The following is a 57,671-nucleotide window of genomic DNA, read 5'->3' as shown; positions in this document are numbered from 1 at the left end:
TGCCGTTGCCGCCGCCGCCGCCCACCGATTGCGCGAAGATGCCGTGGCTTTCCGCGCCAGAGGTCTGGATGCGCGCGCCCGAGATGTTGGCCACGCTGACCGCGCCGCCTGCCGCGCCCGTCCCGCCCGAGCCGCCGATCAGCAGCGCATTGCGGGAACTGTTGTCGGCATTCGGCCCGGCGATGATGTTGCGCACATATTGCGCGTCGCCACCGCCGCCGCCCACGGCCATCGCAAGGATGCCTGCGGATTTCTTGCCCGAGGTGATGATCGTGCTGCGGTTGGTGACGTCGACATCGCCCGACACCGCGCCGGTGCCGCCGCTGCCGCCGATCGACAGCGTGGCGGTCGTCGCGATGGTCGAGCGCAGATTGACGATGGTGTTGTCCACCAGACCGCCCATGCCGCCACCGCCGCCGACCGACTGCGCAAAGATCCCATGCGCGGATTCGCCCAGGGTCGTCACGATCCCGCCGCTGTCCACCGTCACGTCGTCCGAGGTCATGCCCTCACCGCCGCTGCCGCCGATATTGATCGAGGCGGTGGTGCCGATCTCGGCCCCCTTGATCAGGTTCTTGGCGATGCTGAGCGCCGTGGTACCGCTTTTCACATAGCCGCCGGTGCCGCCCGCCCCACCCACGGATTGTGCCATGATGGCGGTGGCGCGCGCACCTTCGGTCGCAATCCGGGCCGTGCTGGTCACATCGACCGTGCCGGATACGCCGCCGGTGCCGCCGCTGCCGCCGATATTCAACGAATAGGAGGTGCCCGCACCCGCCGCACCGCCCGCGCCACCGCCGGTGCCGCCGCCGCCGCCCACCGATTGCGCAAAGACGCCGTGGGAATCATCGCCCATCGTATAGATCAGACCGTCCGCTCCGGCCGTGACATTACCGGACGCGCCGCCTTCTCCGCCTTCAAGGCCAACGCTCAGCTTGAAGGTCGTGCCCTTCTTGTCGTTCGTCTTGGGCGTGGTCAGCGAAACCGAGGTCGCGCTGGAATTGCCGCCGCCATTGCCGATCGACTGCGCGAACAGCCCGTGCGAACGGGCGCCGCGCGTCACCACGTCCCCATCGCTGCTGGCGATGACATCGCCCGCGGTGCCGCCCGTTCCGCCGGTGCGGCCGATCTGGATCGCGACATTGCCGCCCTCGCCGCCATTGGTCAGCGAGGTATAGCCGGCATTGCCGCCGCCGCCGCCGACCGACTGCGCAAAGATGCCGTGCGCGTCATCGCCATGGGTGTCCACGTCGCCGGTATTGGCGACGGCGACATCGCCGCCCGAGCCGCCATCGCCGGTGCCACCGCCGATGGCAAGGCCGAAGCCCTTGTTCTTGTCAGTGTTGCCGGTTTCGAAGATCAGGCCCAGATTGAAGGCCGCGTTGCCGCCGCCCCCGCCAAGCGATTGCGCGAACACGCCGTGACTGCCGTTCTGCCGGGTTTCGACATCGCCGAAATGGGTCACATCGACCTGCCCGCCATTCCCCGCGTTCCCGGCCGAGCCGCCGATGGCGACGACAGCCGAATTCACCTGCTTGCCGCCGCTGGGGGTGGTGGTGCTGGTCTTGCCTTCAAGTTCGTCAAGGACCGAGTTGAAATTGGCGATCACGCTGTCATCGACACCGGTATTGGTGGGCGTCTTGCGGTCCCCCGCGGTGCCGCCATTGCTGCCCGATCCGGTCGTCTTGCTGAAGCCCAGCACCGCGTTGATCCCGGCGTCGCCGCCGCCGCCGCCGATGCTGCTGGCCTCGATCCCGTGCGCGCCGACGCCATCGGTGTCGATCCGTCCCGCCGCTGCCGTCTCGGTGCCGCGCGTCACGCTGACATCGCCCGCATCACCGCCGCTGGCCCCGAAGCCGCCGACCCCGATCGCCACCGGAGAGCTGTCCTTGGTGCCGACCGCCGTGACATTCATGCCGCCCGTGCCGCCGCCACCGCCGATGGATTGCGCGAAGATGCCGCGTGCGTGATAGCCGCGCGTGGCGATATCGCCGTCCGAGATCACATCCACATCGCCCGCATCCGCGCCGACGCCGCCATGGCCGCCCAGCCCCGCCACGACGCTGAGATCGGTGGCGCCGCCCGTGCCTTCGGAACTGCCCCAGTTCAGCTGGCCGCTCACATTCATCCCGCCATTGCCGCCGCCACCGGCGACCGATTGCGCGAAGATGCCGTGCTTCCAGTTGCCTTCGACACCGATCGTGCCGACATGATCGGCCAGGACATCGCCCGAGACATTCGCCGCGCCACCAAAGCCGCCGATTCCGAAGGTCACCGACGGGATCTTGCCGTCCTTGCTCAGCGCGATGCCGCCCGACACGTTCAGGCCGCCATTGCCGCCGCCGCCGCCGATCGACTGCGCCAGCAGGCCGGCCGAGCCCTCGGATTCCGGCAGTTCGTCACCCTTGAACAGGCCCAGATCCACGAACAGCGTCTTGAGACCCTTTGAATCGACCATGTCTTCGGCTTCATCGACGATGGTATCACCCAAGATGTCGCGCAGCTTGGCCTCGAAACTATCATCGTCGGGTTCGCCGAAATCGTCCGGATCGGTGGTCACGCCGATATCGGCGCGCGCCGTCACGGTCACATCGTCGGCGCGTCCGGCATTGCCGCCCATGCCACCGACACCCACGATCAACGACGTGTCGGACACGATTCCGCCCGACACGTTCAGACCGCCATTGCCGCCGCCGCCGCCGACCGACTGCGCCAGAATGCCCGAGCGTCCGGTGCCGTGCGCGGTGATTGTGCTGCCTTCGGCCACGTCCACACCGACCGTGCCCGCGTTGCCGCCCGTTCCGCCAAAGCCGCCCACACCGACCAGCACGCCATAAGACTTGCTGCGGTCGGTCTGGCCCGCGCCGGGCTTGCTGCTGATCGCGACGCCCGCCGTCACGTTCACACCGCCGTCGCCGCCGCCGCCGCCGATGGATTGCGCGACGATGCCGTTCGCGCCCTGCGTCTGGTTCAGCGTGATCGTGCCGTCGCCGTTCACCGTGCGCGGCAGCGCGGTCAGCGCGCCCGAATATCCAAGTTCGACCGCACCGGCATCTCCGCCCCCGCCGCCGAAGCCGCCGACACCGGCCGCGATGGAAAAGATTGTGTTCGACCCCGACGGTTTGGTCAGCGCCAGCGTGCCAGAGATATTCGTGCCGCCCGTGCCGCCGCCGCCGCCAAGCGACTGCGCCATCAGGCCATGCGCGCGGTTGCCCATCGTGCCGACCGTGCCGGTCACGTCCAGGCCGACCGTTCCCGCGTCGCCGCCCGCGCCGCCGAAGCCGCCGACGCCAAGCGCCACAGCAGCGCCTGACTGGCCGGTCAGGCTGACCGCGCCGCTGACATTCAGACCACCCGCGCCACCGCCGCCGCCCACCGACTGCGCCAGAACCCCGATGCTGTCATCGCCGCGCGTCTGGAAGCTTTCGGTCGCGGCACTGGTCGCGACAGTGCTGGTCACCGCGCCGCCATTTCCGCCGCCTCCGCCAAAGCCACCAACGCCAAGCGATCCCGCGCCGCCGTTCTGCTGCGTCAGGTTGATGCTGCCGGTGACATTGGTGCCGCCGTTGCCGCCACCGCCACCAAGGCTTTGGGTGACGATGCCCGAACTGCGGTCGCCAAAGGTTAGCACACCGCCGGTATAGGTCGAGGCCGTCAGGGCGCCGGCATCGGCACCGCTGCCGCCGAACCCGCCGACACCCAGCCCAACCGCCGCGCTGGTCTGGCGCGACAGCGACACGGCACCGCTGACATTCAGCCCGCCATTGCCGCCACCGCCGCCAAGGCTCTGGCTGAGAACGCCAATCGAATCGTCGCCCGACGTCTGGGCATAGCCCGCGACCGTGTGATCGACCGAACCGGCCTGTCCGCCGCCGCCGCCGAACCCGCCGACGCCAAGGCCGACCGCCCCCGAGAAGCTGGACCCGACCGAAATGCCGGCCGAGACGTTGATGCCGCCATTGCCGCCGCCGCCGCCAAGCGATTGTGCCACAACCCCGGCCGAGCGGTCCCCGAAGGTCAGCGCGGTGCCGGTATAGGCACCAGTCACGTCGCCCGAGATCCCGCCGCCACCGCCGAAGCCGCCGACGCCGATGGCCGCCGCGCCACTGCCGTTGCCCGCGATGCTGACCGCGCCGCTGACATTCAGCCCGCCATTGCCGCCGCCGCCGCCGACAGACTGCACCATCACGCCCGTTGAATTTTCCCCCAGCGTGGTCACGTCGCCGGTCACGCGGCCGGTCGCGGTGCTGCCCGCTCCGCCCAGACCGCCGGCCCCGCCGATCCCAAGGCCGACCGCGCCGCTGGACTGGCTGGACAGGCTGACCGCGCCACTGACGTTCAGCCCGCCATTGCCGCCGCCGCCGCCAAGCGACTGCACAAGCACACCGCCCGAGCGGTCGCCCTCGGTCCGTACGTCACCAGCCATGGTTCCTGTGGCTGCGGCCGCATCGCCGCCGCTGCCGCCGAAGCCGCCGACGCCGATGGCCGCCGCACCGCTGCCGCTGCTGGCGGCGCTGATCGCGGCAGACACGTTGATGCCGCCATTGCCGCCGCCACCGCCAAGCGATTGCACGGTCATGCCCGTCGAATCGTTTCCAAGCGTCAGGACATTGCCGCTCATGCTGCCGGTCGCACTGTCCGCCGCGCCGCCGCCGCCACCCATGCCGCCGACGCCGATGGCCGCCGCGCCGCCGCCGCTTCCGGCAACACTGACCGCACCGCTGACATTCAGCCCACCATTGCCGCCGCCACCGCCAAGCGACTGCACAAGCACCCCGCCCGAACGGTCGCCCGCCGTAGCGACATCTCCGGTCAGCGCGCCAAAGGCCGAAGCCGCGTCGCCGCCACCGCCGCCAAAGCCACCCACGCCAATGGCAGCGCCGCCGCCGCCGCTGCCCGTCGCGCTCAGCGTGCCGGACACGTTGATGCCGCCATTGCCGCCACCGCCGCCAAGCGACTGGATGGAATAGCCGGCGGAATCCGCCCCGGCCGTGGTCACATTGCCGGTCATCGTGCCGCTGGCCGTCCCGGCATTGCCGCCGCCGCCGCCCATGCCGCCGATGCCGATCGAAGCCCCGCCGCCGCCACTGCCGGACAGGTTGACGAAACCTGCGACGCTCAGGCCGCCATTGCCGCCACCGCCGCCGGCCGACTGCACCAGCACCCCGCCGGAACGATCCCCCTCGGTCAGCACATCGCCCTCGACGCTGGCCTGTGCCGCAGCGGCGTCCCCACCGGCGCCTCCGAAACCGCCGACCCCAATGGCCGCACCGCCACCGCCGCTGCCGGACGCGGTCAGGCTGGCCGAGACGTTGATCCCGCCATTGCCACCGCCGCCACCCAGCGACTGAACCGTAATTCCGGCGGAATCGACGCCCGCCGTTTCAACATCTCCGGTCACGCTGCCCGTGGCCGTGTCGGCCGCACCGCCACCGCCGCCCGCGCCGCCGATCCCGACCGACGCAACGCCCGAACCCGTGCCAGCAAGGCTGACCGCACCGCTGACATTCAACCCGCCATTGCCGCCGCCGCCACCGGCCGACTGCACCAGCACCCCGCCGGACCGGTCCCCGGCGGTGACGATATCGCCCGACATCGTTCCCGACGCAGCCGCGGCCGCGCCGCCATCGCCGCCGAAGCCACCGACACCGATCGACACCGCGCCAGACCCCGTGCCCGCCGCGCTGAGCGTTCCGGCGACGCTGAGGCCGCCATTGCCGCCACCGCCGCCAAGCGACTGCACCGTGAAGGCCGAGGAATCCGTACCCGCCGTCGCCACGTTGCCGGTGACTTCTCCGGTCGCCGTCCCGGCAGCGCCGCCGCCGCCACCAAAGCCCCCGACCCCGACGGCCACACCGCCGCCGCCAGTGCCCGCCAGGTTTACGGTGCCGGACACGCTGAGTCCGCCATTGCCACCGCCGCCACCGGCCGATTGCACCAGCACGCCGCCCGAGCTGTCGCCCAGCGTCGTCACGTCGCCCGTCAACGTGCCGGATGCCGCCGAGGCCAGTCCCCCGTCACCGCCAAACCCGCCGATCCCGACCGAGGCCGCGCCGCCGCCCGTCCCGGCCGCGTTCAGCGCGCCAGCTATGCTGATCCCGCCATTGCCGCCACCGCCGCCAAGCGATTGCACGGCCATGCCCGAAGAGTTCAGGCCGACCGTAGTGATATCGCCCGTCACCCGCCCGGTCGCCGTGTCCGCATCGCCGCCGCCGCCGCCGCTGCCGCCAAGGCCCACGGCCAGCGCACCGCCTCCGGTGCCGCTAAGGTTGACTGCGGCAGAAACGCTGATGCCGCCATTGCCGCCACCGCCGCCCGCGGATTGCACGACAACGCCTGACGAGTTTGCGCCAAAGGTCACGACATTGCCGGTGACCGTGCTGTCCGCGGCCGCGCCGTCACCGCCGTCACCGCCACTGCCGCCAAGACCTACCGAAACCCCGCCCGATCCGGTCCCGGCGCCGGTCAGGATGGCCGAGACGTTCAGCCCGCCATTGCCGCCGCCGCCGCCAAGCGATTGCACGGTCACGCCGCCCGAGTTGATGCCCACGGTCGCGACATCGCCGGTCAGCGACGATGTAACCGTGCCCGCATCGCCGCCCGCGCCCGCCGCGCCGCCAAGACCGACTGACGCGCCACCCGATCCCACGCCCGCGACCGCGACCGCCGCGCTAACATTCATGCCGCCATTGCCGCCACCGCCGCCAAGCGACTGCACGACCAGCCCGCCCGAACTGTCGCCAAGCGTGGTCAGGCTTCCTGTCACATCGCTGGTCACTGTCCCGCCAGCGCCGCCACCGGCACCGCGCCCGCCCATCCCGACGCCGACGGCACCCGAACCCGTGCCTGCGCCGGTACCCGCCGCCGTGACGTTGAAGCCGCCATTGCCGCCGCCGCCACCGACCGACTGCGCGACCACCGCCGCCGATTGATCGCCCCGCGTCAACACGCCGTTGGCGACCGTCAGAGCGACGCTGCCGCCATTGCCGCCGCCAGCGCCGCTGCCGCCCAGCCCGACCGAGATCGCGCCCGATCCGACGCCAGCGCCGGTCAGCGTCGGCGTGATGCTGAAGCCGCCATTGCCGCCGCCGCCGCCGATGGATTGGGCCAGAATGCCGGTCGACGCATCGCCGCGCGTTTCGACATTCGCCGATGTCGCTGCGGTCACCGACGCGCCGTCACCGCCGCCTGCGCCGCTGCCGCCAAGTCCCACTCCGACACTGCCCGCACCGGTGCCAGCAAACGACAGGGCCGCACTGACCGTAAAACCGCCATTGCCGCCGCCGCCGCCAATGGATTGTGCGACAAAGCCTGACGAGGCGAAACCATAGGTCAGGATGGTCCCGTTCGAGGTCGCATCGACCGCACCCGCAGCGCCGCCTCCGGCACCGCTGCCGCCCAGCCCGACACTGACCGTGCCCGCGCCGACGCCCGCGCCCGCGACCGAGCCCGCCACGCTGAAGCCACCATTGCCGCCGCCGCCGCCGATCGACTGCGCCACGACACCCGACGACCGGTCGCCCTGCGTCCAGACCGCGCCATCGCTGGTCAAGGTCACGGCGCCTGCCGCAGCACCTGCGCCGCCGCCACCGCCAAGGCCTACGCTGACCGCGCCGCTGCCGGTTCCGCTGCCGGTAATGGTTCCGGCCACGCTGAAGCCGCCATTGCCGCCACCGCCGCCGACGGATTGCGCAAGAATGGCGGTCGAATCGGTTCCCTCGGTCGTGACGTCGCCAGTAACCGTCGTGGTCACCGCGCCGCCCGCGCCTCCCGAGCCTGCGCCACCGCCCAGACCGACCGCGACCGAGCCGCTGCCGACGCCCGCACCAGAGACCGCGCCCGACACGGCAAATCCGCCATTGCCGCCACCGCCGCCGATGGACTGCGCGACAACGCCCGCAGACCGGTCGCCCTGGGTCGACACGTCGCCGTTCACGGCCGCGATCACGGTGTTGCCCGCGCCGCCCGACCCGCCTGAACCGCCCAGCCCCACAGTCACATTGCCTGCCCCGGCCCCGCCGCCCGCAGCACCAGCAGCGATGCCGAAGCCACCATTGCCGCCACCGCCGCCCACGGACTGCACCACGATGGCGCCTGAATCGTCGCCAAGCGTATCCACGGCGGCGTCTACGCGCGCGTCGACCACACCGCCCGCGCCGCCACCGCCGGCCGAGGCGCCGATCTCGACATTGACGTTGCCCGCGCCCGCACCGGCACCGTCGGCCCCGGCTGCAATCGCATAGCCGCCATTACCGCCGCCGCCACCCACGGATTGCGCCAGAACGCCAGTCGAGAAGCGACCGCGCGTGCGGATCAGGTCGCCGCCCGCGATCAGGTTCACGTCACCGCCCGCGCTCGCCGCAGCACCGCTGCCCGCGACCGCGACATTGATGCCTGCCGCGCCGCCTGCACTGCCGTTGACGCCCGCGGCGATGCTGCCACCGCCATTGCCGCCGCCGCCGCCAATGGACTGAACCATCAGCGCGGTCGAACTGTCGCCCACCGTGTTGATGTTCGAATCGGTGTAGACGCGGACCCGGCCTCCGGCACCCCCACCAGAGGCCGAGCCGCCCACGCCGACCGACACGCTGCCCGAGAAGATCAGCGAGCCGCCGCCCGAACCGGCAACCGCCAGCCCGCCATTGCCGCCGCCACCGCCGATCGACTGGAACAACATCCCCGTCGAGCGATCACCCGTCGTGACCACGCTGCCGGAAAATCCGGGCGCGGTCAGGTTGCCGCCGCCGTCGATCGTGCCGACGCGCACTTCGCCGCCCGCACCACCGGCGGCGCCCGATCCGCCAACGCCCACCGCCAGCGATCCGGAAACCGGTCCGCCCGATGCCGCCGCCGCGACCGAATAGCCGCCATTGCCACCGCCACCGCCTACGGATTGCATCAGGATGCCCGTGGCGTCGTCACCGGCGGTCTGGACCGAGGCATCGCCGCTGCCGGTCAGGATTGCCGTGCCGCCCGCGCCGCCGGCGCCACCTGACCCGCCGACCGACACCGAGGCGGCGCCGAACGCGCCCACGGCCACCGACACCGCGCCGCCGCCATTGCCGCCGCCGCCGCCCACGGACTGCACGAAGACGCCAGTCGCGCGGTCGCCTTCGGTCCGGATCTGCGATGGCTGGCTGGCATCCGTGTCGGACAGCGTGACATTCGCGGTGCCGCCCGCGCCACCCGCCGCGCCGCCACCGCCGACGGCAACGCCCACAAAGGCGCCGACTGCACCGGCCGATCCGCCATTTCCGCCGCCACCGCCGATGGATTGCGCAAGAATGCCCATCGCGTCGTCGCCGCGCGTGGTGATGACACCGTCGTTGACGATGGTCACGGTGTTGCCACTGCCGCCGCCCGATCCCGTTCCGCCGACGGCGACCATGCCCGCAGACGACCCGCCATCGCCACCACCGCCACCGATGGATTGCGCGACGATACCGCGCGCGCCGTCACCCGTTGTCTCGATCCGGCCCAGATTGGTGACGCTGACGGCCGCGCCGCTCCCGCCGCGCGACCCGGTGCCGCCGATCCCGACAAGGCCGAACGCATTCGCGCCCTGCCCGCCGCTGCCACCGATCGATTGCGCCATGATCCCGTCAGACAGAAGACCGGTCGTGACGATCGACCCGGTGCCGGTATTGGTGACGCTGACCGCGCCGCCCGACCCGCCGTTCGATCCCACGCCACCCAGCGCCAGCGATACCAGACCGGCCGCCGTGCCTCCCGCGCCGCCACCGCCGCCGATGGACTGTGCCATGATCCCGCGCGACAACGCGCCCTGGGTCTGGATCGCACCCGCGTTGCTGACATTGACCGCAGATGCGTTGCCGCCGTTGTCGGCGCTGCCGACCAGCGACACCAGCAGATTGCCACTGATCCCCGCCGACCCGCCCGAGCCGCCGATCGACTGCGCCAGAATGCCGTTGGCGAAATCGCCGGTCGTCAGGATCGTGGCACCGGCCATGGTATTCACATCGACCTGCCCGCCGTCGCCGCCAAAGCCGCCGCTGCCGGACTGGCCGACAAGCCCCCATTGGTTGCCGCCGTTTCCGCCGTTATTGCTGACGCTGAGTGCATAGATGCCATGCGCGTTCGTGCCGCTGGTCGAGATTTCGCCAGACTGGTTCACGGTGACATAACCGCCGTCGGAACTGTGCCCGCCGGTGCCGCCGCCGGGCGCCGCGAAGCCGCTGCCGCCGTCGCCGGCGCGGCCGCTGCGGCTGTAGGCGAAGATGCCGTAGTTGTTTGTTCCGGCGGTCTGGATGGTGCTGGTGGCGCTCTGCGTGGCGATCACCCGACCGCCTGCACCGCCATCGCCGCCATCGCGACCGTCCCAGAAGCTGAGATAGGAATCGCCGCCGCGCCCACCCGCGCCACCGACGCTGCCGATTTCCCAGCCGATATTCGAGGTCGCGTTGACGTCGCTGCTTAGTGTCTGGACCTGGGTCGGTCCCACCGCCCCGTCACCGCCCGAACTGGGCGGCACGAACAGCGCGCCCGCGCGTCCATTGCTGCCGTCGCGACCGAAGACCACCTGCCGCACGCCGTTCGGACCGCTGACATCCACCGGCGGGGTCAGGTCTCCGGGCGTTCCGGTGCTGTTGAAATCATCGTTGAACGCGGTCGTCGTCTGTCCCAGCGGAAAAGCCTGCGTGCCTGTCGCGCCGGGGCTGGTGACCTCGGCGTCGCCGCCGCTTATGCTGCCGATGGTGAAGGCGACGGGCGGGCTGTCGCTGTTATAGAACGTCTCGCCCGCCGCCTTGACCAGGAACGTATATCCATCTGCGGTCTGGACGAAGGCCGTGTCGCCGGCTGTCGGTGTGCCCGCCGGATCGACCAGCAGCGCGCTGACCGTCGTCTCGGTTCCAGTGACCGGGTTCGTGACCGGATCGCCAACAGCAGAAGTTACGGAGGGATCCGGGGGGGGCGTGGTCTGTGCCTGGACGGGCTGGGCGACGCCGACCGATATGGCGAGCGCTGTCACCATCAACGTTCCGGGGGCGTATGCACCCAGCGGAACCAGCGAAGTAAACATCAACAGCGCACCCCGTGCGGTTGTGCAGACGAAACGTTGCATAACAACCTACCGATTTGATTTCGCGGTGTCGCAGCGTTGGGGTGATGCCGCGAACTCGCCTTCCAAAAAGCTCTGCCAAGCCTGCCATGTCAATAAATTTTCTGATAATTCTTCGGATTTTTTAACTTGAAGTTCGCGCAAAAACGTATTTTCGCAATCCCGAGTCGCGCCCAGATCTCGGCGGAATACCGCGCAAGCTACCGGCGAGGTAAACCCCTTGACTACATGGGTTTTGCATGAACACGCCAACACGCAAGGTTGGCAAGACGACAGAAATCCGCTGTAATTTTCGGGTGTTGTTTTCACAAATCCTAAGAAAATCTGACGCGAAGCTGGGTATTTGGCACAAGTGACTGAAGCACTTCCCTTCAGATGCAGGGGCGAAGTCCGCGATTAACTTGTGGGATCGGAAAAGATTATTTCGAGACGACTCAAGAACCGGGTTTACTGCCAGATCGGCGGTTTCCTTCACCCGCAATGGGCGAGTCGACGGATCAGCCGCGCCAGTCGCCAAGCACGGCCGACAGTGCCCCCGTCGCCGGCGGATTGTCATCGAAGGCAATACCCGACTCGATATGGCGCAGATGCTGGTCCAGCAGGCGCTGCGCCTCGGCCTCGTCACGCCGTTCAATCGCCTCGACGATCTGCGCGTGTTCGTCTTCGGCGCACAGCGTCGCCTGCCCCGACGCATAAAGCCCGATGATCAACGAACTGCGCATCGTCAACTCTTCCAGATAGCGGGCCAGAACCGGGTTTCGTCCGATCCGCCCCAGCAGCACGTGGAACCCGCGCGACAGCCTGACAGCGGCCGGGCGGTTGTCGCGGCCCTTCGCGGCGTCTTCCTCGGCCAGATGGGCGCGCAGGGCGGTGATGTCGTCATCCGTGGCCTCGCGCACCGCATTGCGGCAGGTGACCGTCTCGATGGCACGGCGGGCCTGGAAGATGTTGCGCGCGTCCTGCGGCGTCGGCGTCGCGACATAGGCGCCGCGATTGGGCAGGTGATCGACCACCTGATAGGCGGTCAGCGTCGCCAGCGCCCGGCGCACCTGGGCACGGTTGCAGGCAAACAGGTCTGACAACGCCTGTTCACCCAGCTTGGTCCCGGCGCGCAGCCGCTGATCGGCGATCGCGTCCAGGATGCTGTCAACGATGATTGTCTCAAGCGGCTTGTCCATTGGACTCAGATTGCACGCCGAACGGGCGCACGCAACAGCCTCGCGCACAGCGCATTGGCAGAAAAATAATATTGGATTGTTAACAATCTGTGCTATCAATAATGCGACTCACGGAGGGAAACGCATGAAACTGGTTGTCATCAACCCCAACTCGACCCAGTCGATGACCGACAAGATCATCGACTCGGCCCGCGCCGCCGCCGGCGATCATGTGCAGGTCGAAGGCCGCACAGCCCATGGCGCCCCCGCCAGCATCGAGGGCCATTTCGACGAGGTGATGTCGGCGGCCCATCTTCTGCGCGAAGTTCAGGAGGCCGAGGCCGCCCATGCCGACGCCATCGTCGTCGCGTGCTTTGACGATCCGTCCATCGGCGCATGCCGCGAAATCGCCACCGGCCCCGTCCTGGGGATCTGCGAGGCAGCCTGCAAGGCGGCCAGCATGATCGCGACATCGTTCTCGGTCATCACGACCCTGCCCCGGTCGGTCCCGATCATCGAGGAACTGGTCCGCAAATACGGGCTGGACCATCAGTGCCGCAAGGTCCGCTCGGCCGCGATCCCCGTCCTTGCGCTGGAGGAACCCGGATCGAATGCACGCCAGCTTGTCCGCGACGAGATCCTGCGCGCCATCGACGAGGATAACTGCGAAGCCGTCGTGCTTGGCTGCGCCGGGATGTCCGACCTGACCGAATGGCTGTCCCAGGAAACCGGCATTCCGGTCATCGACGGCGTGACCGTCGCCACGAAATTTGCCGAGGCGCTGGTGGGCGCCGGGCTGAAGACCAGCAAGATCGGCGCCTACGCGGTGCCCAACAAGAAATAATCCACATCACCCAAGACAGGGAGTCTGATATGACCCAGACCGATTTCACCGCCGGCGCCGTGCCGGTCGAAGATCATGAAAAGGGCGTGGGCGAGGAATCGCTGGCCCCGCAGCAGACCCGCATCATGGACCCCTGGTCCTACCTGTTCGCCTGGCTGGGCGGCTGCGTGTCGATCGGCACATTCACGATCGGTTCGGGCCTGGTCGGCACGCTGAACCTGTTGCAGACCTTCGTGGCCATCGCGATCGGCTGTACCGTCATCGGCGTCGCGCTGATGATCAACGGCCGCGCCGGTCACAAATACGGCATTCCCTTCATGGTGCAGGCGCGGTCGGCCTTTGGCTTTTCCGGTACGCGGCTTCCGGCACTGGTCCGGTCGGTCCCGGCGATCGTCTGGTTCGGCTTTCAAAGCTGGATCGGCGCGGGCGCGCTGAACCTGGTCAGCGAGACGATGTTCGGCTACTCGAACATCTGGGTCTTCTTCATCGGCTTCCAGTTCCTGCAGATCGGTCTGTCGGTGCTGGGCTTTCACGGCATCAAATGGCTGGAAAACATCGGCTCGGTCTTCATCATCGGGTCGCTGGTCTACATGTTCTTCAGCGTCATCAGCAAATACGGCACCGAGATCAGCGAAAACCTGGTCAATGTGGACGGCACCTGGGGAGCACCGTTCTGGGGTGCGACGATGCTGTTCCTGGGTATCTATTCGACGATGATGCTGAACGTGTCCGACTACAGCCGGGAACTGCGCCACGAGGTCGGACCCGTCCGACAGGTTGTGATCTATGCGAATTCGATCCTGCCCGCGACGCTGTTCATGGGTCTGATCGGCCTGATGGTCTCGGGCGCCACCGGCCAGGTCGATCCGATCAAGGTCTTCTCCAGCGCCGTGGACAACAAGCTGCTGCTGGTCGTGACGCTGCTGTTCATCGCCTTCGCTCAGGTCACGACGAACATCCTGAACAACGTCGTCCCGCCCGCCTATGCGCTGATGGACATCTTCAAGCTGAACTTCCGGACCTCGGCGGTGGTGGTCGGCCTGCTGGCCTTCTGCACCTTCCCGTGGATGCTGGTCCGCGACGAATCCGCAGCGGGCCTCAGCCTGTTCATCCAGACCTACAGCGCCTTCCTTGGCCCGATCTTCGCGATCCTGGTGGTCGACTACTATATCATCCGAAAGCAGACGCTGAACCTGGGTCATCTTTATGACGAGACCGGTCCCTATCGGGGCTTCAACCCGGCTGCCGTCATCGCCACGGTGATCGGCGTCATTGCGGCGCTGATCTTCTCGGGGATCAGCTGGTATGCAAGCCTGGTCCCGGCGGGCGTCAGCTATTGGCTGCTGATGCAGTACCTGCCCGCCGCGCGCCGGTTCCGCGACTGATTTCCCCCACACGCACAAGTCCGGGCGAGCCTTCCTGCGAAGGCTCGCCCTTTGCTTGTGAGCTGCACCGAATTGCCCTAGAAAAGCTGTCAGGAATTGACTTGCGCCCCCGAACCGGCCCACAAGTGGCGCAACACGCGCTTGCCGCACCTGACAGGAGGACCGTCATGAAAACCACCCTCGCCATATCCGCTCTGGCCTGTGCGATCGCCGCGCCCGCCCTTGCCGGAAAGCCGGAAGTGGTCGCCAATTACGTCGCGATCGCCCACGCAAGCTATGACGACAGCCTGACCACCGCCCGCGAGCTGCAATCCGCCATCGACGCGCTGATCGCGGACCCGTCGGCCCAGAACCTGACGGCCGCGCGCGCCGCATGGAAGGCCGCGCGCGTTCCCTACATGCAGACCGAGGCGCTGCGTTTCGGCAATGCGATCGTCGATGACTGGGAAGGCAAGGTGAACGCATGGCCGCTGGACGAGGGGCTGATCGACTATGTCGATCCGTCATATGGCGGCGCGTCCGACGAAAACGAATACGCCGCGTTGAACGTCGTCAGCCAGAAAAGCTTCACCCTGTCCGGCAATCAGTTGGACGCCGCCAAGATCACCCCGGAGTTGCTGTCGGACACGCTGCACGAGGCCGACGCGATCGAGGCGAATGTCGCGACCGGATACCACGCCATCGAATTCCTGCTATGGGGTCAGGATCTGCACGGCACAGATCACGGCGCCGGCGAACGCCCCTGGACCGACTATGCGCAGGGCGAGGACTGCACCGGCGGCAATTGCGACCGCCGCGCCGCCTATCTGAAGGCCGCCGCCGATCTGCTGGTCAGCGATCTGGAATGGATGACCGCTCAATGGGCCGAGGGTGGCGAGGCCGCGACTGCCCTGACCGCCGATCCCGATGCCGCGATCAGCGCGATGCTGACCGGGATGGGCAGCCTGTCCTATGGCGAACTGGCGGGCGAGCGGATGAAGCTGGGCGTCATGCTGAACGACCCCGAAGAGGAACACGACTGCTTCTCGGACAACACCCATGACAGCCATTACTATGACGGAATCGGCATCCGGAATGTCTATCTGGGCGAATATACCCGCGTGGACGGCAGCGTCGTGACCGGCGAAAGCCTGTCATCGCTGGTCGCCGCCGCCGACCCCCAGATCGACGCCTCGCTGCGCGCGGGCCTGAACGACAGCGTCGCCAAGCTGGCTCGTCTGAAAACCGTGGCCGAAGCCGGCACGTCCTACGATCAGCTTCTGGCGCGCGGAAATCAGGATGGCGAGGCACTGATCCTTGCCGCGGTCGATTCGCTGGTTTCCCAGACCCGCGACATCGAACGCGCGGTGAACGTTCTGGGTCTGCAGGATATCGGATTCGAAGGGTCCGACAGCTTGGACAACCCGGATGCCGTTTTCCAGTAGGATGCCGACGATGTGGCGGCTGATGCCGCTGGCGATGGTCGCGCTGACGAGCGCGGGGCTGGCCCAGACGCCGGCCCAGACGCTTTCAGATCTGCATCTGAACATCACGCCGCGGACACCCGCCGAAACCGGGCGGATCGCTGAGGTCGTCGCCCCGACCGACGACTTCACCAAGGCCGAGCCGTTCGAGGCCAATCCGGGCGGCGCGGCCACGGTGCGCGCCCGCGACGATGCCGACGCGTTCTCGCTGTCATCAGCCAATATTTCGTTTCAGGACGAGCTGCAGTTCAAGATCGGCAACGGGCTGTTTCGCAAGCTGTGGGTCTCATCCCCGTCGTCCACGCTGGCCTCGGACGGGCTGGGGCCGCTGTATAACGCGCGCGGATGCCAGAACTGTCACCTGAAAGACGGGCGCGGCCATCCGCCGGACGCGGCGGGCCAGCCCGGTGGATCAATGTTCCTGCGCCTGTCCGTTCCGGCCGACGACAACGCCGAACGAACCCGAATCGAGGATTATCTGGCGGGCACCGGCAATCCCTATCGCCCGACGCGCCCCGATCCGGTCTATGGCGGGCAGTTGCAGGATCTGTCGGTCGCGGGCGTGCCGGCCGAAGGGCGCATGGTCGTCACCTATGCCGAGGAAGCGGTGGAATTGTCGGGTGGCGAGATCGCGCATCTGCGCCGGCCGACCTACAGGATCGAGGATGCCGCCTATGGGCCGTTGCGCGACGACCTGATGATCAGCCCGCGCGTGGCACCGCAGATGATCGGGCTGGGGCTGCTGGAATCGGTGCCCGCCGCCGATATCGTCGCGGGCGCTGACCCGGACGATGCCGATGGCGACGGGATCTCGGGACGGGCGCAGATCGCATGGTCGGCGCGCTACGACAAACCGATGCTGGGCCGCTTTGGCTGGAAGGCCGGTATGCCGACGATCGAGGAACAATCGGCCAGCGCCTTTTCCGGGGATATCGGCATCTCGACGCCGCTGCATCCCGCGCCGTCGGGCGACTGCACCCCGGCGCAGCACCCCTGCATCAAGGCCCCGCACGGCGATGGTGATGCCCGCGTCACCGAGATCGACGCCGAAGGGCTGGATCTGGTCACCTTCTACAGCCAGAATCTTGCCGTACCCGCCCGCCGCGACCCGGCGGATCCGCAGGTTCTGCGCGGCAAGCAGGGCTTCTACAAGGCCGGATGCGCCGACTGTCATCGCCCGAAATTCGTCACCGCCCGGATGCAGGACCGGCCCGAACACAGTTTCCAGCTGATCTGGCCCTACAGCGACATGCTGCTGCACGACATGGGCAAGGGATTGGCCGATGACCGCCCCGAGGGGTTGGCGGACGGGCGCGAATGGCGCACCGCGCCCCTGTGGGGCATCGGGTTGACCCGGCAGGTCAACGGGCACAGCATGTTCCTGCATGACGGTCGCGCGCGATCCGTCCTCGAAGCCATTCTGTGGCATGGCGGCGAGGGCCGGACGGCGCGCGACCATGTCGCCAAGATGCCGCCCGACGAACGCGCGGCGCTGATCCGATTCGTGGAAAGCCTTTAGATGCGCGCTGCCCTTCTTTCCGTCTTCGTCCTTGCCCTTCTGCCGCGGCCCGCCCTGACGGACGTGACGGGGGCGGTGAACGATCATGTCCTGCCCGCAGCCCGGCATTTTGCCGAAACGGCCGACGCCTTGGCCGACGCCGCCACCGCGGATTGCCGCGCCATGTCTTTGCGACCAGCCTATCAGGACGCCTTTGACGGCTGGATGGGCCTGTCGCATCTGGGCTTTGGCCCGTTGGAGCAGGACGGGCGCGCCCTGACGATCGAATTCTGGCCCGATCCGCGCGGCCTCGTGGCGCGCACGGTCAGGGGCCTGGTGGCGGACGCCGATCCGGTGGTGGACGGTCCGCAGGCTTTTGCCGAGGTGTCGATTGCCGGGCGCGGTCTGATGGCGCTGGAGCGCGTGATCCACGGCGACAATGCGGACTACGGGCTTGACGATTATGAATGCCGATATGCCCGCGCCATCGCCGTCGATCTGGCGGCCATCGCGGCGGACATCAGGACCGACTGGGCCGAACATGCGCAGCTGATGCTGACCGCCGGCACGGCGGACAACAGCCGTTATCTGTCGGCGAAGGAACCGGAACAGGCGTTGTACACCGCGTTGCTGTCGGCGATCGAATTCGATGCGGACCAGCGGATCGGCCGCCCCATGGGCACGTTCGACAAACCGCGCCCGAAATCGGCCGAGGCATGGCGGTCGGACCGCCCGTTGCGCAATATCCGCCTGTCGCTAGCGGCGCTGCGCGACCTGGCGATCCACATGTCCGACACCCCGATCCCGGTGACCGAGACGGCGTTCGAGACCGCGCAGCAGACGGCGATGGCGCTGGACGATGCACGTCTTGCAGGCGTCGCGGATCCGCAATCCCGCCTGAAGATCGAGATCCTGCAACAGCAGATCCGCGCGATCGGCGATGCGGTCCGGGGCGAGATCGGCGGCGGGCTGGGCCTGACGGCGGGCTTCAATTCACGGGATGGCGACTGATGCGGCGGCGAAGCTTTCTGACCGCGCTGATGGCGGGCGCCGTCGCCCCGCGCCTGTCATGGGCCGATGCCGGCAGCCCTGCGATCCTTGGCGCGGCCCGCGAGGCGGACGGAACCTACGCGCTGTTCGGTCTGACCGCACAGGGCGCGGACACGTTCCGCATCCCGCTGCCGGCGCGCGGCCACGCCGCCGCGGCGCATCCGACCGCCCCCGAAGCCGTCGCCTTCGCGCGCAGCCCCGGCACCTTCGCGCTGGTTCTGAACTGCGCGACGGGCAAGGTCATGGCCCGCCTGCACGCCCCGCAGGGCCGGCATTTCTATGGCCATGGCACGTTCATCGCGGACGGCGACATCCTGTGCACGTCCGAGAACGATTATCAGGCCGGGCAGGGCCGGATCGGGCTGTGGTCGCGCAGCCAAGGCTGGCGGCGCGTGGGCGAGATCCCGACCCACGGCACCGGCCCGCACGAGATCCGGCGCATGCCGGGCGATGTCCTGGTCGCCGCGAATGGCGGGTATCGCAATCACCCCGACAGTCCCGGCGTCAAGCTGGGCGTGGCAGAGATGCGGCCGAACCTTGCCTATGTCAGCGCCGATGGGGATCTGCTGGACAAGGTGGAACTGGACGAATCGCTGCGGCTGAACTCGATCCGTCATATCGCGCTGGGTCGCGACGGGCTGGTCGCGTTCGGCATGCAATGGCAGGGCGATCCGGCCGAGGGCGTGCCCCTGATGGGCCTGCACAGGCGTGGCGGTCCCGCGGTGCTGGACCGCATGCCGATCCACGAGGCGATGGCGATGGCCGGCTATGTCGGCTCGGTCGCGTTCGATGCCACGCGACGGCAGGTCGCGATCAGTTCACCTCGCGGCGGACGGGTCCAGATCTTCGACGATACCGGCGGACATCTGCGCACCATCCTGCGCGAGGATGTCTGCGGCCTTGCGCCAGCGGGGCGGGGCTTTTTCATCTCGGACGGGCTGGGCGGGCTGACCCGCGCGGACGACCGGATCACGCCGCTGGCCAAGCGGGGCGGCCGCGCATGGGATCACCATCTGGTCCCGGTCACGGCCTGACGCGGCGCAGGCCCCCGAAGCGCGACGATCATATCCGCGCCGACGCGGCAATCAGTCCACGCCGAAAAGGTCGCGGGTATAGACCTTGTCGGCGACATCCGACAGCAGATCGGTGCGGCGATTGGCCAGGATCAGGTCGGCCTCGGCCTTGAACGCATCCAGATCGCGGACCACCCTGCTGTTGAAGAACCGATCCTCTTTCAGCACCGGCTCATAGACGATCAACTCGATCCCCTTGGCCTTGATCCGCTTCATCACGCCCTGGATCGAGCTGTCGCGGAAATTGTCCGATCCCGCCTTCATCACCAGCCGATAGACGCCCACCACCCGCGGTTTCCGCGCCAGGATCTGATCGGCGATGAAATCCTTGCGCGTGGTATTTGATTGCACGATCGCGGAAATCAGGTTTTGCGGCACATCCTCATAGTTCGCCAGAAGCTGCTTGGTGTCCTTGGGCAGGCAATACCCGCCATATCCGAAGCTTGGATTGTTGTAGTGATTGCCGATTCGCGGGTCCAGGCCGACGCCCTCGATGATCTCGCGCGTGTTCAGGCCATTTCGGACCGCATAGGTGTCCAACTCGTTGAAATAGGCGACGCGCAGGGCAAGAAAGGTGTTCGAGAACAGCTTGACCGCCTCGGCCTCGACCGGGCCGGTGAACAGTACCGGCATGTCCTTGCGGATCGCGCCCTCGACCATCAGCTTGGCAAAGCGCCGCGCGGCCGGACCGTGATCCCCGACGACGATCCGGGACGGATACAGGTTGTCGTAAAGCGCCCGCCCCTCGCGCAGGAACTCGGGCGAAAAGATGATCCCCTCGTATCCCGTTTCCGCGCGCATCCGCACCACAAAACCGACCGGCACCGTGGATTTGACGATGATGGTAGCATCGGGCGCCAGTTGCCGGGCCCGTTCGATCACCGAAACGACCGTCGAGGTATCAAAGCGGTTGGTCGCCGGGTCGTAGTTCGTGGGCGTGGCGACGATGACGAATTCCGCGCCGTCGAACGCCTGCTCGGGATTGGTGGTTGCGGTCAGTTGCAGGCCGCCTGCCGACAGATGCTCGGTAATCTCGACATCCTCGATCGGCGACTTGCCGGCATTGACCGACGCCACGCGCCCGGCATCGACATCAAGCGCCCTCACATCATGCGACTGAGCCAGTAGAACGGCGTTGGACAGACCGACATATCCCAGCCCCGCAACGGCGATTTTCGTCATCTTGCCTTCCGCCCGCCTTGTGTCGCCGCCGGTGATGCCACAGGCCGACAAGTGATGTCATGTGCCACCGGCGGTGGCCCGGCAACCGGCCGACCACTGCCATCCGCGCAAATCTCAGACCTCTGGCACAAGAACTTCGCGCTTGCCGACATGGTTCGCGGACGAGACGACACCCTGATCCTCCATTTGCTCGACCAGTCGCGCGGCCTTGTTATAGCCGATGGCCAGCTTGCGCTGGATATAGCTGGTCGAACATTTGCGGTCCTTGGCGACGATCATCACCGCCTGATCGTAAAGCTGGTCGTCGCCGCCGTCGCCGCTGCCAAGCCCCAGAACGGCATCGATATTGTCGGCCTTCTCTTCGTCCGGCCCCTCGACGACGCCCGACTGATAGCTGGGCGGGCCAAAGGATTTCAGTTGCGTCACGACCTCTTCGACCTCTTCATCGCTGACGAAGGGACCATGGACGCGGGTGATCCGCGCGCCGTTGCCCATATACAGCATGTCGCCCTGACCCAGCAGTTGTTCGGCCCCCTGTTCGCCCAGAATCGTGCGGCTGTCGATCTTCGAGGTCACCTGGAAGCTGATCCGGGTCGGGAAGTTGGCCTTGATCGTGCCGGTGATCACGTCGACCGACGGGCGCTGCGTGGCCATGATCAGGTGGATGCCCGATGCCCGCGCCATCTGCGCAAGGCGCTGGATGCAGGCCTCGATTTCCTTGCCCGCGACCATCATCAGGTCGGCCATCTCGTCAACGATCACGACGATATAGGGGAAGGTCTCGGGCTGGAACTCCTCGGTCTCGAAGATCGGCTCGCCGGTATCCTCGTCAAAGCCGGTCTGGACGGTGCGCTTGAACATCTCGTTCTTGGACAGCGCCTCGCGGACGCGGCCGTTATAGCCCTCGATGTTCCGCACGCCCATCTTGGACATCTTGCGGTAACGGTCCTCCATCTCGCCGACGACCCATTTCAGCGCCACGACGGCCTTCTTGGGGTCGGTGACGACCGGTGACAGCAGATGCGGGATACCGTCATAGACCGACAGTTCCAGCATCTTGGGGTCGATCATGATCAGCCGGCATTCATCCGGTGTCAGCTTGTAAAGCAGCGACAGGATCATGGTGTTGATCGCGACCGATTTCCCCGAACCCGTGGTCCCCGCGATCAGCAGATGCGGCATCTTGGCCAGATTGGCCACGATCGGATCGCCGCCGATATCCTTGCCCAGCGCAAGGGGCAGCGGCTGGGTGCCGTCGCCAAAGGCGCGGCTGGCAAAGATCTCGCGCAGCAGCACCTTTTCGCGCCGCGCATTGGGCAGTTCGATCCCGATCACACTGCGCCCCGGAACGGTCGAGACGCGCGCCGACAGCGCCGACATCGACCGCGCGATATCATCCGCCAGACCGATGACCCTGCTGGCCTTCAGGCCCGGCGCGGGTTCCAGTTCGTAAAGCGTGACGACCGGGCCGGGGCGAACCTCGGTGATCTGGCCCTTGACGCCGTAATCGTCCAGCACCGCCTCCAGCATGCGGGCGTTTTCCATCAGCGCCTCTTCCGAGATCTGCGTCCGGTCGCTGGTCGTGGGCGCGGTCAGCAGCGCCAGGGGCGGCCGCTCATACGCGGTCTCTGTCTCGTCGAATCGCAATTGCGGCTCGGCCTCGGCCCGGGCCTGTTTCGAGCTGCCCGAGATCGGCTTGCGGGCAGGCGGCACCACCACGCGCTGATGATCCGCACCGAACGGCACGGGTTCGGCGGGCTCGATCGCGAATTCCTCGTCCTGGGGCGGCGTGGCGGCGGTCACCGGCGGTTCGGCGCGGGGCAGATCGCGCGCACCTTCGCGTGCAAGACGCGCGGCCACCGCGGCCAGCACCGAAGGTTTTCCGGTCCGGTTGCGGATCGCGTCGCTGATCCTGCCGCTGACCTCCTCGGCGGACGGTCCGTCACCATCGTAATCGGCATCCCGCTCGATCAGTTCGGGTTCCGGCATTTCTTCCTGCAGCTCGAAATCCTCTGGCTGCGCCTGTGCCGCGCGGCGCGCTCGCACACCTATGCGGGGCGACGGTCCGGACCCCGCCCGAGGCGACGCATCCGCCGCAGCCACCGGCTGAGCCCGCCGCGCACGCACCCGCTGCGCCATTCCCGCCGACGCGACCGCGCCGCGCCCTGCCAGCCGCATCGCAACGTCATAGGCGGTGACAAGCCCGATCAGGAAGCGCCGCCAGATGGCCCGGATTTCGGTTCTGTCGAAGCCAAGCACGAACACCACGGCAGCCAGCGCCCCCGCCGCGACGATCAGCGCGGCAAGACGAATTCCGATCTGCGCCTTCATCGGGATGACGTTCAACATTGCGCCCATCACCATGTCGCCGAAATGTCCGCCAAGGCCATAATTCTGCTGCCAGTCCGGCGTCGGCGTCAGGGTGCTGCAATACACGGACGCCAGCGCCACCGCGATCGGCGTGAAGATCCCGCGCATGATGCGTTCTTCCGAGCGGTGCAGCATCAGCCGCAACCCCCAGACGAACGCCGCAAGAACCAGCACCCACGACCCGTATCCCGCGATCATCATCAGCGGCGAGGCGACATAGGCCCCGAAACTGCCCAGAAGATTCTGCGCAGGGGCATCCGTCGCCGACAGGAAGCTGGGGTCCTCGGCCGACCAGCTGCCCAGCATCATCGCGATCAACACACCCAGCACGATCAGCCCGGCACCTGCCAGCTCCTTGCCGCGCCGTTCCAGCGCCGCCTGCGTGTTCTGGTCGAACAATGGATCGCGGTGTTTCGCCTGCCAGCTTGCCATGCCGTTATCCTTCCCCGCACTCAATCCTGATCGTCATCATACAACACCTCTCGCAACCGCGTCAGGGCTGTGTCGGTCTCATCCGGGCTTGCGACCAGCGCCACCCGGACAAATCCGCGACCGGGATTTTCACCGCCCACCTCGCGCGACAGATATGCGCCCGGCAGCACCTGTATGCCTGCACGACGCCATAATTTCACCGCGGCTTCCTCGCCATCCGCGACCGGCAGCCACAGAAAGAACCCGGCTTCGACCGGACGATAGCCCGGCACATTGCCAAGAACGCGGTCCGCGATGCGGTATTTCTGCTGATACAGCGCGCGGCTGGCCGCGACATGCGCCTCGTCCTGCCAGGCCGCCTCGCTGACCGCCTGGGCCGGCAGCGACAAGGGCGCGCCCGCATAGCTGCGCAACCGCCGCATCAGGGCGATATTCGCGGCGCTGCCAGCGGCAAAGCCCGACCGCAGCCCCGGCAGGTTCGACCGCTTTGACAATGAATTGAACATCACCACACGGTCGGCCAAGCCCATCTCGGTCGCGACCGCCAGCGCGCCGGGCGGCGGCGTGTCGCGATAGATCTCGGAATAGCATTCGTCGGCGAAGATCAGGAAATCATGCGCCTCGGCCAGCCGCAGCAATGTCTTCAGATCATCGCGCGACGCCACCGCACCTTGCGGATTGGCCGGCGAACACAGATAGGCGATGGCCACCCGGTCCAGCAGATCGGCGGGCAGCGCGGCATAGTCTGGCAGGTTGCCGGTTGCTGGCGTCGCCGGGACAAAGATGGGGTCGGCCCCGACCGCCGCCGCGGCGACCGCATAGACCTGATAGAACGGGTTCGGAACAAGGATCGCCGGACGCTGGCCGTTCTTCGTTTCGGGGCACAGCGCCAGCGCGGCGTTGAACAGGCCCTCTCGGGTGCCGTTCAGCGCCATGATCCGGTCGGCAGACATGGTGATTCCATAGCGACGCTGCAGCCAGTTCCCGATGGCGTCAAGCAGGGCGGGTGTGCCCTCGTTGCTGGGATATTTCGCGAACTGGCCGATATGTGCTTCCATGACCCGGCCGACGAATTCCGGCATCTCATGGCGCGGCTCTCCGATGGTCATGACCATCGGAGCATCGCCGGCCCGCAGGTCCGGTTCGATACCCGACAACAGCGCCCGCAGGCGCGGAAACGCGTATTCCGGCAGGTTCGAGAACCGCTCGGGAATTGCCATGACTGCCTCGCTTTCGGGGTCTTGTGCCCCGCTATTGCGATAAACATTAGCGTGATCGCGGGCTTGCGTCCAGCGAAAGCCAAGCCACGGTCGCGATCCGGGTCGGATCGGCAACGGGTCTGGCGCGAAGAACGTCCTTGCACGGGAATCGTCGCATCCACGGGCTGCGACGCGCGTGACACCATCAGGCCGCAAAGCTGCCAGCGGGCCATCGCCGCGACAAAATTCCAACAGATGCGGCGATATGCGCGCGCATGGACGGGGTTACCGGCTGGACTGACGAAGAATTGACAGCTAGAACCGCCGTCGCGAAGGCTGCGATGATACGCGGCCCGGATTGTCGTATCGGCCGGGCTTCCGGCCCGAATTGGAGAATGACCCGTGTCCCACGCAGATGACCACGTAGGCACCCGGAGGGATTTCCTCTACTATGCCACGGCGGGCGCAGGCACGGTGGCTGCCGGAGCCGCCGCCTGGACGCTTGTGAACCAGATGAACCCATCGGCCGACGTCCAGGCATTGTCCTCGATCCAGGTTGATGTCAGCGGCGTCGATACCGGCACCCAGCTGACCGTCAAATGGTTGGGCAAGCCCGTGTTCATCCGCCGCCGGACCCCCGAGGAAATCGAGGCCGCGCGGGCCGTCGATCTTGGTGAGCTGATCGACCAGAACGCCGAGAACGCCAACAAGCCCGGCGAACCGGCCACCGACGAAAACCGTTCGCTGGACGAAGCGGGCGAGTGGCTGGTGCAGATCGGTGTCTGCACCCATCTGGGCTGCGTTCCCATCGGTGACGGCGCGGGCGATTTCGGCGGCTGGTTCTGCCCCTGCCACGGGTCGCACTATGACACGGCCGGGCGTATCCGGCGCGGACCCGCCCCGCAGAACCTGCATATTCCCGTCGCCGAGTTCCTCGACGACACGACCATCAAGCTGGGCTGAGGAGGGTTCCACATGGCCGGTATTCCGCACGACCATTACGAGCCCAAATCGGGCTTCGAACGCTGGCTGCACCGCCGTCTTCCGGTGGCTGGCATCCTGTATGACACACTGATGATCCCCACGCCCAAGAACCTGAACTGGATGTGGATCTGGGGCATCGTTCTGGCGTTCTGCCTTGCCTTGCAGATCGTCACGGGCATCGTCCTGGCGATGCACTATACGCCGCATGTCGATCTGGCGTTCGCCAGCGTCGAACATATCACCCGCAACGTGAACGGCGGCTACATGCTGCGTTACCTGCACGCAAACGGTGCATCGCTGTTCTTCGTCGCCGTGTACCTGCACATCTTCCGCGGCCTGTACTACGGCAGCTACAAGGCCCCGCGCGAGGTGACCTGGATCATCGGCATGCTGATCTATCTGTGCATGATGGGCACCGCCTTCATGGGCTATGTGCTTCCCTGGGGCCAGATGTCGTTCTGGGGCGCCACGGTGATCACCGGTCTGTTCGGCGCGATCCCCGGCATCGGGCCGTCGATCCAGACCTGGCTTCTGGGCGGACCGGCCGTGGACAACGCCACGCTGAACCGCTTCTTCTCTCTGCACTACCTGCTGCCGTTCATCATTGCCGCGCTGGTCGTGGTCCATATCTGGGCCTTCCACACCACCGGCAACAACAACCCGACCGGCGTCGAAGTCCGTCGGACCAGCAAGGAAGAGGCGGAAAAGGATACGCTGCCGTTCTGGCCGTATTTCGTGATGAAGGACCTTTTCGCGCTTGGTGTGGTGCTGATCGTGTTCTTCGCGATCGTGGGCTTCATGCCCAACTATCTGGGCCACCCCGACAACTATATCGAGGCAAACCCGCTGGCGACGCCCGCCCATATCGTGCCGGAATGGTATTTCCTGCCGTTCTACGCGATCCTGCGCGCCTTCGACAGCGAGGTGTGGCTGGTGCAGCTGGTCAGCTTCCTGTCGTTCGGCATCATCGACGCCAAGTTCTTCGGCGTGATCGCGATGTTCGGTGCCATCCTGGTGATGGCTCTGGTGCCGTGGCTTGACACCAGCCGCGTGCGCTCGGGCCGCTATCGCCCGCAGTTCAAGTGGTGGTTCTGGCTGCTTTGCGTCGATTTCGTGGTGCTGATGTGGGCGGGCGCGATGCCGGCCGAGGGGATCTATCCCTATATCGCACTGGCTGGCGCGGCCTACTGGTTCGCCTATTTCCTCGTGATCCTGCCGCTGCTGGGGGTGATCGAGAAACCCGAACCGATGCCCGCGACGATCGAGGAAGACTTCAACGATCACTACGGCGCCAAAGCGCATCCGGCCGAGTAAGGAGAGCCATAGATGACCCTGAGAACCAAGACGCTCACGGCCGTTGCGGCCCTGACGATCTCTGTGGCCGGCTTCGCGATGGCGCAGGACGGCGCGACCACCGCAAGCCCCGAGCAGCAGCCCGATACCGCGCAGACCGCGCCGTCGGGCCAGACTGAGGCCCCGGCAACGGACGACGCGGCAACCCAGGAGGCAGCGCCCGAGGACGCGGCACCCGAAGACGCAGAAGCCGAAGATCCGGCGTCGGAAGACGCGGCCGCGCAGGAACCGGCGGCTGAAGAAGAACCGGCAGCGGACACCCCCGCTGCCGACGATCCTGCCGCGCAAGAACCTGCTGCGGACGAAGCAGAGGCAGGGGCTCCCGCAGCAGAAGATGCGGCCGAAGAAGATCAGGCGGCCGACGCAGCGCCGGATGAAACTGTTGCCGAGGAAGAAGCCTCAGAGACGCTGCCGGCTGACGAATCGGCCGATCAGCCCGAGGCCGAGGAAGAGCTTCAGGACGAGCCCGCCCCTGCCACGGACGAAACCGCGGTCGAGGAAACCGAAGCGCAGCAGGAACAGCCCGCAGGCGCTGACGCCGAGACCGCCGTCGAGGCGGAATCGGCCGAGGAGCCAACCGTCGCCGAGGATTCTGCCGCCGAGGACGAGGAACATGCAGCCGAGGCCGAAGCCGAGGAGCATGCCGACGGCGGTGGACATGGCGCCGGCCATATCGAGGACATCTCGTTCAGCTTCGAAGGGCCGTTCGGCAAATACGACCAGTTCCAGCTGCAGCGCGGACTGCAGGTCTATACCGAGGTTTGCTCGGCCTGCCACGGCATGAAGTTCGTGTCGATCCGCAGCCTTGCCGACGAAGGCGGCCCCGCTCTGCCCGAGGATCAGGTCCGCGCCTATGCCGCCGGTCTGGCCGAGATCACCGACGAAGAGACCGGCGAAGACCGGACCCGCCTGCCGACCGACCATTTCCCGGCCGTCAGCGGGATGGGCATGGGGCCGGATCTGTCCCTGATGGCCAAGGCCCGCGCCGGATTCCACGGACCCTACGGGACCGGCCTCAGCCAGTTGTTCAACGGGATCGGCGGACCGGAATATATCCACGCCCTTCTGGTCGGCTACACCGGCGAAGAGATCGAGCAGGCGGGCAGCATCTTCTACGGCAACACCGCGTTTCCGTCGGGCGCGATCTCGATGCCCCCTCCTCTGTCCGAGGATCTCGTGACCTACGAGGATGGCACCCCGGCGACGGTCGACCAGATGGCCCGTGACGTGTCGGCCTTCCTGATGTGGACCGCCGAGCCGAAGATGATGGACCGCAAGATGGTCGGCCTCGTGTCGGTGCTGTTCCTGATCGTGCTGACCGCACTGCTGTATCTGACCAACAAGCGCATCTGGGCGCCTCACAAGGGCAAGAAGCTGGAGCGGTAATACCCGCTTCGGTCGATCAGCGATCGCAGACAGGACGCGCCCCGGATCGGGGCGCGTCTTTCGTTTGGGCGTCGACGGGGACGCTAGGCGCGCAGGTCGAGGGCCGCTGGACAAGGACGAAGCCGGCGTCGCGACGGTGATTTGCCGCGCGGCACTGGACAAGCGAAGATGACGGCGATCTTCTGGTGCAGATCCAAAAGGGAAAACGCATGTCAATCTGGAACCTGGGTTCTATCAATATCGACCATGTCTATCGTCTGGATCACCTGCCGCAGCCGGGCGAGACATCGGCCGCGTCGGGCTATGCGGTGGGCTTGGGCGGCAAGGGTGCAAATCAGTCGCTGGCTGCCGCAGGCGCGGGCGCTGTGACGCATCATCTTGGCGCAATGGGTGCGGCAGATGGCTGGGTGATCGATCGTCTGGCCGAGGCCGGGATCTGCACCGCAGCGATCCAGCGGCTGCCGCGCGACGCGACGGGGCATGCGATCATCCTGCTGGATGGCGCGGGCGAGAATTCAATCGTGATCCATCCGGGCGCGAATCGGGCGATCGCCCCTGCCCCCCTGCGCGAGGCGATGGCCCTGATCGCGGCGGGCGACACGCTGCTGTTGCAGAATGAAACCAATTGCCAGGTCGAGGCGGCGCGCGCCGCCCGCAATGCCGGCGCGCGTGTCATCTATTCGGCCGCGCCGTTCGACATCGAGGCGGTTCGCGATGTCCTGCCGCATGTCTCGATCCTGGCGATGAATGCAGGCGAGGCGGAACGCCTGTTCGCCGAAATGCCGGGACCGCTGCCGGTGGAGGGCGTGCTGATCACGCGCGGCGGCGACGGCGCCGAATATCGCGACCTGCGGGGCGGCAGCACGGAATTTCAGCCGGCCTTCCGTGTGACGCCGGTGGACACAACGGCCGCGGGCGACACCTTCGCGGGGTATTTCGCTGCCTCACTGGACCGCGGCTGCGACATCGCCGAGGCGTTGCATCTGGCCTCTGCCGCCGCCGCGCTGAAGGTGACGCGGGCCGGCGCCGGCGACGCGATCCCGAAGCTGGAAGAGGTTCAGGACTTCATTCGCCAGCACGAAACCGGCTGAGCGTTACCCCAGCGCGTAGCCGGTGCCACGCACCGTGCGCACCGGGTTGTCGCCGCCGTTCTGCATCAGCGCCTTGCGCAGCCGCCCCACATGCACATCGATGGTGCGGGTATCGACGTAGATGTCGCGGCCCCAGACCCGGTCCAGCAACTGTTCGCGTGTCCAGACACGACCCGGTTTTTCCATCAGCGTGGACAGCAGCCGGAACTCGGTCGGGCCCAGATGCAGCGGCTGCCCGGCGCGGAACACGCGATGTTCCGACGCGTCCAGAATGATATCGCCGAAACTGAGCCGTTCGCCCATGCTGGCCGGGCGGGTGCGGCGCAGTTGGGTGCGCAGCCGCGCCATCAGCTCGACCACCGAGTAGGGCTTGACGACATAATCGTCGGCGCCGGTTTCCAACCCGCGCACCCGGTCGGTTTCCTCGCTGCGCGCGGACAGCATGATAATCGGGATGCCGCGGGTCGCGGGATCGGCCTTGACCTGCCGGCAGACCTCGATCCCGGAAACCTTGGGCAACATCCAGTCCAGCACCATCAGGTCCGGCTGCTCTTCCTGCACCAGAAGCAACGCATCCTCGCCATTGTCGGCCACGACAACATCGAACCCTTCGGATTCAAGGTTGTATTGCAGCACCTCGCGCTGTGCGCCTTCGTCCTCGACCACCAGAACGCAGGGTGTTTGACGCGACATCGGTCCTTAACCCTCGCCGACGACCGGCGCATCCGATGGAACGCTGTTGGCCTTGGGCCGCGCCTCGTCGGGCAGGTCGCCGGTCACAAGATAGATGACCTGCTCGGCGATCGAGGTCGCGTGATCGCCCATCCGTTCGGTATTCTTGGCCAGGAAATGCAGATGCATGCAGGCGGTGATGTTGCGCGGATCTTCCATCATGTGGGTCAGGAATTCGCGGAACAGCGCATTATACATCTGGTCAACCTCCAGATCGCGCATCCGGACGTCCCCTGCCAGATCCGCATCGCGGCGGATGTAGCTGTCCAGCGCGTCCTGCAGCATCTTGTTGACCGCCAGGTTCATCCGGCGCAGCGCCAGTCCCGATCCGTCGATATAGGGCAGCTGCGACAGGACGGCCGTGCGCTTGGCCATGTTCTTGGCATAGTCGCCCACCCGTTCCAGCGACGCACTGATCTTGATGACCGCAAGGACCATCCGCAGATCCGTTGCCGTCGGCGCGCGCAGGGCGATCAGCCGCGCGGCGTCTTCGTTGATCTGCGTCTCCATCGCATCGATGGCCTTGTCGCGGCGGCGGACCTGTTCGGCCAGCTCCTCGTCGCGCGTCTCCAGCGCGGTCGCGGCGTCGGTGATCGCGGCCTCGACCATGCCGCCCATTTTCACGACCTGCGCCTGGATCGTTTCCAGATCGCGGTCGAAAGCCGAGGATATGTGTTTGTCCCGGTTCATGTGCCTGCCTCCTGCTCGTCAGCCGATTCGACCGGAAATATAGGATTCCGTGCGCGAGTCCTTCGGCTTGGTGAAGATGTCGTCGGTTTCGCCGTATTCCACCAGATTGCCGAGATGGAAGAACGCCGTCTTCTGGCTGACGCGCGCGGCCTGCTGCATCGAATGGGTCACGATCACGACCGAGAATTGCTGGCGCAGCTGTTCGATCAGTTCTTCGACCTGGCCGGTGGCGATCGGGTCCAGCGCGGAACACGGCTCGTCCATCAGCAGCACTTCGGGCGAGGTCGCGACGGCGCGCGCGATGCACAGGCGCTGCTGCTGGCCGCCCGACAGGCCGGTTCCCGGTTCCTGCAGGCGGTCCTTGGCCTCGTTCCACAATGCCGCGCCGCGCAGGCTGCGTTCGACGATCTCGTCCAGTTCGGCCTTGTTGCGGGCAAGGCCGTGAATGCGCGGACCGTAGGCCACGTTGTCATAGATCGACTTCGGGAACGGGTTCGGCTTCTGGAACACCATGCCGACCTTGGCGCGCAGCTGCACCGGATCGACGCGACGGTCATAGATGTCCTCACCGTCAAGGGCGATCTTGCCTTCGACCCGCGCGGCGGCAATCGTGTCGTTCATGCGGTTCAAACAGCGCAGGAAGGTCGATTTCCCGCAGCCCGAGGGGCCGATGAAGGCGGTCACGGTCTTGTCCAGGATGTCCACATCGACATCCTTGATGGCGTGCGTGTCGCCGTAATAGACCTGCACCTTCCTGGCCGAGATCTTGATTTCGTCCTGTCCCACGGCGTTCTCCACTCGATTCATGTCGTACATACCGGCCTCCTTTCGGCCATGTTACCAACGCCGCTCGAACTTGCGGCGCAGATAGATGGCCAGCAGGTTCATGCACAGCAGGAAGACCAACAACACGATGATCGCACCCGAGGCGCGTTCGACAAAGGCCGGATCACCGCGCGTCGTGAAGTTGTAGACCTGCACCGGCAACGCCGAGGCGGGATCGAAGAAACCATCGATCGGCCAGCTTGGATAGTCGCGTACAAAGGCGACCATGCCGATCAGAAGCAGGGGCGCGGTTTCGCCCAAGGCCTGCGCCAGTCCAAGGATCGTGCCGGTCAGGATGCCGGGCATAGCCAGCGGCAGCACATGATGGAACACCGTCTGCATCTTCGAGGCGCCGACACCAAGCGCGGCCGACCGGATCGACGGCGGCACCGCCTTCAGCGCGGCGCGGGTCGAGATGATGATCGTCGGCAATGTCATCAGGGTCAGCACCAGACCGCCGACGATGGGCGCCGAGGCGGGCAGGCCCGCATAGTTGATGAACACTGCAAGGCCCAGGATACCGAAGACGATGGAGGGCACCGCGGCAAGGTTCGAGATGTTCACCTCGATAAGGTCCGTGAAGCGGTTCTGAGGGGCGAATTCCTCAAGATAGATGCTGGCCGCGACACCGATCGGCAGCGCAAGGAACAGCACGATCAGCATCATGTAGGCCGATCCGACGATCGCCACGCCCAGGCCGGCGGCCTCGGGACGCAGTTCGGATGCGTCCGGGAAGGTGATGAAATCCCAGTTGAAGCGCGTCGTCAGCAGACCCGCCTCGCGCATCCGGTCGGCAAGCTGCAATTGTGCCGGACTGACATTGCTGTCGCGTTCGGCCGAGGCCATCGAAACGCGGCCCTTGATATACCCGTCGATGCGACCGTTGGCCAAGGCCCAGAACTCGACGCTTTCGCCCAGCATGTCGGGATCGCTCAGCACCCGGTCGCGAAGCTGCGCGGGCGCCTCTTTCGACAGCATGTCGCCGATCTCGGTGTCCGATATCCCCTCGGTCGAGATTCCGGCGGCCTGAAGTGACGCGGGAAAGGCCGCCTTCATCAGGTTGCCATAGCGCAGCGTGGTGACCTTGCCCATCTCGTCGGGGTTGCGATTGCCTTCCGGGTCCAGCTCTGCGGGGTCCAGCGTCAGCTCGATCTTGGCATAGGTCTGAAAGAACGCCGAGGCGCCGTTTCCGATGACCGAGGTCAGCAACATGACCAGGGCAGCGATGGACAGGCAGATGGCAACGGCCCCGTAAAGCCGGAAGCGGCGTTCGGACGCGTTGCGACGGCGCGTGCGCTGATCCAGGCTCAGCAGCGATTTCCCCGATGGCGCGGGGGTGTTCTGTGCGGTCGCGTCGGTCATTCGTACTGCTCCCGGTATTTGCGGACGATATAAAGGGCCAGCACGTTCAGCCCCAGCGTGAACACGAACAGCGTCAGGCCAAGCGCAAAGGCGACCAGCGTTTCGGGACTTGCGAATTCGGTGTCGCCGGTCAACTGGCTGACGATCTTGACGGTGATCGTTGTCATCGCCTCGAACGGGTTCAAAGACAGCTTTGCGGCTGCGCCCGCACCCAGCACCACGATCATGGTCTCGCCGATGGCGCGGCTGGCGGCCAGCAGAACCGCACCGACCACACCCGGCAGAGCGGCAGGCAGGATCACCTGCTTGATGCTTTCCGATTTCGTCGCGCCCAGCCCGTAAGACCCGTCACGCATCGCCTGCGGAACCGAATTGATGATGTCGTCGGACAGCGAACTGACAAAGGGGATCAGCATGATGCCCATGACCAGCCCCGCCGTCATGACCGAGGACGAGGAACTGCCCAGGCCAAGCGGTTGCGCGAAATAGTCGCGCAGTGCCGGCCCGACGGTGATCAGCGCGAAAAGGCCGTAAACGATCGTCGGGATACCTGCCAGGATCTCGATGGCGGGCTTGGCAACGCTGCGGACACGTTTGCTGGCGTATTCAGCCAGATAGATCGCGGCCAGCAGACCGATCGGCACGGCCACCAGCAGCGCGATGAACGAGACATACAGCGTGCCCCACAGCAGCGGCCAGATGCCCAGATCCGAACCACCGCGGAACTGTGGGTTCCAGGTCAGCGACAGGAAGAAATCCTTCGCCGGATACATCCGGAAGAAACTTGCGGTCTCGAAGACCAGCGACAGCACGATCCCGACCGTGGTCAGGATGGCGACCAGCGACGACCCGATCAGCAACGCCATCACCACCCCTTCGGACACGTTCCGGGCCCTGAAAGTGGGATTGATGCGGCTGATGGCAAAGGCAAAGCCCGCGATGGCGAACAGCGCCACCCCGGCACCTTTCAGCAGGCTGCTTGTCTGGACCAGAGCGCGGCGCTGCTTGGCGGCCTGAAACACTGCAGGCTCGACGGCGGACCCCAGCGCGACACCCACATCGGCCAGACGCCCGCGGACATCCGCCATATCGGCGCGCATCTGCGTAAGCTGATCTTCGGTCAGGGTCGAACGCTGAACCAGTGCATCCAGCCCTTCCGAGATGCGGGTCACGTCGGCCATCTTCAGATCAAGTTCGGACCCTGTCGCGCCGGTGGCCTCGACAACGCCGCGCACGCGGCTGTCGATCACGCGCGGCTCGGCCAGCAGCCAGACCGCCAGCAACAGCAATGCCGGAACGACGGTGAACAGAAAGACCGACTGGCCATACTGGCTGGGAAGCGAATGAAGCTTGCGGGGATCGCCCGATACGCTGGTCAGCGCGCGGCGTCGGCCCAGATAGAAGCCGATGACGCCCAGTCCGACCACGAACAGCAGGATAAGGCCAATGCTCATGGGGTACCTGTCACAATGGGTGAAGGGGCGACGGCGCTGCCGTCGCCCCAGCTGTGTGGGATGGAATTATTCGTCCAGCGGGCCCATCGGGGTGCGGTTGGCAACCATTTCCTGCGTGGCGGCCAGTTCCGGGTCGGACACCAGGCCATAATTGGCCAGCGGGCCGTCCGGGCCAGCCATGTCGTCAGACACGAAGAACTCGATATATTCCTGCAGGCCGGGGATCACGTCCAGATGCGCGTTCTTCACATAGAAGTACAGCGGACGCGACACCGGATATTCGCCCGAGGCGATGGTCTCGGTCGAGGGGTTGATGCCGGACATGGTCGCGACCTTCAGCTTGTCGGTGTTGTTCTCGTAGAACGACAGGCCGAACACGCCGATGGCGTTCTTGTTGGCGTCGATGCGCGCCAGCGTTTCGGTATAGTCGCCGTCGATATCGACCGACACGCCATCGGTGCGCAGCGAGGTGCACATTTCCTCGGCCTTGTCCTCGTCGCCGCCGTTCTGTTCGGCGAAGACTTCCATGGCGCCGGATTCCTCGCAGCCCGCCAGGATCACCTTCTCGTCGAACACTTCACGGGTGCCGTGCTTGGTGCCGGGAACGAAGGCCAGGATCTGCTGGTCGGGCAGGTCGCCGTTCACGTCGGACCAACTGGCATTGTCGTTGGCCTTGACTTCGCCGTCCACGACGATGTCCTTGGCCAGCGCGTTGAACCAGTCGGCCGGGGTAAAGGCGAAGTCGGGTCCCTCGATGTCGCTGGCGAAGACGATCCCGTCATAGCCGATGCGGACTTCCATGATCTCGGTCACGCCGTTCTGGGCGCAGGTGTCGATGTCCGACTGGCTGATGCGGCTGGACGAGTTGGCGATGTCGATTGTGTTCTCGCCGACGCCTTCGCACAGCTTCTTGCGGCCGGCACCCGATCCGCCGGATTCGACGACCGGGGTCGGGAAGTCGAAGTTCTCGCCGAACGATTCGGCGACGATGGTCGCGTAGGGCAGCACGGTCGATGAACCAGCGGTCTGGATATTGTCGCGTGCAGCAGCGGCGGTGGCCGAGGCGGCGACGATGGCCAGCGCCGAGACGGTGAATTTCGCGGTGTTCATGGATCTCTCCTGAGTCGGTCATTGCCCAGTATGGGGCTGCTGCTGACCTAGACCCGGCAGGTGACGGCTATGCGACCGTTATGTGACGATTAGATGACAATCGACTAACTCAGCGATTGCTGGGCGAAATGCGTCCGGACGCGCGGTTGCGCGCGCCCGGATCCATACAACCTGCCAGTTTCAGGCGATCATTTGTGACGTTCGGACCTCAGCGCCAGGAACAGACACCAAGCCATCGCCAGCACCACGATCGTGAAGGGAATCCCCATCGACACGGCGGCCCCCTGCAGGGCGTTCAGCCCGCCACCCAGCAGCAGCGCGATGGCCACCAGCCCCTCGAACGTGCACCAGAACACGCGCTGCGCCACCGGGGCGTCCATCTTGCCGCCGGCGGTGATCGTGTCGATCACCAGCGACCCGGAATCCGACGATGTGACGAAGAACACAACGATCAGCACCAGCGAGACCGGCGCGGTGATGCTGTAAAGCGGCAACTGATCCAGCATCCTGAACAGCGTCAGTTCGGGCTTGTATGCCGCGACCACCTCGGCCACGCCGTCATAGCCGCCTGCCATCTGGTGCAGCGCCAGACCGCCGAACACCGACATCCACAACGCGCAGACGAATGACGGTACCACCAGGACATACAGCACGAATTCGCGCACCGTCCGCCCCTTCGAGATGCGTGCGATGAACATGCCGACAAAGGGTGACCAGGCGATCCACCACGCCCAGTAGAAGGTCGTCCAGCCATGCATGTAGCCATCGTCCGCGCGGCCTATGGGGCTGGACAGCGGTGCAAGCTGGATCAGGTAGTCGCGCAGCACGGCCCCGAAATTCGTCAGCAGAAACAGCGTCGGTCCGACCAGCAGGACGAACACGAACAGCACCGCCGCCAGCGCCATGTTGATTTCGGACAGGCGTTTGACGCCGGCATCCATGCCCAGAAGAACCGAACCCAGCGCGATGGCGGTTATGCCGACGATCAGCCCGACGATCAGCGTATCGGACACCGGCACCCCGAACACATCGTTCAGCCCCGCCGCAACCTGCTGCGCGCCAAGCCCCAGCGTGGTGGTCAGCCCGAACAGCGTCGCGAACACCGCCAGCGTGTCGATGACATGGCCGGGCCAGCCCCAGACGCGCTCGCCCAGAACCGGGTAGAACGCCGAGCGCAGCGTCATCGGCAGGCCCAGGTTGAAATAGAAGATCGCCAGTGCCAGCCCGACCACCACATAGACGGCCCAGGCATTCAGCCCCCAGTGAAAGATCGTGCCGACGATCCCCATCGTCTCGTTGCCCGCGACAGCGGGATCAAGACCAAGCGGCCAGGCATTCAGCTCGGGCAGCGTGTAATACATCGGCTCAAGCACGCTGAAGAACAGCAACCCGATCCCCATCCCGGCGGAAAACAGCATCGCGATCCAGCCCGGCAGGCTGTAATCGGGCCGCGCGTCACGCCCGCCGATCCTGACCTTGCCCAAGGGGGTGACGGCGATGAAGACACAGAACAGCAGCAGCAGGTTGACCGACCACATCAGATACCAGTCGAATGTGCTGGTCAGGAAAGGCCGCAACCAGCCGAAAAACGCCGCCGACGCCTCTTGGTTCAACAGCGCGACCACGACGAACAGCACGATCACGCCCGCCGATATGACAAAGACCGGGTTGTGGATATCCAGCCCCAGCGGTCGGATATTGTCCTGGCCCAGTTCGTAATCGGTATCGAAATCCATCACCCTCGGATCGGGATCCGGAATTTTGTTTGTATCGGTCATGTCGTCCCCGCCTGCGATAAGGATCCGCCCGACGTCTCGCCAGGACGGCAGAACATGGAACATGACAGCATTTTTAGCCCGTGATCACAACCCGGTGAGCCGGGCGCCGCAGCCCGATCAGCCGATTTCGCCCCGAACGCCGCCGGTCTGAGCGCGATCCATCAGCAGGTGATCCAGGATCACGCAGGCAGCCATCGCCTCAGCCACAGGCACCGCGCGAATACCGACACAAGGATCGTGGCGGCCCTTGGTGATCAGCTCGATCTCTTCGCCCTGCCGGTTGATGGTGCGGCGCGGCGTGGTGATGGAACTGGTCGGCTTGACCGAGAACCGCACCACGATGGGCTGCCCGGTGCTGATTCCGCCCAGAATGCCGCCCGCATGGTTCGACAGAAAGATCGGCCCGTCATTGCCCATCCGCATCTCGTCGGCATTGGCGGTGCCGGTCAGGGCGGCCGCAGCCATCCCTTCCCCGATCTCGACCCCCTTGACCGCGTTGATCGACATCATCGCGGCGGCCAAGTCGGTGTCCAGCTTGGCATAGACCGGTGCGCCAAGGCCGGGTGGGCAGCCTTCGACCAGCACCTCGATCGCGGCGCCGACGCTGTTTTGATCCTTGCGGATGCCGTCCAGGTAATCCGACCAGGCATCTGCCGCCGTTGCATCGGGCAGGAAGAACGGGTTTTCCGGGATCGCGCGCGCATCGAATTTCGCGCGGTCCAGATGCATGTCGCCCATCTGCACCATGTAGCCGATGATCTTCAGATCCGGCAGCAGATGGGCCAGAACCGCCTGCGCCACGCCCCCGGCGGCGACCCGCGCCGCCGTTTCTCGCGCCGACGACCGCCCGCCACCGCGATAGTCGCGCAGCCCGTATTTCAGGTGATAGGCGATATCGGCATGGCCGGGGCGGAAGCTGGTCGCGATATCCCCGTAATCCTTGCTGCGCTGATCGGTGTTTTCGATCATCAGCTGGATCGGCGTTCCAGTGGTGCGGCCCTCGAAGACGCCCGACAGGATCCGCACCTGATCCGCCTCGCGGCGCTGGGTGGTGTGCTTGCTGGTGCCGGGACGGCGGCGATCCAGGAATTGCTGGATAAAGTCTTCGTCCAGCGCGACACCGGGCGGCACGCCATCGACCGTCGCGCCCAGCGCGGGGCCGTGGCTTTCGCCCCAGGTGGTGAACCGGAACTCGCGGCCGAATGTGTTGAAGCTCATGGCTGTTCTCCGGTCAGGGCCTTCAGTTCATAGATCAGGTCCAGCGCCTCGCGCGGGGACATCGCATCGGGATGCACGTCTTTCATGCGCGCGTCCAGAGGACCGTCCTTCGCCTTCGACGGCGCGGGTGCGGGCGGCACGGCGCGGAACAGGGGCAGATCGTCGATCAGCGCGGCCGGCCGTGCCGCACCTTCCCGTTCGCCCGACTCCAAGGCGTCCAGAACCTCTCGCGCGCGATCCACGACCGAGGCCGGCAGCCCAGCCAGCCGTGCGACCTGCACACCATAGGACCGGTCCGCCGCGCCCTTGCGAACCTCGTGAAGAAAGATCACGTCGCCGTCCCATTCGCGAACCGCGACGGTGGCGTTCTCGACCCCGTCCAGCTTGGCAGTCAGGGCGGTCATTTCGTGGTAATGCGTGGCAAACAGCGCGCGGCATCGGTTGACGGCGTGCAGATGCTCCATCACGGCCCAGGCGATCGACAGCCCGTCCCAGGTCGCCGTGCCACGCCCGATCTCGTCCAGGATGACCAGCGCATGATCGTCGGCCTGATTGAGGATCGCCGCCGTCTCGACCATCTCGACCATGAAGGTGGACCGGCCCCGCGCCAGATCGTCGGCGGCCCCCACGCGGCTGAACAACTGGCTGACCATGCCGATATGGGCATGACGCGCGGGCACGAAGGCCCCGGCCTGCGCCAGCACCGCGATCAGCGCGTTCTGCCGCAGAAAGGTCGATTTACCGGCCATGTTCGGGCCGGTCAGCAGCCAGATCGCGGGGGTATCGCCCGCCGTCAGATCGCAGTCATTGGCGACAAAGCTTTCGGATTTCCGCTTCAACGCGCGTTCGACCACGGGATGGCGTCCGCCCTCGATCTGAAAGGCCCGGCTGTCATCGACCCGCGGGCGCGTCCATCCCTCGCCGGTGGCGATGTCGGCGAAGGCCGCGGCCAGATCGATCTCGGCCAGCGCCCGTGCCGCCTGCCCGATCTGCGCCGCGCGGTCCAGCACCGCATCGCGCAGCCGGGCAAAGATGTTCCTTTCGATCTGCAGCGCGCGGTCGCGGGCGTTCAGGATCCGGGTTTCCAGCTCGGACAGCTCGACCGTGGTGAAGCGGATCTGGTTGGCGGTGGTCTGGCGGTGAATGAAGATATCGGACATCGCCCGCATCCGGTCGGCATGCGTGGTCGTCGTCTCGATGAAGTATCCCAGCACGTTGTTATGCCGGATCTTCAGGCTTTGCACACCGGATTTCGCGGCATAGTCCGCCTGCATCGAGGCGATCACGCCGCGCCCCTCGTCGCGCAGTCGGCGGGTCTGATCCAGATCTTCGTCGTATTCGGGGGCGACGAATCCGCCGTCGCGGGCCAGCAGAGGCGGCTCGGCCACCAGCGCATCGTCCAGCAGGTCGATCAGCTCGTCATGGCCGGTCAGATCCCGCGCGGCCCGGGCCAGCACCCGGGTTGCATCCGCCGGCATCCGCGTGGCGATCCCGGCGCCCTGTGTCAGCCCGGCACGGATCGCCGCCAGATCCCGCGGCCCGCCCCGGTCCAATGCCAGGCGCGACAGCGCGCGATCCATGTCGGGCACGTGTCCCAACGCGGCGCGCAGATCCGCCGACAGCCGCGCGTCATCGACCAGCAGCGACACCGCCTCCTGCCGCGCATGGATCAGCGCCAGATCACGGCTTGGCGCGCTGATGCGCCGTTCCAGCAGCCGCGCCCCGGCCGCCGTCACGGTGCGATCGATGGCGGTCAGCAACGACCCCTCGCGCCCACCCGACAGGGCCTGGGTCAGTTCCAGGTTGCGGCGCGTCGCGGCATCGATCTGCATCGCGCCGCCTGCGTTCTCGCGCAGCGGCGGGCGCATCAGCGGCAGCCTGCCCTTCTGCGTCATGTCCAGGTAATCGACGATCGCGCCCATCGCGGCCAGTTCGGCCCGGCTGAAATTGCCGAACCCGTCCAGCGTCTCGACCCCGTAAAGCGCACATAGCCGCCGCGCACCCGACGCGCTGTCGAAGGCACCGGCGGGCAGATCGGTCAGTGCCGCCCCGGCATCGGCGGCCAGATCGTCCAGCCCCGCATTCTCGACGGCCAGCAATTCGCGCGGGGCAAGCCGCGCCAGTTCCGGCGCAAGCCGGGACAGCGGGCAATCCATCACCTGAAACGCGCCGGTCGAGATATCGACCCAGGCCAGCGCGGCCTGATCGCGGACCTGCGCGAAGGCCGCCAGGAAATTGTGCCGTCGCGCCTCAAGCAGCGATTCCTCGGTCAGCGTGCCGGGCGTGACAAGCCGCACCACGTCGCGCGCAACAACGGATTTCGATCCGCGCTTCTTCGCCTCGGCCGGGTCCTCCATCTGTTCGGCGATGGCCACGCGAAACCCCTTGCGGATCAACGTCAGCAGATAGGATTCGGCGGCATGGACCGGCACGCCGCACATCGGGATGGGCTGACCCTGATGCGTGCCGCGTTTCGTCAGCGCGATGTCCAGCGCGGCGGCGGCGGCGACCGCGTCATCGAAGAACATCTCGTAGAAATCGCCCATGCGATAGAACAGCAGCGCGCCGGGATTGGCATCCCGGATCGCCAGATACTGCGCCATCATCGGTGTGGGCTGATCGCTCATGGATGTCCTTCGCCTGCCTTTGCCGGCGTTTCTAGCTGTCTGCGCGCGGCTTGGAAACCGCGCTTTCACCTTGCAGCGCGCCGCATTCGCACTATGTTTCCGGGATACCTCGGGGGGCCCTGACCGGCTGAGACGCGACACGCGGACCCGTTGAACCTGATCCGGTTAAAACCCGGCGGAGGGAAGGTGGCGCTGTCCTTTCTTTCGAAACACCGAAGACGAAGGAGGACCGGCGATGACAAAGACCCTGATATCCGTTGCCCTGCTGGCCGCGACCGCTGCGGGCGCGTCGCCTGCCGCGGCCCAGGACAAGCCAGTGCTGACCGTCTATGCGGGCGACTACATCGCCAGCGAATGGGGCCCCGGCCCGAAGATCGAAACAGGGTTCGAGGCGTTCTGCGACTGCGATCTGCAGTTCGTGACCGGCGACATCCTGCCCCGCATCCTGATGGAAGGCGAGAATACCGATGCCGACATCGTCTTCGGGCTGAACACCGACGTGACGGCCCGCGCCCGCGCCTCGGGGCTGTTTGCCCCGCATGGTCAGGACACGACCGACATGACGCTGCCGGTCGAATGGTCCGACGATGTCTTCCTGCCCTATAACTGGGGCGAGACGGCGTTCATCTATGACGACACGCGGCTGGAAAATCCGCCAGCCAGCTTCGACGAACTGCTGAATGCGCCCGACGACCTGAAGATCGTGATCCAGGATCCGCGCGCCTCGATCTCGGGACTGGCGCTGCTGTTGTGGGTCAAGGGCGTCTATGGCGATCAGGCGCCCGAGGCGTGGGAAAAGCTGGCGCCAAAGGTGCTGACCGTCACCAAGGGCTGGTCGGAAAGCTATGGCATGTTCACCGACGGCGAGGCCGACATGGTGCTGTCCTACACGACCTCACCCGCCTATCACATCGCGGCCGAGGACGATCTGACCAAGAAGGCCGCGATCTTTCCCGAAGGTCACTATTTCATGGCCGAACTGGCCGCGCAGGTGAAAGGTACCGACCAGCCGGAACTGGCACAACAGTTCATGGACTGGATCCTGACGCCCGATTTCCAGAAGACCATCCCGTTGGCCAACTGGTCGCTGCCCGCCAAGCTGCCGGAAGACGAATGGCCGCAGGTGATGCGCAACCTGCCGCGCCCCGAAAAAACCCTGTTCTACACGGAAGAAGAGGCCGAGGCGCTGCGTCAGCCCGCGCTTGACGAATGGCTGCGCGCGTTCTCGCGCTGAGATCGGGCCTTGGCGGGCCGGCGGTCGCCGCCGGTCTGGGGGCGCTGATCCTTGGCACGCTGGCCGCCGTCGCGTGGCAGGCGCAGGGCCTTTCGGGGCTGGGCCCATGGGACTGGCGCGCGGTCCGCTTTACCGTCTGGCAGGCGGCGCTGTCAGCGGCGCTGTCGGCGGTTCTGGCGATCCCCGTGGCGCGCGCGCTGGCCCGGCGGCGCTTTGCCGGGCGCGGCGCGCTGGTCACGCTGCTGGGGGCGCCGTTCATCCTGCCGGTGATCGTGGCGATCATGGGGCTGATCGCAGTCTTCGGCAGAAACGGCGCGATCAACGAAGCGCTGCGCGGCGCGGGCCTGCCGGAATTCATCATCTATGGCTGGCAGGGGGTGATCCTTGCGCATGTGTTCTTCAACCTGCCGCTGTCGGTCCGGCTGATCCTGCAGGGCTGGCAGGCGATCCCGGCCGAGCGTTTCCGGCTGGCCGAAAGTCTTGGCTTCGCGCCGCGTGACGTGGCCCGGCATCTGGAACGCCCGATGCTGCGCGCGGTTCTGCCCGGTGTCTGGCTGGCGGTCTTCCTGGTCTGCCTGACCTCGTTCGCGGTGGCACTTACGCTGGGGGGCGGACCATCCGCCACCACGGTCGAGCTGGCCATCTATCAGGCGTTCCGGTTCGATTTCGACCTGGGCAAGGCCGCGACACTGGGGCTGGTGCAGATCGGGCTGTGCCTTGCGGCGATGGTGCTGGCACGGCGGATCAGCATTCCCGCCGCGTTCGGCACCGGGCTTGACCAGACTCAGGGGCCACGCGGGCCGCGCGGCTGGCGCGTCGGAACCGATGCGCTGGCCATCATGCTGGCGGCGCTGTTCCTGCTGTGGCCGATCATGGCGGTCACGGTGCAGGGCCTGCCGCGCATCCCCTCCCTGCCGCCCGAGGTCTGGACCGCGGCGCTGCGGTCCGTCGTCATGGCACTGATTTCGGCCGGGCTGGCGCTGGCGATGTGCCTGACGCTGGCGCTGGCCATCGCGCGCGGTCGCGCCGCCTGGATCGAGGCGGCCGGGATGCTGCCGATCATTGCCTCGCCGCTGGTCCTTGGCACGGGGTTGTTCATCCTGCTGCGCGGATGGTTTTCAACCGACGCGCTGGCACTTCCGGTGACCGTGGCGATCAACGCGATCATGGCCCTGCCCTTCGGGCTGCGCGCGCTGATCCCGGCAGCACAGGCCCTGCGCGAGGATTACGGGCGGCTGGCGGATTCGCTGGACATGCGCGGGCTGGCACGGCTGCGGCACCTGACGCTGCCCCGGCTGGCCCGGCCGCTTGGCTTCGCGGGCGGTCTGGCCGCCGCACTGGCGATGGGCGATCTGGGGGTCATCACACTGTTTGCCACCGATCAGCCGACCCTGCCGCTGAAACTGTATCAGCTGATGGGGTCCTATCGCATGACCGACGCCTCGGCCTGCGCCGTCTTGCTGATGGCGATCAGCTTTGCCCTGTTCTGGCTGTTCGACCGAGGAGGCCGCCTTGCTTGAGTTTCGCGACACCATCACCACGCGTGGCGATTTCACCCTGCGGGCCGATCTGCGGATCGAACCCGGCCTGCGCGTCGCGATCATCGGTGCCTCGGGGTCGGGCAAGTCCACGCTGCTGTCGCTGGTCGGCGGATTCCTGACGCCCGATCAGGGACGCATCTTGTGGAACGGGCAGGACATCACCCACCTGCCACCGGGCGAACGGCCCGCGTCGTTCCTGTTTCAGGACCAGAACCTGTTTCCGCATCTGACCGTCGCGCAGAATGTCGGGCTGGGGCTGCGCCCGGATCTGCGGCTGAACGGTGCGCAGCAGGCGCGGGTCTCGCAGGTGCTGGATCAGGTCGGGCTGGACGGCATGGCCCGGCGCCTGCCCGCCAGCCTGTCGGGCGGCCAGCAAAGCCGTGTCGCCTTGGCCCGCGTCCTGCTGCGGGCAAGGCCGATCCTGCTGCTGGACGAACCCTTCGCCGCGCTGGGACCGGCGCTGAAGACCGAAATGCTGGACCTGCTGTCGGATATCGCGGACCAGACCGGCGCGACGGTGCTGATGGTCACTCATGATCCGCGCGACGCCCGCGCCTTCGCCACCGAGACGGTCCTGATCCAGGATGGCCGTGCCGATCCGCCGACGCCCACCGGCCCGCTGCTGGACCATCCGCCGCCCGGCCTGCGCGCCTATCTGGGTTGATAAGCCTCGACTCAGGCTGTTCCGGCCTCTCAATGTTAAATTGCGCCACCCGATCGATATATAACGATCCGGATTCGCTAAATATATCGCATCAGTAACATATTTTTCACGGATGTTTCACGCCGCGTCGCGACCCTTGAAGCCCGGTTCAATCCAGACCGAAAACAGGAAAGGAAAGATCATGGTTTTCTGGGTAGGCACTAACGGAAACGACACGGCGCCCAACTCGAACGGTGCCGACCAGCTTTACGGGCTGGGCGGCAACGATCGCATCAACGGGCTGGGTGGCAACGACTATATCAGCGGCGGGTCGGGCAATGACAGCCTGACCGGTGGCGGCGGAACCGATACAGTTTACGGCGGCACCGGAAACGACACGATCCGGTCCAGCGGGTTCGGCGTGTATGACGGTGACTCCGGCAACGACTATGTCTATGCCGGCCTCGGCACGCCGGAAACGCTGCGCGGCGGCACCGGCACCGACTGGCTGAACACCACCAGCTTCAGTGGCAACTACACGGTCAACCTGACGACCGGGGCGACCAATTTCGCCGGCGAGAGCTTTATCGAGTTCGAGAATCTTTATTCCGGCAGCGGCAACGACATCCTGACCGGCACGACTGGCGCAAACCGTATCTATGGCAATGCCGGGAACGACCGGATCAACGGGCTGGGCGGCAACGACTATATCAATGGCGGCTCGGGCAATGACATCCTGACCGGCGGCGGCGGAAGAGACACCGTCTATGGTGGCATCGGCAACGACACGATCCGGTCCAGCGGTGCGGGCGTCTATGACGGCGATTCCGGCAATGACTACATCTATGCCGGCCTCGGCACGCCCGAGACGCTGCGCGGCGGCACCGGCACCGACTGGCTGAACACCGCCAGCTTCAGCGGCAATTACACGGTCAACCTGACGACCGGCGCGACCAATTTCGCCGGCGAAAGCTTTGTCGAGTTCGAGAACCTCTATTCCGGCAGCGGCAACGACCGGCTGACCGGCACATCCGGTGCCAACCGGATCTATGGCAATAATGGCAACGACACGATCAACGGGCTGGGCGGGAACGACTATATCAGCGGCGGCGCCGGCAATGACAGCCTGACCGGCGGCGGCGGAACCGACACTGTCTATGGCGGTTCGGGCAACGACGCGATCCGGTCCAGCGGGTTCGGCGTCTATGACGGGCAGAGCGGCAACGATGTCGTCTATGCCGGCCTGGGCACGCCCGAAACGCTGCGCGGCGGCAGCGGCACCGATCTTCTGGACACGACCAGCTTCAATGGCAATTATCGCGTCGATCTGGACAGCGGCGCCACCAACTTTGCCGGCGAAAGCTTCACCCAGTTCGAGAATCTGCGTGCGGGCAACGGCAATGACTCGCTGTATGGCACGGCGGACTCGAACCGCATCTACGGCGATGACGGGAATGATCTGATCCAGGGCCGCGGCGGGAACGACTATCTGTATGGCCAGGACGGCAACGACCGCGTGTATGGCGGCGGCGGAAATGACGGCATCTCCGGCGGGAATGGCCATGACAGGCTGTATGGCCAGTGGGGCAACGACCGGCTGTATGGCAATAACGGCAATGACTCGCTGGCAGGCAACGGCGGCAACGACAGTCTGTATGGCCAGTCGGGCAGCGACCGGCTGTTCGGCGGCGATGGAAACGACTTCCTGAATGGCGGCACCGCCAATGACCAGCTTTACGGGCAGAACGGCAACGACACCCTGGTCGGCGGCAGCGGCGCCGACGAGTTGACCGGCGGCGGCGGCGAGGATGTCTTCCGCTTCTACAGCACGTCCGATTCACCCTTCGGGAATTCGACCAATTACGACACGATCCGCGATTTCCAGGGCGCCGGCATCAATCTTGTCTCGGCGACCGAGGATCGCATCGACCTGTCCTCCATCGACGCGAATGTGCACCTGGCGGGCAACCAGGCCTTCTCCTTCAACGGCACCACCGCAGGTGGGGCAGGCACGATCTGGATGCAGAATGTCGGCAACCAGACCTGGCTGCGGGTCAATACCGACAATGACGCGGCCCCCGAGATGACAGTCAGGATCATAGACGGGGTGGATGACGCCAGCGACTACTGGGCCGGCGATTTCATCCTCTGACCCGGGTTCGATTCAGCTTCGGGGCGCGGCCGTCACTGGCCGCGCCCTTCAGGCATGCGGTCCGGCCCTGTCGCGTCGGCGGGATGGGCGTCGGCACCGGCCCCGCCGGGCCGGGCCAGCGCGATCGCCTGCAGGACGACCTCGGCATCGCCTATATGGTTGGCCAGCAGCAGAACCAGCCGCGACCAGATCTTCAGGCTTTCGGCTTCGGTCCGGTCCTCGTGCAGACGCAGCAGCGCGGCATACAGATCGTCATGACCCGACAGGTTCACATCGGTTCTCAGTTCGGCCATGGCGTTCCCCCGTTGGCGCGCGACAGGGCCGCCCCGATCCGGTCCCTGTCGGGTTGCATCCATCGCGCGGCGACATACTGATCGGGCCGCACCAGACAGGCCGCGCCGGCCGGCAGCCCCAGCCGTCGCGCCGCCGCGCCTTGGGTGGCCACGACGCACAGCCCCGCCGGAACCTCGCCCTGCCATCCGTGGACCAGCAGCACGAAATCGTCGCCCAGCCGTTCCAGCAGCCAACCGTCCCCAAGCGGGGCGTCCGGAACCGGCGCACCGGGCGCCACGCCGCCCTGCCACCCATCCTCGTCCGGCGTGGACAGCGGGCTTTCGGGATAGGCGACCGCTGTGGACAGCCGCCCCGAATTCACGAATGGGCGCGCGAACTCATGGTCCTGTGCCAGTTCCAGCACAGCGTCGCGCAGCGCCTGGCTGGCCGGAGATTTCGGCGTCAGGAAATCCGTCGAGCGGGTCGAGTTCAGGATGTTCTCATCCGCCGTCAGGACCGCTTCGTGGTCATAGCTTTGGACCAGGCGCTGATCCGCCTTTCCCCTCAGGACCAGGTCCAGCTTCCAGCCCAGATTGTCGATATCGGCGAACCCGCCATTGCAGCCCCGCGCACCGAAGGGCGACACAAGATGCGCCGAATCGCCCGCGAATATCACGTGTCCGTGGACGAACCGGGCCATGCGCCGGCACTGGAACGTATAGACCGAATACCATTCCCGTTCGAATTCGACATCGCCGCCCAGCATGGCGCGGATATAGGGCTCGACATTCTCGGGTCGCGTGGCGGCATCGCGGTCGATATCCCAGCCCAGCTGGAAATCCAGTCGCCAGACATCGTCGGGCTGACGATGCATCAATGCCGATTTGCCCGGATTGAAGGGCGGATCGAACCAGAACCAGCGTTCGGGCGGCATCTCGTGGGTCATCCGGATATCGGCGATCAGGAAATTGTCCTCGAAGACGCGGCCTTCGAAATCCAGCCCCATCCGCGCGCGCACGGTCGAGCGTGATCCGTCGCAGGCGATCAGCCAGTCGGCCGTCAGCCGATAATCCGTCCCGGCGGCCAGGATATCCAGATCCACCCCGTCATCGCGCGGCGTGACCTGTTCGATGCTGTGCCCCCAGCGGATCTCGACATTGGGCAGCGCCAGCAACGCATCCAGCAGAAATTCCTCGACATAGTATTGCTGGATGTTGATGAAGCCGGGCCGCTTCTGGTCCTTCACCGGCAGCATGTCGAACTGATAGATCGGCTGCTGGCCGTCGCCCCGGAAAACCTTGCCGACATTCCAGGTCACGCCCTTGGCGACCACCGCATCGCCGACGCCCAAACGGTCCAGAATGTCCAGGGACCGCTTGGAAAAGCAGATGGCCTTGGAACAATGGGCGATGAAATCCAGCCGCGTGACCACCGTCACGCAATGGCCGCGCCGCCCCAGATCCAGCGCCATCGCCAGACCCACCGGACCTGCCCCGGCGATGACCACCCCGGCCTGATCGGTCCTGACGGATGGCGCGGGCGTCGCCCCGATCCGCCTGTAAACGGGGATGTCGTGATGTCCGCTCATGCCCTCTCTCCTCGCGTCAAGAGCCTAGTCCTGCAGCTTGGCCCACACCTCGCGGTCGCGTTCGGCCGTCCAGATGCGCGGATGTTCGATCCCGTCGAATTCGTCCCACAGACGCTGCACGTCGAAGGGCAGGCAATGTTCGAAGATCGGCCAGGAACCGAATTCGGGCGCCAGCGCGTCGCGGGTGGCCTCGAAGGCGGCCTTCAACGACCCGCCCGCCTTGTGGACGCGACCGACATTCTCGATCATGCCGTGCAGGAACTTGCGGGTCTGTTCGACCGCGGCGTCGGTTTCGGCCACACCCCGCGATACCGGGCCGCGCCCGCCGATCAGATGTTCGGCGCGATAGGCCTTGACGTTGTCCAGCGTCGCGCCGGCCCAGTCGAAATGATAGGCGTCGCCGGTATAAAGCGCGGCCTTGGACTCGACCAGATCGCCCGCGAACAGCGTCCGGGTCTTGTCGTGCCAGACCGCGATGTCGCCCCCGGTATGCCCACGTCCGAGAAAGCGCAGCTCCAGCCTGCCGCGATCTCCGCCCAGTTCGATGTCATGGTCCGTGGCGAAGGTGATCGTGGGCCAGGTCAGGCCCGGCACCTCGTCAGCGTTCTTGGCAAGGCGCGGCATCCGGCCGAATTCGCTTTTCCAGTCCTGTTCGCCCCGCTCTGCAACCAGATCGCGGCTGGCCTCGGACATGATGATGTCGCCGGCATCGAAGGCGCTGGCGCCCAGCACCCGGACGGCGTGGTAGTGGGTCAGCACCAGATAGCGCACCGGCTTGTCGGTCTGTTCGCGCAGGATCTTCAGCCAGTCGCGGCTTGCGGCAGGCGTAGCGCGGCTTTCGATGGCGACGACGAAATCCTCGCCCTCTATCGCACCGACATTCGGATCGCCCTCGGCGGTCAGCGCGTAGACCCCATCGCCCAGGATCTCCAGCGTGTCGGTCTTTTCGGATCTGTCGGCCGAGGAAGCGAAGGGTTTCGCCATGTCTCTCTCCCATTCTGTCAGGTGCATCGGGTGTCGAGATCATTTCTATTGCAACGAATCGGCGCTGTATGTCATTAGACCTGATGACATGGAACGCGAGGCCGCGATGATCTCCTCGGGCCTGATCGACCCTGATCGCGCCGCGACGCTGCTCGAGTCGCGCGATCCGCTGCTGTTCTCGCAGCGGCTCCTGGACGCCGCGCATTCGGTGGCCGGGATCGAAGAGCTGTTTGCCTATCGCAGCGGCGACGGCGCACCGCAGACCCTGGCATCGTCCAGCGATCTCGACGATGTCGCCGAACGCGCCGAGGCTTATGCAAGGCGATTTCACCGCAGCGATCCCGCCGTCGCGGCCCGCGATGCGGCCGCGCCGGGCAGCGGGTTTCTGTGCCGGGTTCCCGCCGACGCGATCGAGCTTGCAGCCTATCGCCGGCTCTGCTTCGAACGTCCGCGCTTTTCCGAAAAGATCTGCTTTGGCTGGCGATTTGCCGATCACAGCCTTGTCGTCACCTTCTATCACCGCCACAGCGATGCGCAGGTGGACATCGCGCAGCTGGGCGCGCTGGCGCAGCTGGCAATCACCGGGCTGACGGGGCTTGCCCGGCAGCTGTCCGACAGCGCCGCGCTGGTCGATCGGATCACCCGGCGCCTTGCCGCGGCGCACACGGTCCTGACATCGCGCGAATGTCAGGTCTGCGCCCGCACGCTTGCGGGCCACACGGCGCGGCAGATCGCCGTGGATCTGGGGCTGGGCCATGGCACCGTGCTGACCTATCGGCAGCGGGCCTATCAGAAGCTGGGCGTCCACAAGGCCAGCGACATGCTGCCCGCGCTGATCGCCTGACGAAAAACAGCCGGCCGGATCGGGGATGCGGGGCGCAGGCCCCGCCGCCGCGCGGCCCCCTCGATGGGGGCCGGGTGGTGCGCCCGCTTCGTCAACCGCCGAGCCTCGGCGCCAGCCGGTCAGCCGCGCGATGCCAGCTGTCGCAGGGCCCGGTCCAACGCCGCGGCGTCTTCGCCCAGTTCCGACAGCAGTTCGGCCTGGAACCCGGTCGCGACCTGGCCCAGCCGCGCCATCAGGTCGCGACCCGCCGGCGTCAGCTCCATCACGATCAGCCGCCGGTCGGTATCGTGCCCCGACTTGCGCAGGAAACCCGCCTTCTCCAGCCGCGAGGCCGCTCGGCTGACCATCGACTTGTCCAGGTTGACCCGTGCATGAATGTCCCGCACGCTGACCGCGCCGGAATGGTCCAGATGCGCCAGCACCCGCCATTCCGGGATCGTCAGCCCCGCCTCTTTCGCATAGCGGGCGGCGAATCGGCGGCTGATCTGGCTGGCGGCGACCGACAGACGATAGGGCAGGAATTCGTCAAGATGGAACGTCATGGTCTCTCCTTCCCTGACAGATCAGCAATATTTCGTTGCCTGTGCAACAGGCAAGCTCGCGCGGATGTCGATGCTTGACGTCGTTGCGCAAGCAACGTTATGATCGTTGCATCCGCAATGACATGGTGAGTGGAGGGATTTCGATGACCACGCAGGATCTTCCCCGGGGCATGATCCGCGCCACCGGCGCGACCGGACCGCATGAAGGCTATATGCCGGGTTTCGGCAACGACTTCGAAACCGAGGCCCTTCCGGGCACGCTGCCGCAGGGTCAGAATTCGCCCCAGAAATGCAATTACGGTCTCTATGCCGAACAGCTGTCCGGCACCGCCTTCACCGCGCCGCGCGGCCAGAACGAACGGACCTGGTGCTATCGGATCAGGCCATCGGTCAAGCATACCGGCCGGTTCCGCAAGATCGACCTGCCCTACTGGCAATCGGCGCCGAATGTGGACCCGGACGTGATCTCGCTGGGCCAGTATCGCTGGGATCCGGTGCCCTTGGGCGATCAGGCGCTGACCTGGATCACCGGCATGCGCACGATGACCACCGCCGGCGACGTCAATACCCAGACCGGCATGGCCAGCCATATCTATCTGGTCACAGCCTCGATGCAGGACGAATATTTCTTTTCCGCGGACAGCGAATTGCTGGTCGTCCCGCAAGAGGGGCGCCTGCGCTTCTGCACCGAACTGGGCGTGATCGACCTGGAACCACGCGAAATCGCCATCATCCCGCGCGGCCTCGTCTATCGGGTCGAACTGCCCGACGGCCCCGCGCGTGGCTTCGTGTGCGAGAATTACGGCCAGAAATTCGACCTGCCCGGCCGCGGCCCGATCGGCGCGAACTGTCTTGCCAACCCGCGCGATTTCAAGTGCCCCGTCGCCGCCTTCGAGGATCGCGACGCCGCCTCCCGCGTGGTCATCAAGTGGTGCGGACAGTTCCACGAGACCTTCATCGACCACAGCCCGCTGGACGTGGTCGCATGGCACGGCAACTACTGCGCCTACAAATACGATCTGCGCACCTACTCGCCGGTCGGGGCGATCCTGTTCGATCATCCGGACCCGTCGATCTTCACCGTCCTGACCGCGCCGTCAGGGCAGGAAGGCACCGCGAATATCGACTTCGTGCTGTTCCGCGAACGCTGGATGGTGGCCGAGCACAGCTTCCGCCCGCCCTGGTATCACAAGAACATCATGTCCGAACTGATGGGGAACATCCACGGCATCTACGACGCCAAGCCCAAGGGTTTCGTGCCGGGCGGCGTCTCGCTGCACAACATGATGCTGCCGCACGGTCCCGATCGCGCCGCCTTCGAACACGGCTCGACCGAACCGATGCAGCCGGTCAAGCAGGACAACACCATGCAGTTCATGTTCGAGACACGCTTCCCGCAGCATCTGACCCGCTTCGCCGCGACCGAGGCGCCCCTGCAGGACGACTACATCGACTGCTGGGACAGCATCGAGAAGAAGTTCGACGGCACGCCGGGCACCAAGTAGCCCCGGCGACGGGCCGCCCTGTTCAGCACCGCCAAGCTTGACTATGCTGACCGGCATGCCTCCCCGGCCGTTTTCGCGGCCGGGCCTCACCTGTCTCAGCCCAAGGCCCCCGCTTGACCGACACGCCTCTTGTCATCGCGCCGAACCTGAAACGCCGCCTGTCCGGCGTCACCGCGACGGTGGTGCGGCTGATCCCGGTCCAGGCCCGCCTGATCGCCATCCGCGCGACAGGGCCGGGCCTGCCGCCCGAATTGCCGCATGTCCCGCTGTGGCGCGCGGCCACCCTGCCCCGTGACCGCTGGCGGGTCTGGCACGCGCGGCGCAACACAGAAATGGCGCTGGGGCTGATCCTGCGCCGCGTCCTGCGCCGCAAATACCGCCTGATGTTCACCTCGGCGGCCCAGCGCCGCCATACCGGCTTCACGCGCTGGCTGATCCGCCAGCAGGATGCACTGGTGGCGACCACGCCGCAGGCGGCGGGTTATCTGGAACGGCCCGCGCAGGTCATCATGCACGGCGTCGATACAGACGTCTTTTACCCACCCGCCGACCGCGCCAAGCTGCGCCGCGATCTTGGACTGGACCCGGACGCGGTGCTGATCGGCTGTTTCGGACGGGTCCGCGAACAGAAGGGCGTCGATCTTCTGGTGCAGGCCGGGCTGCAACTGCTGCCCGACCGCCCGCGCGCTCAGATCATCTTCACCGGCCGGATCACGCCGGAACATCGCGGTTTCGCCGACGCGCTGCAGGCCCGGATCGATGCCGCAGGCCTGCATGACCGCATCCGCTTTCTGGGCGAACTGCCTTGGGACCGGCTGGTGCAGCATTACCAGGCGCTGGACCTGTTCGCCGCGCCTGCCCGCTGGGAAGGGTTCGGCCTGACGCCGCTCGAGGCGATGGCCTGCGGCGTGCCCGCCATCGGCAGCCGCGTCGGCGCCTACGAGGCGCTGATCCGCGACGGCCGGACCGGCAGCATCGTCGAAACCGGCGACGCCGCATCGCTGACCGCCGCGCTGGCGCATTGGCTGGACGACGACGCGGCCCGCGAGGCGGCAGGCCGGGCTGCGCGCGCGCATGTGGAACAGGACCACAGCATCCAGACCGAGGCCCGCGCGCTGGTTCAGATCTATTCCGACCTGCTGGATCGGCCGTGACGCCGCTGCGCTTCTACGCCGCGCGGCTGCTGCGCGACGAACCTGCGCTGCGCCGCATGTCGGTTCCGCAGGGCAATCTGCTGGCTGATCTGGAAGGCAAGTCCGTCGCCCTGATCGGCAATGCCCGCGCGCTGGCCAAGGGCACAAGCGGGCCGGACATCGACGCCGCCGATCTGGTCATCCGCATCAACCGCGCGCCGATGCCTTCTTCGGAAAGCCACGGCACCCGAACCGACTGGCTGGCGCTGGCTACGCGGCTGTCGGACGCCGACCGGGCCCGCATCGCCCCGGACCGCATCCTGTGGATGTCGCCCAAGCGCAAGCGGCTGGACTGGCGCAGCGCCAGCAGTCCTGGCTTCTACCTGCACCCGCTGGACGATTACGCCGCGCTGCGGGGCCGTCTGGCCGCGCCGCCGACCACCGGCGCGATGATGATCGACCTGATGATGCGATCGCGGCTGCGTACCCTGTCGCTGTATGGCTTCGATTTCTTCGCCTCGCAAAGCCTGTCGGGCCGCCGCAGCGCCGAACAGGTGCCCCATGACTTCCCCTCTGAATCCGCATGGGTCAAAGACCTCGTTCGCACCGATCCACGCCTGACCCTGATCCGCCCCGCCTGACCACATCCCGGCGCCGGCCGCCTCGCATATCATCAGGATGGCCGACATCCTGGATCGTCAATTTTTGATCATGACCAGGCAGCGAACACCGAGGTTCCTGAACCGAAGCCGAGTTTCAGCTTTCAACCTGACAAGGTCTGGAGAGCGGGACAAAGCTGCCCTCTAAAATGATAGCTTGCTCTTATGATATTTCAGCCATCGCCAACCCCGGAAGCCGCCTAGAACCAGAACCAGACAAATGACCGGGACAATCCAGCTTAATATGACTTGGCTTGTGCCAGCCTGTGTTCTGCCTGCCAAATGCCATCCAAGATATGCCAAGAAGGCATTCGAAGCCAAGAAGACTACGAAGATGACCAGCACGAAAGGTATCCATGCCGCATGCCCGGCGCGAATACGAAATGCGAGTAGGATCAGGATGCAAGCGATAGCAACCGAGGACGCGAGCAGAGCCGCATATGGTGCTGGCTGAACAGCTTCCACCAGCGCAAAAAGTGCTGCATTTGCCCCCATGAGTAGGACAGGAAGCCCCGACATCCGAACTGCATCTCTTGCGCTGGCCTCATCATGCACAGGCAGCCAATAGCCGAATAGCTTAGGTCCAGACATCATGCGCACCACAGAGTTACGAACGGTTCCCCCATTACAATGATTGGCATTGTGATGGTATCCCTGACCGTCCGCAACGGGCCCGCACCGCCGCAACCCATCCGGCACCGCGCCCCCTCGCCCCATCACTGGTCCGCGATTTCCTGCAGGAAGGCGGGGCCGAAACGATCCAGTCTTGGCGCGTCCAGATGGCGCGACAGGGCGGCGCTGTCCTGAGGGCGGGTTTCGGCGATACGGCGCAACTGGCTGGTCGAGCAGGATAGCGGCTTTTCGGTCCCATCCTCGCCGCGCATCAGCCGTGATTGCACCTCGATCAGCCGATCGAACAGCGCACCTTCGGGGCGGCCCGCCAACGCCCGGCGCTGCGGGTGGATCCGGGGCTGGTCGCCCGCGATCACCGACAGGAATTCACCGCCATAGCTTTCCAGCTTCTTCGCGCCGACACCGCTGACCTGCGCCATCTCGTCCAGCGTCTGCGGGCGATCCTGCACCATCTGGATCAGGGTGCGGTCGGGGAAGATCACATAGGCGGGCACGCGCGCGGCCTCGGCCAGCGCGCGCCGCTTGGCCTTCAGCGCCGACAGCAGCGGCTCGTCCTCTTCGGCGACCTGGGTGCGCACGACATTGCCGGTCTTGGCCCGCAGCGTGGTGTCGTGGCGCAGAGTGACGCTGTTCTCGCCACGCAGGATCGGGTGGGCGGTTTCGGTCAGGAACAGCGCCCCGTGGCGGCCGGGATCGGGGCGGCACAGGTCAAGGCCCATCATCTGCCGGAAGATCGCCTGCCACTGGCCGCGCGCATGATCGCGACCGACACCGAAGGTCGGCAGCTGGTCGTGGCCGCGTTCGCGGATCTTTGCGGTGGCGTTGCCGGTCAGGATGTCGATCAGGTGCCCCGAGCCGAACCATTCGCCGGTGCGCAGCATCGCCGACAGCGCCATCCGCACCGCCTGCGTGCCGTCGAACAGTTTCGGCGGATCGAGGCACAGGTCGCAATTCCCGCAATCCTCGGCCAGATCCTCGCCGAAATAGGCTAGCAGGCGGCGGCGGCGGCAGCCGGTCGCCTCGGCCAGACCCAGCAGCGCGTTCAGCCGGGCGTGATCGGCGCCCTTGCGGTCATTGGCGGCCAGCCCCTCATCGACCTGGGTCCGCCGCAGCCGGATATCGTCGGGGCCATACAGTGTCAGCGTCTCGGCCGGGTCGCCATCACGGCCGGCGCGGCCGATTTCCTGATAATAGGCCTCGATGGATTTCGGCAGGTCGGCATGCAGCACCCAGCGGATATCGGGCTTGTCGATGCCCATGCCGAAGGCCACCGTGGCGCAGACGATCAGACCGTCTTCCTGCTGAAAGCGGCTTTCGACGTGGCGGCGCTGATCGGCCTCCATCCCGCCGTGATAGGCCACCGCGCTGTGACCTTCCGCGTTCAGCGCCTGGGCCAGCGTTTCAGTGCGCGCGCGGCTGGCGCAATAGACGATACCCGACTGGCCGCGACGCGCCGCGACGAAGGTCAGAAGCTGCGCGCGCGGGCCATCCTTGGGCTGGAAGGCCAAGCGAATATTCGGACGGTCGAAGCCGCGCAGGAAGGTGACGGGTTCTGCCCCATCGAACAGCCGGGTCACGATCTCGGCCCGCGTTTCGGCATCGGCGGTGGCGGTGAAGGCGGCCAGCGGCACGTCCAGCGCGCGTTTCAGATCGCCGATGCGCAGGTAGTCGGGGCGGAAATCATGGCCCCACTGGCTGACGCAATGCGCCTCGTCCACGGCGATCGCGGTGACACCGGCGCGGCGCAGCAGATTCACCGTGCCGCCCGAGGCCAGCCGTTCCGGCGCCATGTAAAGCAGTTTCAGGTCGCGTCGTTCCAGCGCCGCGAAGACGGCATCGGTTTCATCCTGCGTGTTGCCGCTGGTCAGCGCGCCTGCCGCGACGCCCGCGGCGGTCAGCGCCCGGACCTGGTCGCGCATCAGCGCGATCAGCGGCGAGATGACCACCGTCACGCCGTCGCGCATCAGCGCGGGCAGCTGATAGCACAGCGACTTGCCGCCGCCCGTGGGCATGATCGCCAGCACATCCTGGCCTGCCGCCACGGCCTCGACGATCTCGCCCTGACCGGGGCGGAACCCGTCGAAACCCCAGACCTGCCGCAGAAGATCGGAGGATGGCAGATCGCGCGCCATCACATCCCGTAGAAGAAGCCGGCGTTATTGGCCAAGGCCCGCTGCAGGATGATGATGATGACAAAGACGACCAGCGGCGCCAGATCCAGACCGCCGGTATTGGGCAGGATATTGCGGATCGGGCGATAGATCGGTTCCAGCAAGCGGTTCAGACCGTCCCAGATCTGTGCGACCAGCGGCTGGCGCAGGTTCAGCACCTGAAAATTGATCAACCACGACATGATGATATGGACGATCATCACGAACCACACCACCTGCAGGATCAGTTGCAAGGCCTCGTACAGCGTTCCCATCTTGCCCTCTTCGCAGCGATTGCGCCTCTGTATGGCCGCGCGAGGGCGGGGGCGCAACCCGGTTGCCGCGGCGTCCGGCTTGACGATCGCGTGGCCAGCCTGCACGCCGGGCCGGTCACGACAAGGGGGCACCGATGTATCCGCTGATCCGCTTTGCCAAGGAGATGATCAA

Annotated in this window: 39 protein-coding genes and 1 riboswitch (2 of these 40 only partly in view); of the genes, 19 read left to right on the top strand and 20 right to left on the bottom strand. The window is 66.2% G+C overall.

The genetic code is table 11. From position 1 onward, the window contains the following. Positions 1-10,993: the 5' portion of an autotransporter outer membrane beta-barrel domain-containing protein gene (locus tag MU516_RS01025; RefSeq protein ID WP_260275352.1), read on the bottom strand. 3,776 nt of this gene lie to the left of the window's left edge; the window shows 10,993 of its 14,769 coding nt (coding positions 1-10,993); the start codon lies at positions 10,991-10,993; the stop codon falls past the left edge of the window. 584 nt (positions 10,994-11,577) lie between these two features. Further along, entirely contained in the window at positions 11,578-12,258 is a 681-nt protein-coding gene (locus MU516_RS01020; protein ID WP_260275351.1) for a GntR family transcriptional regulator, read from the bottom strand. Positions 12,259-12,382: 124 nt separating this feature from the next. Between MU516_RS01020 and MU516_RS01015 the strand changes: the two genes are divergently transcribed. The 6 genes from MU516_RS01015 to MU516_RS00990 all read left to right on the top strand — a co-directional run bounded on the left by MU516_RS01015 (position 12,383) and on the right by MU516_RS00990 (position 19,511). After that, the gene (locus MU516_RS01015) at positions 12,383-13,081 is read left to right on the top strand and encodes an aspartate/glutamate racemase family protein (RefSeq protein WP_260275350.1); all 699 of its coding nucleotides are present in this window, start codon (positions 12,383-12,385) and stop codon (positions 13,079-13,081) included. A 29-nt stretch (positions 13,082-13,110) separates the two neighbouring features. After that, positions 13,111-14,466, top strand: coding sequence for an NCS1 family transporter (locus MU516_RS01010; protein ID WP_260275349.1), 1,356 nt, complete (start codon positions 13,111-13,113; stop codon positions 14,464-14,466). Positions 14,467-14,633: 167 nt separating this feature from the next. Then, a complete protein-coding gene (locus MU516_RS01005) occupies positions 14,634-15,890 on the top strand; it encodes an imelysin family protein (protein WP_260275348.1) in 1,257 nt (418 codons plus the stop codon). Position 15,891: 1 nt separating this feature from the next. Next, complete coding sequence (locus tag MU516_RS01000; protein WP_425606798.1) at positions 15,892-17,448, top strand: di-heme oxidoreductase family protein; 1,557 nt, start codon at positions 15,892-15,894, stop codon at positions 17,446-17,448. Continuing rightward, positions 17,449-18,438, top strand: a complete 990-nt coding sequence (locus MU516_RS00995; protein WP_260275347.1) for an imelysin family protein — start codon at positions 17,449-17,451, stop codon at positions 18,436-18,438. Continuing rightward, positions 18,435-19,511 (top strand): DUF1513 domain-containing protein, encoded by a 1,077-nt coding sequence (locus MU516_RS00990; protein ID WP_425606797.1) that lies wholly within the window; start codon positions 18,435-18,437, stop codon positions 19,509-19,511. Before MU516_RS00995 ends, MU516_RS00990 begins: the two co-directional genes overlap by 4 nt. Before the next feature lie 51 nt (positions 19,512-19,562). On the opposite strand, the gene MU516_RS00985 is transcribed toward MU516_RS00990, so the two are convergent. From MU516_RS00985 to MU516_RS00975, 3 genes are all read right to left on the bottom strand, one after another. After that, positions 19,563-20,732 carry a nucleotide sugar dehydrogenase gene (locus MU516_RS00985; RefSeq protein ID WP_260275345.1) on the bottom strand — a complete coding sequence of 390 codons (1,170 nt, stop codon included), beginning with the start codon at positions 20,730-20,732 and terminating at the stop codon, positions 19,563-19,565. Between the two features lie 114 nt (positions 20,733-20,846). Beyond that, positions 20,847-23,534 carry a DNA translocase FtsK gene (locus MU516_RS00980; protein WP_260275344.1) on the bottom strand — a complete coding sequence of 896 codons (2,688 nt, stop codon included), beginning with the start codon at positions 23,532-23,534 and terminating at the stop codon, positions 20,847-20,849. A 20-nt stretch (positions 23,535-23,554) separates the two neighbouring features. After that, a complete protein-coding gene (locus MU516_RS00975) occupies positions 23,555-24,754 on the bottom strand; it encodes an aminotransferase class I/II-fold pyridoxal phosphate-dependent enzyme (RefSeq protein ID WP_260275343.1) in 1,200 nt (399 codons plus the stop codon). Positions 24,755-25,135: 381 nt separating this feature from the next. On the opposite strand from MU516_RS00975, the gene petA reads away from it, so the two are divergent. The 4 genes from petA (at position 25,136) to MU516_RS00955 (ending at position 29,547) form a co-directional block, all read left to right on the top strand. Next, on the top strand, positions 25,136-25,696 hold the full coding sequence (gene petA, locus MU516_RS00970; protein WP_260275342.1) for a ubiquinol-cytochrome c reductase iron-sulfur subunit: 561 nt from the start codon (positions 25,136-25,138) through the stop codon (positions 25,694-25,696). Positions 25,697-25,708: 12 nt separating this feature from the next. Next, positions 25,709-27,031, top strand: coding sequence for a cytochrome b (petB, locus tag MU516_RS00965; RefSeq protein WP_260275341.1), 1,323 nt, complete (start codon positions 25,709-25,711; stop codon positions 27,029-27,031). Between the two features lie 12 nt (positions 27,032-27,043). Further along, positions 27,044-28,456, top strand: a complete 1,413-nt coding sequence (locus MU516_RS19365) for a cytochrome c1 (protein WP_311319086.1) — start codon at positions 27,044-27,046, stop codon at positions 28,454-28,456. A gap of 209 nt (positions 28,457-28,665) precedes the next feature. Beyond that, positions 28,666-29,547, top strand: a complete 882-nt coding sequence (locus tag MU516_RS00955) for a ribokinase (protein ID WP_260275340.1) — start codon at positions 28,666-28,668, stop codon at positions 29,545-29,547. A gap of 3 nt (positions 29,548-29,550) precedes the next feature. Here MU516_RS00955 and phoB read toward each other — a convergent pair whose 3' ends face one another. The 9 genes from phoB to mutS all read right to left on the bottom strand — a co-directional run bounded on the left by phoB (position 29,551) and on the right by mutS (position 41,343). Further along, positions 29,551-30,240, bottom strand: a complete 690-nt coding sequence (gene phoB, locus MU516_RS00950; RefSeq protein ID WP_260275339.1) for a phosphate regulon transcriptional regulator PhoB — start codon at positions 30,238-30,240, stop codon at positions 29,551-29,553. Between the two features lie 6 nt (positions 30,241-30,246). After that, a complete protein-coding gene (phoU, locus tag MU516_RS00945; RefSeq protein ID WP_260275338.1) occupies positions 30,247-30,969 on the bottom strand; it encodes a phosphate signaling complex protein PhoU in 723 nt (240 codons plus the stop codon). An 18-nt stretch (positions 30,970-30,987) separates the two neighbouring features. Beyond that, positions 30,988-31,785 carry a phosphate ABC transporter ATP-binding protein PstB gene (pstB, locus tag MU516_RS00940; protein ID WP_209054784.1) on the bottom strand — a complete coding sequence of 266 codons (798 nt, stop codon included), beginning with the start codon at positions 31,783-31,785 and terminating at the stop codon, positions 30,988-30,990. A gap of 21 nt (positions 31,786-31,806) precedes the next feature. Further along, positions 31,807-33,156, bottom strand: a complete 1,350-nt coding sequence (gene pstA, locus MU516_RS00935; protein WP_260275337.1) for a phosphate ABC transporter permease PstA — start codon at positions 33,154-33,156, stop codon at positions 31,807-31,809. Further along, positions 33,153-34,610 carry a phosphate ABC transporter permease subunit PstC gene (pstC, locus tag MU516_RS00930; protein ID WP_260275336.1) on the bottom strand — a complete coding sequence of 486 codons (1,458 nt, stop codon included), beginning with the start codon at positions 34,608-34,610 and terminating at the stop codon, positions 33,153-33,155. Before pstC ends, pstA begins: the two co-directional genes overlap by 4 nt. Before the next feature lie 66 nt (positions 34,611-34,676). Further along, on the bottom strand, positions 34,677-35,720 hold the full coding sequence (locus tag MU516_RS00925; RefSeq protein WP_260275335.1) for a PstS family phosphate ABC transporter substrate-binding protein: 1,044 nt from the start codon (positions 35,718-35,720) through the stop codon (positions 34,677-34,679). Positions 35,721-35,908: 188 nt separating this feature from the next. Then, the gene (locus MU516_RS00920) at positions 35,909-37,498 is read right to left on the bottom strand and encodes a BCCT family transporter (RefSeq protein WP_260275334.1); all 1,590 of its coding nucleotides are present in this window, start codon (positions 37,496-37,498) and stop codon (positions 35,909-35,911) included. Positions 37,499-37,615: 117 nt separating this feature from the next. Beyond that, positions 37,616-38,716: a chorismate synthase gene (gene aroC / locus MU516_RS00915; protein ID WP_260275333.1), complete on the bottom strand. Its 1,101-nt coding sequence runs from the start codon at positions 38,714-38,716 to the stop codon at positions 37,616-37,618. Next, positions 38,713-41,343 carry a DNA mismatch repair protein MutS gene (mutS, locus tag MU516_RS00910; protein ID WP_260275332.1) on the bottom strand — a complete coding sequence of 877 codons (2,631 nt, stop codon included), beginning with the start codon at positions 41,341-41,343 and terminating at the stop codon, positions 38,713-38,715. The genes aroC and mutS overlap by 4 nt, the downstream gene beginning before the upstream one ends. Positions 41,344-41,443: 100 nt before the next feature. Next, a riboswitch (TPP riboswitch) is annotated at positions 41,444-41,544 on the top strand. A gap of 34 nt (positions 41,545-41,578) precedes the next feature. Between mutS and MU516_RS00905 the strand changes: the two genes are divergently transcribed. From MU516_RS00905 to MU516_RS00890, 4 genes are all read left to right on the top strand, one after another. Then, positions 41,579-42,577, top strand: coding sequence for a thiamine ABC transporter substrate-binding protein (locus MU516_RS00905; RefSeq protein WP_260275331.1), 999 nt, complete (start codon positions 41,579-41,581; stop codon positions 42,575-42,577). Next, positions 42,553-44,097 (top strand): ABC transporter permease family protein, encoded by a 1,545-nt coding sequence (locus tag MU516_RS00900; RefSeq protein ID WP_209054792.1) that lies wholly within the window; start codon positions 42,553-42,555, stop codon positions 44,095-44,097. The genes MU516_RS00905 and MU516_RS00900 overlap by 25 nt, the downstream gene beginning before the upstream one ends. Beyond that, positions 44,090-44,782, top strand: a complete 693-nt coding sequence (gene thiQ, locus MU516_RS00895; protein ID WP_260275330.1) for a thiamine ABC transporter ATP-binding protein — start codon at positions 44,090-44,092, stop codon at positions 44,780-44,782. The genes MU516_RS00900 and thiQ overlap by 8 nt, the downstream gene beginning before the upstream one ends. A 181-nt stretch (positions 44,783-44,963) precedes the next feature. Next, a complete protein-coding gene (locus MU516_RS00890) occupies positions 44,964-46,913 on the top strand; it encodes a calcium-binding protein (protein WP_260275329.1) in 1,950 nt (649 codons plus the stop codon). 32 nt (positions 46,914-46,945) lie between these two features. Here the strand turns inward: MU516_RS00890 and MU516_RS00885 are convergent, their stop codons facing one another. From MU516_RS00885 to MU516_RS00875, 3 genes are read right to left on the bottom strand one after another with little or no spacing between them, the layout of a single operon-like run. Beyond that, complete coding sequence (locus tag MU516_RS00885; protein ID WP_260275328.1) at positions 46,946-47,206, bottom strand: DUF2783 domain-containing protein; 261 nt, start codon at positions 47,204-47,206, stop codon at positions 46,946-46,948. Further along, positions 47,194-48,774, bottom strand: coding sequence for an FAD-dependent oxidoreductase (locus tag MU516_RS00880; protein WP_260275327.1), 1,581 nt, complete (start codon positions 48,772-48,774; stop codon positions 47,194-47,196). The genes MU516_RS00885 and MU516_RS00880 overlap by 13 nt, the downstream gene beginning before the upstream one ends. A 24-nt stretch (positions 48,775-48,798) precedes the next feature. Further along, entirely contained in the window at positions 48,799-49,758 is a 960-nt protein-coding gene (locus tag MU516_RS00875; protein ID WP_260275326.1) for an MBL fold metallo-hydrolase, read from the bottom strand. Between the two features lie 88 nt (positions 49,759-49,846). Here MU516_RS00875 and MU516_RS00870 point away from each other — a divergent pair, with 88 nt between their 5' ends. Further along, on the top strand, positions 49,847-50,602 hold the full coding sequence (locus tag MU516_RS00870) for a helix-turn-helix transcriptional regulator (protein ID WP_260275325.1): 756 nt from the start codon (positions 49,847-49,849) through the stop codon (positions 50,600-50,602). Between the two features lie 119 nt (positions 50,603-50,721). Here the strand turns inward: MU516_RS00870 and MU516_RS00865 are convergent, their stop codons facing one another. Further along, on the bottom strand, positions 50,722-51,144 hold the full coding sequence (locus MU516_RS00865; RefSeq protein WP_260275324.1) for a MarR family winged helix-turn-helix transcriptional regulator: 423 nt from the start codon (positions 51,142-51,144) through the stop codon (positions 50,722-50,724). A 143-nt stretch (positions 51,145-51,287) separates the two neighbouring features. Between MU516_RS00865 and hmgA the strand changes: the two genes are divergently transcribed. From hmgA to MU516_RS00850, 3 genes are all read left to right on the top strand, one after another. Further along, on the top strand, positions 51,288-52,649 hold the full coding sequence (hmgA, locus tag MU516_RS00860; RefSeq protein WP_260275323.1) for a homogentisate 1,2-dioxygenase: 1,362 nt from the start codon (positions 51,288-51,290) through the stop codon (positions 52,647-52,649). A gap of 113 nt (positions 52,650-52,762) precedes the next feature. Beyond that, complete coding sequence (locus MU516_RS00855) at positions 52,763-53,803, top strand: glycosyltransferase family 4 protein (RefSeq protein WP_260275322.1); 1,041 nt, start codon at positions 52,763-52,765, stop codon at positions 53,801-53,803. Then, the gene (locus tag MU516_RS00850; protein WP_425606786.1) at positions 53,800-54,423 is read left to right on the top strand and encodes a glycosyltransferase family 29 protein; all 624 of its coding nucleotides are present in this window, start codon (positions 53,800-53,802) and stop codon (positions 54,421-54,423) included. The genes MU516_RS00855 and MU516_RS00850 overlap by 4 nt, the downstream gene beginning before the upstream one ends. A gap of 734 nt (positions 54,424-55,157) precedes the next feature. Here the strand turns inward: MU516_RS00850 and recQ are convergent. Together recQ and MU516_RS00840 are read right to left on the bottom strand one after the other, a co-directional pair. After that, positions 55,158-57,206, bottom strand: coding sequence for a DNA helicase RecQ (recQ, locus tag MU516_RS00845; RefSeq protein WP_425606785.1), 2,049 nt, complete (start codon positions 57,204-57,206; stop codon positions 55,158-55,160). Continuing rightward, positions 57,206-57,499, bottom strand: coding sequence for a YggT family protein (locus MU516_RS00840; RefSeq protein ID WP_260275321.1), 294 nt, complete (start codon positions 57,497-57,499; stop codon positions 57,206-57,208). Before MU516_RS00840 ends, recQ begins: the two co-directional genes overlap by 1 nt. A 134-nt stretch (positions 57,500-57,633) precedes the next feature. On the opposite strand from MU516_RS00840, the gene MU516_RS00835 reads away from it, so the two are divergent. Further along, positions 57,634-57,671, top strand: the beginning of a protein-coding gene (locus MU516_RS00835; protein WP_260275320.1) for an acyl-CoA thioesterase. It continues 523 nt past the right edge of the window; only the first 38 of its 561 coding nucleotides appear in the window; the start codon lies at positions 57,634-57,636; its stop codon lies beyond the right edge, outside the window.

It is taken from the genome of Paracoccus maritimus (genome assembly GCF_025195095.1).
Lineage (GTDB): Bacteria > Pseudomonadota > Alphaproteobacteria > Rhodobacterales > Rhodobacteraceae > Paracoccus > Paracoccus maritimus.
Note: the sequence above shows the minus strand (reverse complement) of the source record. Positions and strands in the feature narration are given on the sequence as shown.

Coding starts and splice junctions, on each gene's coding strand:
- phoU (WP_260275338.1), bottom strand. CDS start 30,969: ATGAACCGGGACAAACACATATCCTCGGCTTTCGACCGCGATCTGGAA.
- MU516_RS00840 (WP_260275321.1), bottom strand. CDS start 57,499: ATGGGAACGCTGTACGAGGCCTTGCAACTGATCCTGCAGGTGGTGTGG.
- MU516_RS00975 (WP_260275343.1), bottom strand. CDS start 24,754: ATGGCAATTCCCGAGCGGTTCTCGAACCTGCCGGAATACGCGTTTCCG.
- MU516_RS00955 (WP_260275340.1), top strand. CDS start 28,666: ATGTCAATCTGGAACCTGGGTTCTATCAATATCGACCATGTCTATCGT.
- MU516_RS00925 (WP_260275335.1), bottom strand. CDS start 35,720: ATGAACACCGCGAAATTCACCGTCTCGGCGCTGGCCATCGTCGCCGCC.
- recQ (WP_425606785.1), bottom strand. CDS start 57,206: ATGGCGCGCGATCTGCCATCCTCCGATCTTCTGCGGCAGGTCTGGGGT.
- MU516_RS01005 (WP_260275348.1), top strand. CDS start 14,634: ATGAAAACCACCCTCGCCATATCCGCTCTGGCCTGTGCGATCGCCGCG.
- hmgA (WP_260275323.1), top strand. CDS start 51,288: ATGACCACGCAGGATCTTCCCCGGGGCATGATCCGCGCCACCGGCGCG.
- MU516_RS00905 (WP_260275331.1), top strand. CDS start 41,579: ATGACAAAGACCCTGATATCCGTTGCCCTGCTGGCCGCGACCGCTGCG.
- aroC (WP_260275333.1), bottom strand. CDS start 38,716: ATGAGCTTCAACACATTCGGCCGCGAGTTCCGGTTCACCACCTGGGGC.
- pstB (WP_209054784.1), bottom strand. CDS start 31,785: ATGTACGACATGAATCGAGTGGAGAACGCCGTGGGACAGGACGAAATC.
- MU516_RS00920 (WP_260275334.1), bottom strand. CDS start 37,498: ATGACCGATACAAACAAAATTCCGGATCCCGATCCGAGGGTGATGGAT.
- pstC (WP_260275336.1), bottom strand. CDS start 34,610: ATGAGCATTGGCCTTATCCTGCTGTTCGTGGTCGGACTGGGCGTCATC.
- MU516_RS01010 (WP_260275349.1), top strand. CDS start 13,111: ATGACCCAGACCGATTTCACCGCCGGCGCCGTGCCGGTCGAAGATCAT.
- MU516_RS00865 (WP_260275324.1), bottom strand. CDS start 51,144: ATGACGTTCCATCTTGACGAATTCCTGCCCTATCGTCTGTCGGTCGCC.
- petB (WP_260275341.1), top strand. CDS start 25,709: ATGGCCGGTATTCCGCACGACCATTACGAGCCCAAATCGGGCTTCGAA.
- MU516_RS00900 (WP_209054792.1), top strand. CDS start 42,553: ATGGCTGCGCGCGTTCTCGCGCTGAGATCGGGCCTTGGCGGGCCGGCG.
- MU516_RS00980 (WP_260275344.1), bottom strand. CDS start 23,534: ATGGCAAGCTGGCAGGCGAAACACCGCGATCCATTGTTCGACCAGAAC.
- MU516_RS01015 (WP_260275350.1), top strand. CDS start 12,383: ATGAAACTGGTTGTCATCAACCCCAACTCGACCCAGTCGATGACCGAC.
- MU516_RS00885 (WP_260275328.1), bottom strand. CDS start 47,206: ATGGCCGAACTGAGAACCGATGTGAACCTGTCGGGTCATGACGATCTG.
- MU516_RS00875 (WP_260275326.1), bottom strand. CDS start 49,758: ATGGCGAAACCCTTCGCTTCCTCGGCCGACAGATCCGAAAAGACCGAC.
- MU516_RS00890 (WP_260275329.1), top strand. CDS start 44,964: ATGGTTTTCTGGGTAGGCACTAACGGAAACGACACGGCGCCCAACTCG.
- MU516_RS01020 (WP_260275351.1), bottom strand. CDS start 12,258: ATGGACAAGCCGCTTGAGACAATCATCGTTGACAGCATCCTGGACGCG.
- mutS (WP_260275332.1), bottom strand. CDS start 41,343: ATGAGCGATCAGCCCACACCGATGATGGCGCAGTATCTGGCGATCCGG.
- MU516_RS00985 (WP_260275345.1), bottom strand. CDS start 20,732: ATGACGAAAATCGCCGTTGCGGGGCTGGGATATGTCGGTCTGTCCAAC.
- MU516_RS00995 (WP_260275347.1), top strand. CDS start 17,449: ATGCGCGCTGCCCTTCTTTCCGTCTTCGTCCTTGCCCTTCTGCCGCGG.
- pstA (WP_260275337.1), bottom strand. CDS start 33,156: ATGACCGACGCGACCGCACAGAACACCCCCGCGCCATCGGGGAAATCG.
- MU516_RS00870 (WP_260275325.1), top strand. CDS start 49,847: ATGGAACGCGAGGCCGCGATGATCTCCTCGGGCCTGATCGACCCTGAT.
- MU516_RS19365 (WP_311319086.1), top strand. CDS start 27,044: ATGACCCTGAGAACCAAGACGCTCACGGCCGTTGCGGCCCTGACGATC.
- phoB (WP_260275339.1), bottom strand. CDS start 30,240: ATGTCGCGTCAAACACCCTGCGTTCTGGTGGTCGAGGACGAAGGCGCA.
- MU516_RS01000 (WP_425606798.1), top strand. CDS start 15,892: ATGCCGACGATGTGGCGGCTGATGCCGCTGGCGATGGTCGCGCTGACG.
- MU516_RS00880 (WP_260275327.1), bottom strand. CDS start 48,774: ATGAGCGGACATCACGACATCCCCGTTTACAGGCGGATCGGGGCGACG.